Source organism: Dyadobacter sp. CY326 (assembly GCF_021390515.1).
Lineage (GTDB): Bacteria > Bacteroidota > Bacteroidia > Cytophagales > Spirosomataceae > Dyadobacter.
Map to the genome: position 1 here is coordinate 288,356 of NZ_JAJUXI010000004.1, position 57,671 is coordinate 346,026.

50 protein-coding genes (2 of these 50 running past the window's edge) are annotated in these 57,671 nt (G+C 44.1%); 21 read left to right on the forward strand and 29 right to left on the reverse strand.

Annotated features, from left to right (window positions below; translation table 11 throughout):
- The 8 genes from LZG73_RS09560 to LZG73_RS09600 form a co-directional block, all read right to left on the reverse strand.
- Positions 1-116, reverse strand: partial view of a transcriptional regulator gene (locus LZG73_RS09560; RefSeq protein ID WP_233848085.1) — the 5' portion only. 550 nt of this gene lie to the left of the window's left edge; the window shows 116 of its 666 coding nt (coding positions 1-116); the start codon lies at positions 114-116; its stop codon lies off the left edge, out of view.
- Between the two features lie 479 nt (positions 117-595).
- Entirely contained in the window at positions 596-985 is a 390-nt protein-coding gene (locus LZG73_RS09570; protein ID WP_233848094.1) for a hypothetical protein, read from the reverse strand.
- Positions 986-1,262: 277 nt separating this feature from the next.
- Positions 1,263-2,504: an MFS transporter gene (locus LZG73_RS09575; protein WP_233848095.1), complete on the reverse strand. Its 1,242-nt coding sequence runs from the start codon at positions 2,502-2,504 to the stop codon at positions 1,263-1,265.
- Positions 2,505-2,528: 24 nt separating this feature from the next.
- Entirely contained in the window at positions 2,529-3,299 is a 771-nt protein-coding gene (locus LZG73_RS09580; RefSeq protein WP_233848096.1) for a 3-ketoacyl-ACP reductase, read from the reverse strand.
- A 91-nt stretch (positions 3,300-3,390) separates the two neighbouring features.
- Complete coding sequence (locus LZG73_RS09585) at positions 3,391-4,536, reverse strand: Gfo/Idh/MocA family protein (protein ID WP_233848097.1); 1,146 nt, start codon at positions 4,534-4,536, stop codon at positions 3,391-3,393.
- A gap of 93 nt (positions 4,537-4,629) precedes the next feature.
- Complete coding sequence (locus tag LZG73_RS09590; RefSeq protein ID WP_233848098.1) at positions 4,630-5,454, reverse strand: sugar phosphate isomerase/epimerase; 825 nt, start codon at positions 5,452-5,454, stop codon at positions 4,630-4,632.
- On the reverse strand, positions 5,451-6,833 hold the full coding sequence (locus tag LZG73_RS09595; RefSeq protein ID WP_233848099.1) for a glycosyl hydrolase: 1,383 nt from the start codon (positions 6,831-6,833) through the stop codon (positions 5,451-5,453). The genes LZG73_RS09590 and LZG73_RS09595 overlap by 4 nt, the downstream gene beginning before the upstream one ends.
- A 92-nt stretch (positions 6,834-6,925) precedes the next feature.
- Positions 6,926-7,849 (reverse strand): AraC family transcriptional regulator, encoded by a 924-nt coding sequence (locus LZG73_RS09600; RefSeq protein ID WP_233848100.1) that lies wholly within the window; start codon positions 7,847-7,849, stop codon positions 6,926-6,928.
- Between the two features lie 181 nt (positions 7,850-8,030).
- Here LZG73_RS09600 and LZG73_RS09605 point away from each other — a divergent pair, with 181 nt between their 5' ends.
- Positions 8,031-9,797: an ABC transporter ATP-binding protein gene (locus tag LZG73_RS09605; RefSeq protein ID WP_233848102.1), complete on the forward strand. Its 1,767-nt coding sequence runs from the start codon at positions 8,031-8,033 to the stop codon at positions 9,795-9,797.
- A 104-nt stretch (positions 9,798-9,901) separates the two neighbouring features.
- Here LZG73_RS09605 and LZG73_RS09610 read toward each other — a convergent pair whose 3' ends face one another.
- The 3 genes from LZG73_RS09610 to LZG73_RS09620 all read right to left on the reverse strand — a co-directional run bounded on the left by LZG73_RS09610 (position 9,902) and on the right by LZG73_RS09620 (position 14,555).
- On the reverse strand, positions 9,902-12,460 hold the full coding sequence (locus tag LZG73_RS09610; RefSeq protein ID WP_233848107.1) for a penicillin-binding protein 1A: 2,559 nt from the start codon (positions 12,458-12,460) through the stop codon (positions 9,902-9,904).
- 82 nt (positions 12,461-12,542) lie between these two features.
- On the reverse strand, positions 12,543-12,935 hold the full coding sequence (gene msrB / locus LZG73_RS09615) for a peptide-methionine (R)-S-oxide reductase MsrB (protein ID WP_233848113.1): 393 nt from the start codon (positions 12,933-12,935) through the stop codon (positions 12,543-12,545).
- Positions 12,936-13,007: 72 nt separating this feature from the next.
- On the reverse strand, positions 13,008-14,555 hold the full coding sequence (locus tag LZG73_RS09620) for a DUF5723 family protein (protein WP_233848119.1): 1,548 nt from the start codon (positions 14,553-14,555) through the stop codon (positions 13,008-13,010).
- A gap of 351 nt (positions 14,556-14,906) precedes the next feature.
- Here LZG73_RS09620 and LZG73_RS09625 point away from each other — a divergent pair, with 351 nt between their 5' ends.
- On the forward strand, positions 14,907-16,337 hold the full coding sequence (locus LZG73_RS09625) for a circularly permuted type 2 ATP-grasp protein (RefSeq protein ID WP_233848121.1): 1,431 nt from the start codon (positions 14,907-14,909) through the stop codon (positions 16,335-16,337).
- A 114-nt stretch (positions 16,338-16,451) separates the two neighbouring features.
- Complete coding sequence (locus LZG73_RS09630) at positions 16,452-17,183, forward strand: esterase family protein (protein WP_233848126.1); 732 nt, start codon at positions 16,452-16,454, stop codon at positions 17,181-17,183.
- Between the two features lie 187 nt (positions 17,184-17,370).
- Here LZG73_RS09630 and pheS read toward each other — a convergent pair whose 3' ends face one another.
- Entirely contained in the window at positions 17,371-18,411 is a 1,041-nt protein-coding gene (gene pheS, locus LZG73_RS09635) for a phenylalanine--tRNA ligase subunit alpha (protein ID WP_233848128.1), read from the reverse strand.
- Between the two features lie 330 nt (positions 18,412-18,741).
- Between pheS and LZG73_RS09640 the strand changes: the two genes are divergently transcribed.
- Complete coding sequence (locus tag LZG73_RS09640; protein WP_233848129.1) at positions 18,742-19,137, forward strand: LytTR family DNA-binding domain-containing protein; 396 nt, start codon at positions 18,742-18,744, stop codon at positions 19,135-19,137.
- Between the two features lie 98 nt (positions 19,138-19,235).
- Here the strand turns inward: LZG73_RS09640 and LZG73_RS09645 are convergent, their stop codons facing one another.
- A complete protein-coding gene (locus tag LZG73_RS09645) occupies positions 19,236-19,955 on the reverse strand; it encodes a porin family protein (RefSeq protein WP_233848130.1) in 720 nt (239 codons plus the stop codon).
- A 167-nt stretch (positions 19,956-20,122) separates the two neighbouring features.
- On the opposite strand from LZG73_RS09645, the gene radA reads away from it, so the two are divergent.
- Positions 20,123-21,496, forward strand: coding sequence for a DNA repair protein RadA (radA, locus tag LZG73_RS09650; RefSeq protein WP_233848135.1), 1,374 nt, complete (start codon positions 20,123-20,125; stop codon positions 21,494-21,496).
- A gap of 12 nt (positions 21,497-21,508) precedes the next feature.
- Here radA and LZG73_RS09655 read toward each other — a convergent pair whose 3' ends face one another.
- Positions 21,509-22,423 (reverse strand): DUF58 domain-containing protein, encoded by a 915-nt coding sequence (locus LZG73_RS09655; protein ID WP_233848137.1) that lies wholly within the window; start codon positions 22,421-22,423, stop codon positions 21,509-21,511.
- Positions 22,424-22,438: 15 nt separating this feature from the next.
- Positions 22,439-22,891: a septal ring lytic transglycosylase RlpA family protein gene (locus tag LZG73_RS09660; RefSeq protein WP_233848140.1), complete on the reverse strand. Its 453-nt coding sequence runs from the start codon at positions 22,889-22,891 to the stop codon at positions 22,439-22,441.
- A gap of 237 nt (positions 22,892-23,128) precedes the next feature.
- Between LZG73_RS09660 and LZG73_RS09665 the strand changes: the two genes are divergently transcribed.
- Complete coding sequence (locus LZG73_RS09665; RefSeq protein ID WP_026630755.1) at positions 23,129-23,476, forward strand: DUF3276 family protein; 348 nt, start codon at positions 23,129-23,131, stop codon at positions 23,474-23,476.
- A 162-nt stretch (positions 23,477-23,638) separates the two neighbouring features.
- Entirely contained in the window at positions 23,639-24,739 is a 1,101-nt protein-coding gene (gene ychF, locus LZG73_RS09670; RefSeq protein ID WP_233848142.1) for a redox-regulated ATPase YchF, read from the forward strand.
- Between the two features lie 52 nt (positions 24,740-24,791).
- Here ychF and LZG73_RS09675 read toward each other — a convergent pair whose 3' ends face one another.
- The gene (locus LZG73_RS09675; RefSeq protein WP_233848144.1) at positions 24,792-26,078 is read right to left on the reverse strand and encodes a DUF5103 domain-containing protein; all 1,287 of its coding nucleotides are present in this window, start codon (positions 26,076-26,078) and stop codon (positions 24,792-24,794) included.
- Between the two features lie 65 nt (positions 26,079-26,143).
- Here LZG73_RS09675 and LZG73_RS09680 point away from each other — a divergent pair, with 65 nt between their 5' ends.
- The gene (locus LZG73_RS09680) at positions 26,144-26,761 is read left to right on the forward strand and encodes a Uma2 family endonuclease (protein WP_310588401.1); all 618 of its coding nucleotides are present in this window, start codon (positions 26,144-26,146) and stop codon (positions 26,759-26,761) included.
- Between the two features lie 63 nt (positions 26,762-26,824).
- Here LZG73_RS09680 and LZG73_RS09685 read toward each other — a convergent pair whose 3' ends face one another.
- A complete protein-coding gene (locus tag LZG73_RS09685) occupies positions 26,825-28,780 on the reverse strand; it encodes an ABC-F family ATP-binding cassette domain-containing protein (protein WP_233848146.1) in 1,956 nt (651 codons plus the stop codon).
- A gap of 108 nt (positions 28,781-28,888) precedes the next feature.
- Between LZG73_RS09685 and LZG73_RS09690 the strand changes: the two genes are divergently transcribed.
- From LZG73_RS09690 to LZG73_RS09710, 5 genes are all read left to right on the forward strand, one after another.
- The gene (locus LZG73_RS09690) at positions 28,889-29,479 is read left to right on the forward strand and encodes a bifunctional precorrin-2 dehydrogenase/sirohydrochlorin ferrochelatase (RefSeq protein ID WP_233848153.1); all 591 of its coding nucleotides are present in this window, start codon (positions 28,889-28,891) and stop codon (positions 29,477-29,479) included.
- Between the two features lie 292 nt (positions 29,480-29,771).
- Positions 29,772-33,128 (forward strand): SusC/RagA family TonB-linked outer membrane protein, encoded by a 3,357-nt coding sequence (locus LZG73_RS09695; protein ID WP_233848156.1) that lies wholly within the window; start codon positions 29,772-29,774, stop codon positions 33,126-33,128.
- Between the two features lie 37 nt (positions 33,129-33,165).
- The gene (locus tag LZG73_RS09700; protein WP_233848158.1) at positions 33,166-34,635 is read left to right on the forward strand and encodes a RagB/SusD family nutrient uptake outer membrane protein; all 1,470 of its coding nucleotides are present in this window, start codon (positions 33,166-33,168) and stop codon (positions 34,633-34,635) included.
- A gap of 51 nt (positions 34,636-34,686) precedes the next feature.
- Positions 34,687-35,580, forward strand: a complete 894-nt coding sequence (locus tag LZG73_RS09705) for a putative zinc-binding metallopeptidase (protein WP_233848159.1) — start codon at positions 34,687-34,689, stop codon at positions 35,578-35,580.
- A 22-nt stretch (positions 35,581-35,602) separates the two neighbouring features.
- On the forward strand, positions 35,603-36,910 hold the full coding sequence (locus LZG73_RS09710) for a DUF4302 domain-containing protein (RefSeq protein ID WP_233848164.1): 1,308 nt from the start codon (positions 35,603-35,605) through the stop codon (positions 36,908-36,910).
- A 90-nt stretch (positions 36,911-37,000) separates the two neighbouring features.
- Here the strand turns inward: LZG73_RS09710 and LZG73_RS09715 are convergent, their stop codons facing one another.
- The 4 genes from LZG73_RS09715 to LZG73_RS09730 form a co-directional block, all read right to left on the reverse strand.
- The gene (locus tag LZG73_RS09715) at positions 37,001-38,374 is read right to left on the reverse strand and encodes a RagB/SusD family nutrient uptake outer membrane protein (protein ID WP_233848167.1); all 1,374 of its coding nucleotides are present in this window, start codon (positions 38,372-38,374) and stop codon (positions 37,001-37,003) included.
- Between the two features lie 29 nt (positions 38,375-38,403).
- Positions 38,404-41,511 (reverse strand): TonB-dependent receptor, encoded by a 3,108-nt coding sequence (locus LZG73_RS09720; RefSeq protein ID WP_233848172.1) that lies wholly within the window; start codon positions 41,509-41,511, stop codon positions 38,404-38,406.
- A 214-nt stretch (positions 41,512-41,725) separates the two neighbouring features.
- Positions 41,726-42,502 (reverse strand): glycosyltransferase family 2 protein, encoded by a 777-nt coding sequence (locus LZG73_RS09725; protein WP_233848174.1) that lies wholly within the window; start codon positions 42,500-42,502, stop codon positions 41,726-41,728.
- Positions 42,495-43,748 carry a glycosyltransferase family 4 protein gene (locus tag LZG73_RS09730; protein ID WP_233848176.1) on the reverse strand — a complete coding sequence of 418 codons (1,254 nt, stop codon included), beginning with the start codon at positions 43,746-43,748 and terminating at the stop codon, positions 42,495-42,497. Before LZG73_RS09730 ends, LZG73_RS09725 begins: the two co-directional genes overlap by 8 nt.
- Positions 43,749-43,854: 106 nt before the next feature.
- Between LZG73_RS09730 and LZG73_RS09735 the strand changes: the two genes are divergently transcribed.
- Complete coding sequence (locus LZG73_RS09735) at positions 43,855-44,763, forward strand: class I SAM-dependent methyltransferase (RefSeq protein ID WP_233848178.1); 909 nt, start codon at positions 43,855-43,857, stop codon at positions 44,761-44,763.
- Positions 44,764-44,770: 7 nt separating this feature from the next.
- On the opposite strand, the gene LZG73_RS09740 is transcribed toward LZG73_RS09735, so the two are convergent.
- The 5 genes from LZG73_RS09740 to LZG73_RS09760 all read right to left on the reverse strand — a co-directional run bounded on the left by LZG73_RS09740 (position 44,771) and on the right by LZG73_RS09760 (position 49,351).
- Positions 44,771-45,271: an ORF6N domain-containing protein gene (locus LZG73_RS09740; protein WP_233848180.1), complete on the reverse strand. Its 501-nt coding sequence runs from the start codon at positions 45,269-45,271 to the stop codon at positions 44,771-44,773.
- Positions 45,272-45,422: 151 nt separating this feature from the next.
- A complete protein-coding gene (locus LZG73_RS09745) occupies positions 45,423-46,229 on the reverse strand; it encodes an FkbM family methyltransferase (protein ID WP_233848184.1) in 807 nt (268 codons plus the stop codon).
- A gap of 15 nt (positions 46,230-46,244) precedes the next feature.
- Positions 46,245-47,147, reverse strand: a complete 903-nt coding sequence (locus LZG73_RS09750; protein WP_233848185.1) for a glycosyltransferase — start codon at positions 47,145-47,147, stop codon at positions 46,245-46,247.
- A gap of 3 nt (positions 47,148-47,150) precedes the next feature.
- On the reverse strand, positions 47,151-47,765 hold the full coding sequence (locus LZG73_RS09755; protein ID WP_233848191.1) for a methyltransferase domain-containing protein: 615 nt from the start codon (positions 47,763-47,765) through the stop codon (positions 47,151-47,153).
- Between the two features lie 65 nt (positions 47,766-47,830).
- Complete coding sequence (locus LZG73_RS09760; protein ID WP_233848195.1) at positions 47,831-49,351, reverse strand: lipopolysaccharide biosynthesis protein; 1,521 nt, start codon at positions 49,349-49,351, stop codon at positions 47,831-47,833.
- Positions 49,352-49,474: 123 nt separating this feature from the next.
- Here LZG73_RS09760 and wecB point away from each other — a divergent pair, with 123 nt between their 5' ends.
- Together wecB and LZG73_RS09770 are read left to right on the forward strand one after the other, a co-directional pair.
- On the forward strand, positions 49,475-50,596 hold the full coding sequence (gene wecB, locus LZG73_RS09765; RefSeq protein WP_233848199.1) for a non-hydrolyzing UDP-N-acetylglucosamine 2-epimerase: 1,122 nt from the start codon (positions 49,475-49,477) through the stop codon (positions 50,594-50,596).
- A complete protein-coding gene (locus tag LZG73_RS09770; RefSeq protein WP_233848201.1) occupies positions 50,596-51,240 on the forward strand; it encodes an FkbM family methyltransferase in 645 nt (214 codons plus the stop codon). Before wecB ends, LZG73_RS09770 begins: the two co-directional genes overlap by 1 nt.
- Position 51,241: 1 nt before the next feature.
- Here LZG73_RS09770 and LZG73_RS25580 read toward each other — a convergent pair whose 3' ends face one another.
- Complete coding sequence (locus LZG73_RS25580; protein ID WP_233848202.1) at positions 51,242-52,156, reverse strand: GNAT family N-acetyltransferase; 915 nt, start codon at positions 52,154-52,156, stop codon at positions 51,242-51,244.
- 281 nt (positions 52,157-52,437) lie between these two features.
- On the opposite strand from LZG73_RS25580, the gene LZG73_RS09780 reads away from it, so the two are divergent.
- The 3 genes from LZG73_RS09780 to LZG73_RS09790 all read left to right on the forward strand — a co-directional run bounded on the left by LZG73_RS09780 (position 52,438) and on the right by LZG73_RS09790 (position 54,263).
- Positions 52,438-53,058, forward strand: coding sequence for a response regulator transcription factor (locus tag LZG73_RS09780; protein ID WP_233848204.1), 621 nt, complete (start codon positions 52,438-52,440; stop codon positions 53,056-53,058).
- Between the two features lie 116 nt (positions 53,059-53,174).
- Complete coding sequence (locus tag LZG73_RS09785; protein ID WP_233848206.1) at positions 53,175-53,705, forward strand: RNA methyltransferase; 531 nt, start codon at positions 53,175-53,177, stop codon at positions 53,703-53,705.
- 138 nt (positions 53,706-53,843) lie between these two features.
- Positions 53,844-54,263, forward strand: coding sequence for a histone H1/H5 family protein, HCT subfamily (locus LZG73_RS09790; protein WP_233848207.1), 420 nt, complete (start codon positions 53,844-53,846; stop codon positions 54,261-54,263).
- Positions 54,264-54,321: 58 nt separating this feature from the next.
- On the opposite strand, the gene pgeF is transcribed toward LZG73_RS09790, so the two are convergent.
- Positions 54,322-55,095, reverse strand: coding sequence for a peptidoglycan editing factor PgeF (gene pgeF, locus LZG73_RS09795; protein WP_233848212.1), 774 nt, complete (start codon positions 55,093-55,095; stop codon positions 54,322-54,324).
- Between the two features lie 205 nt (positions 55,096-55,300).
- Here pgeF and LZG73_RS09800 point away from each other — a divergent pair, with 205 nt between their 5' ends.
- A complete protein-coding gene (locus LZG73_RS09800) occupies positions 55,301-56,287 on the forward strand; it encodes a glycosyltransferase family 2 protein (protein WP_233848221.1) in 987 nt (328 codons plus the stop codon).
- A gap of 31 nt (positions 56,288-56,318) precedes the next feature.
- On the opposite strand, the gene LZG73_RS09805 is transcribed toward LZG73_RS09800, so the two are convergent.
- Complete coding sequence (locus tag LZG73_RS09805) at positions 56,319-56,834, reverse strand: DinB family protein (RefSeq protein ID WP_233848222.1); 516 nt, start codon at positions 56,832-56,834, stop codon at positions 56,319-56,321.
- A gap of 211 nt (positions 56,835-57,045) precedes the next feature.
- On the opposite strand from LZG73_RS09805, the gene LZG73_RS09810 reads away from it, so the two are divergent.
- Positions 57,046-57,671, forward strand: partial view of a metallophosphoesterase gene (locus LZG73_RS09810; protein WP_233848223.1) — the 5' portion only. It continues 604 nt past the right edge of the window; the window shows 626 of its 1,230 coding nt (coding positions 1-626); the start codon lies at positions 57,046-57,048; its stop codon lies off the right edge, out of view.

Genomic DNA, 57,671 nt, shown 5'->3' on the forward strand with positions numbered 1-57,671 from the left:
GACCGTTCTACCCACACTGCCCTTTCACGTTCAAGCTCAGAATCTATTTTCCCTTTGCGAATGATGTCTCTTGCATCCCATGAGATCATTTCGTCAGATCGTTGATTCGTATCCATTTTTCGATGCTTTTTTTGTTGTTTTTAAATGTCCTTACATATTCATCATGGTTACCAGCCCAAACTATCTTTACCTCATTTCTCTCCACCTTTATGACAAGCAGCACTCTGTGAATATGAATGTTGACGAAATAGAAGCCGTCGTTATGTACTTTCTCAAAATCAGATCTTAAAGTTTTAAGATTGTTTGTGGAATCAACCTTTAAGCTTTCAAGATCGACGATCAGCTGATCTATGGCTTGCAATAATTTCGAATTCCCTCTGTTCTTGTTTTTAAGTTTTGATAAAATGTCTCTCCCTATTAGCTCCATTACTCGGTTAAATTTAAGTAAAAAGTTCCACAAAAAGTAGAACTTCTAATTTTGGTTTCAACCGTGTGACGTTGGATTGGGGGAATGGTAACGGTTTGGTAAGGAGTTTGAAACAAAAAAAGGGCCTCCGGATTTCCGGAGGCCCTGTAACTTGTGGTTTACGCTTAATTACTTGACTGACAAAGTGCGTTCAGTTTTTTGTTCAGATAGTTCGAATGATTTTGTCTGAATTTCTCTGCCGCTAATGACGTCCAATTCGTATTTTCCAGCGTCCATTTGATCCATATTCAATGTGCGACCAAACTTTTGGTTGTCTCTGTTGACAGTTTCGCGATATACGATGATTCCAGCTTCATTTTTAAGTAAAATCACTGTGTTCTCGTCGTTGTTTGCTTTGTCAACCAGAACATTGATTTTACCAGTTTTAGTCGGGTAAATTCCTGTTCCGAACGTGGAAGCTTTTTTTGTTTTTTTGGTTTCTTTGTCTTCTGCGTTGGCAGCGAAAGTCGTGGCAACAAGTGCTAATGCTAATGCGAAATTTTTGATTGTAGTTTTCATGGCTATTTTATTTTTATGGCTGTTGTTTTTTTGTCTCTTAGGACATTACAAAGGTGCTGCAAACGTCGGTACTATGTAATACAAAGTACAGGAATGGAAATTTTAAGTGAATGAATGGTTGATATCTTTCATGAGCAATTAAGCGGTTAATGTTATAATGCTCTAATGATGCGTGCTCAAAACCGTAAGTTGCTCTTTTACATGTTAATAAGTGTTAAAAACAAAGGGCCCCTGCATTGCAGAAGCCCTTTGTTCAAATCTGGGGTGAGATCCGGAACTATTCTTTTTCCACAAAATCCATATCTTTTGTAAAAGTCTCTTCAAGAAAATACAACGCTAACAACGCGACGAGGGAAGTTGCGACGCCGATTAACAGACCGCTTTGAATCACACCAATATCGGGCTTGAAACGCACAAACAATGCTGCTAACGGAATCGTCGCACCTCTTACGAAGTTAGGAACGGTGGTGGCCACGGTTGCCCGCAAGTTTGTCCCGAAGAGCTCGGCAGCGATTGTGATGAACAAGGTCCAATAACCATTGCAGAAACCGAGCAATGCGCACATTAAATAGAATGTGAACAGATCCAAAGTCGGGATCGTGAGATAGCCGATTATCATTGTAAGTGAAAGGATGATGAACAAACCGATCACGCGCTTTCTGCTTTTGAGATATTGGCTTAACAATCCGCTGAAAATATCGCCAAAAACCTGTCCTGAAAATGCCAGCATGACTGCCTTTCCTGCATTAATTCCCTCAATGCCTTTTGCGGCGCCAAACTCAGGCGAAAATGTGATTAGAATTCCGACAACAAACCAAATCGGTAAACCCACAAGGATCGCCATCAAATATTTTCCAAAGCGCTTCCCGTTTGTCAGGATCATTAAGACGTTTCCACGGTCGACTGTTTTTTCTTTGACCTGCTTGAACATGCCAGATTCGAAAACGTTAAATCTTAGAATTAAAAGCAACAACCCCATTCCGCCGCCCACAAAATAAGAGATTCTCCAAGCAAACAAATCTGCTACAAAATAGGCTAGGATCGCGCCCAACACGCCCAATGTCGCCACCAATGTGGTTCCGTAACCGCGTATTTCTTTGGGCAAAACCTCGGTAACCAATGTAATTCCAGCGCCCAATTCACCCGCTAATCCAACGCCTGCTACAAATCGAAGCAATGCATATTGATCAAGTGATGTGACAAATCCGTTCCCAATGTTGGCAAGTGAATACATGATGATGGATCCGAAAAGCACGGAAAGGCGGCCTTTTTTGTCAGCAATTATGCCCCACAAAACGCCTCCAATGAGCATTCCGGCCATCTGGTAATTCAGCAGCCTGATGCCTTCGCCCAGCAGCTGAGCCGTGGGCACATTCAATGCTTTTAAACTCGGGACGCGCACTACGCTGAACAAAAATAAGTCATACATATCGACCAGATAGCCCAGTGCAGCCACAATTACAGGCACTTGCAGCAGTTGTGAAAGCAAGGTTGGGCGAGGGTAAGAATGTTCGGACATAAAGTGGTTTGTTTACTTAAAAAGCTATAACCTATCAATCAACATTCCGCCGTCCACGCCGATAACCTGACCAGTGGAATAGGGGAAATCACCTCTTGTGAGCGATGCAACTGCTCTTCCGACGTCGTCCGGCGTTCCCCAGCGCGGCTGCAATGCAATGCCGCTTTGGAATAAATTGTCGTATTTTTCCTGCACTTTGGACGTCATATCGGTTGAAATAATGCCCGGACGGATCTCAAAAACGGGAATGTTGAACTCCGCCATCTTTACAGCAAAAAGCAGATTGGTCATTGCGAGTCCTGCTTTTGAAATACAATATTCACCCCGGTTAATAGACGCAACCGTTGCAGAAATGGACGTTACAAAAATGATTGTCGCCTCAAATGCATGGTTATTTTGCTTCGTATGCGCCATTCGTTTCGCAACGTTCTGCGTCAGGAAAAAAGGACCTTCCAGGTTGGTCTGCATCACTTCCCGGTAATTTTCAGGAGTCGTTTCCAAAATGTCCAGCCTTACGCGAGGAGCAATTCCCGCGTTATTGACAAGAATATTTATTTGACCAAAAACAGAATATGCCTTTTCAACAATGGCCTCACGGTCAGCAGCATTGGCAATATTTCCCTGGCAATAAACCACTTCCGCCCCCAGTTCTCGAAGCTCATTAAGGGCTTCGGCAGCGCCTTCTTCGTCGCGCACGCCGTTGATAGCAAGGTTAAAGCCTTCCTTTGCAAGCGCTTTGGCTATCCCAAAACCAATTCCGCGACTTCCGCCAGTTATTAAAGCTGTTTTTTTCATGATTTCGGTGGGTGGATTTTCCAAGATTAGACTTGCTAAGTCTGGACGACCCCGTCTTAAGACTTGCTAAGTCTTAAGACTTAGCAAGTCTCTATAACTCTTCAATGTTGACCCAGGCACGTTTTTCCCAGCTTTCAATGCCTTTTTCAGCCAGTTGCACGCCGCGCGCACCCGCTTTCAAGTCCCAAGGAAATGGCGTGTCCTTTACAATGTGTTTCAAAAACAGCTCCCATTGCGCTTTGAATGCATTGTCAAAAACCTCTTGCTCTGGCACTTTTGACCAGCCTTCAAAAAATGGGATGGGTTGCGGAATGTCCGGGTTCCAAACCGGTTTCGGCGTGTTTCCGTAATGTTGAATGTAGCAATCGCGCAAGCCGGCAACGGCCGAGCCGTGTGTTCCGTCGACCTGCAATGTGAGCAAATCATCGCGACGAACGCGGACGGTCCATGAAGAGTTGAATTGCGCGATCACATCGCCTTCCAGCTCAAATGTGGCATAACAGGCATCGTCGGCGGTTGCTTTGTAAGGCTTGCCATTTTCGTCTATTCGCTCGGGAATGTGCGTTGCGCCAAGGCAGGAAACGGCTTTAACATTGCCAAAAAGGTTATCCAAGACATATCGCCAGTGACAAAGCATATCTACAATAATGCCGCCATCATCCTCTTTTCTATAATTCCACGAAGGACGCTGCGCCGGAATGCTATGACCTTCAAAAACCCAATAACCAAATTCGCCACGCACCGAAAGGATTTTTCCAAAGAAACCACTCTCCATTAACCGCTTCAATTTCAACATTCCAGGCAGCCAAAGCTTATCCTGAACAACGCCGTTTTTCAAACCAGCAGCCGTTGCAAGCTCATATAATTCAAGTGCTTCTTCCGTTGTCGTTCCTGTTGGTTTTTCACAATAAATGTGTTTTCCAGCAAGAATCGCCTTTTTAACAGCAGCCGCACGGCGCCCTGTAACCTGCGCATCAAAATAAATCTGATACTGCGGATCAGACATTACGGAATCCAGATCCGTCGTATATTTTGCAATTCCCGACTGTTTGCAAAGCGATTGCAGCTTGCTTTCATTCCGGCCCACTAAAATCGGATCAGGCATAATGAGTTCGTCCGAAGAAATTTTCACGCCGCCCTGCTCGATTATGGCTTTTATAGATCTCAACAAATGCTGATTCGTCCCCATCCGGCCCGTCACGCCGTTCATGATAATGCCAATGTTATGTGTAGTCATGTTTTTTATTTTATATCAATGAAACAAATCAAATCGACGCAGCTAGCGCGAAGCACCGCTTCGTGACAACTATTCCAAGGCCTCCGGCCGATGTCAGACATTGCGCAAAAACGCCTCCGTAACTTCCCGCAAAAATAAATGCTGATCCTTAGCCCAATGAATGTTAGAGAAAATCTCAACCTCACAAAAGCCTTGAAAACCAGTTGCTTCAACCCACCCGCGAATCTTTTTCAAATCAATACAACCCTCACCCATCAAACCGCGATCATTAAGCAAGTCAATCGTGTTCACTTTCCAGTCACAAACATGGTAAGCAAGCAAATTCCCATTGGCCCCGCAGCGCGCAATTTCTTTTTCCAAATTGCCATCCCACCACAAATGATAGACATCCACCGCAACGCCCACGAATGGAGAATTGAAATATTCAGCCAGATCATTTGCCTGCGCCAATGTGTTAATCGCTGATCGATCCGCCGCATACATTGGATGCAGCGGTTCAATGGCCAGTTTCACTTTCAGTTTTTCAGCCAATGGTAAAATTGCGGCAATGCCTTCCTTAATCTGGTCCCGAGACTTTTCCATCGACTGATCCGGCGAGGCTCCACAAACCAGCACGATCATGGGAGCGCCCAGAGCGGCGGCTTCTTCGAGTAATTTGCGGTTATGATCAATGGCCTGCGCCCGTCCTGCGCTGCTCGTGTGCGGGAAAAATCCGCCGCGCACATAAGAGACGATTTCAAGCCCGGCAGATCGGATCAGCTCTCCGGCACGGTGAGGGCCGATCCGTTCGATTGCATTCTGCCAGACACTTATTCCTTTTACACCCGCCGCCGCATAGTTTTCCACAGCCTCCGAAAGCTCCCAGGGCTTCGTAGTAATGGTGTGAATGCAGCAGCGATCAAATGTTATGTTGCTCATTTTACAGCGCCGAGATAATTGTAATAAGGCAAACCTTTGTTGATGCGATCCACGTAAAGCGCCACTTCACGCGCATGATAATCGCCCCACATGCTGGATTCTCCGCAAGGGATTTTCTGCCCTGCTGGAATGTTGTCCCAGCCATTTGGACGGTGATAAATGGAATGCAGGATCAATCCCTGATGCGTCGGGTCGGTGGATAGATATGGCTCAGCAAAAAGCGAATCCAATGCGGTTAAGCCCGCTTGCCAGTATTTATTGCCTTGCTCGGTTTGTCCTTTATCATTCAAATATTTTCCCAAACGCAGTAAACCTTGCGCGCCGATGGCGGCTGCGGAGCTGTCTACGGGTTCAAATTCGTTGTAAGGATCGGAAATTCTGGACGTGTAATCGCCTAATTTATGGAGTTGTGGCGCGCCGGTGTCCCAATATGGAATGCCATCGGACGCGGTGTTATCAATGTAAAAATCGCAAGTTGCTTTGGCACCTTTCAAATAAATATTTTCAATTTCTGCTCTGCCGCCTAAGGGTGCCAGTTCTTCATCTGAAAAGTAGGAAAGCGATTCGAGCTGTTCTGCAAAACCGGCCATGGCCCATGCCAATCCGCGCGTCCAGGTGGTGAATCCAGAGAAACCTTGCTGCGAATTTGGACAGCGATAGTTGCCGTCATTGGTGTTAAAAACGCTTTCATGCGCCGTGCGGCCCCAAATGTCGTAACTGTCTCGGCCTTCGCCGTAGTAAACAGCATATTTCGCTGTTGCGATGGAATGCAATGTGCCGCGTTCGAGCAAGCTCGTTTTGACATCATTTTCGCCCATCAAACTATGCCCCAGCAAATGCGAAACCATCAGTGCCCGCACCGAACGAATCGTGTCGACAAACAAAGAATGCGGACCATTGAATGAATGTATAAAACCCTGACCGTCATTTGTTTTCGTCCATCTCTTGGCCTGAACTGCACCGGATATTTTCAGCGCGATTTCGTAAAAGTTGCGTTCCCACTCGTTTTCAGAAATGCGGCCTTCATTCATTAATCGCAACAAATTGCCGTAAGTGCTCACATTGTTAAACCCATGGTCGTGCACACCAAAATGCCCTACATGCGAGGCCATGCTGCTAACCGTGTTCTTTCTTGCACTTTCTAAAAACGAAGTGTCACCCGTTGCGTCAAACTGCAAAACCTCGGCACCGTACTGAAAGCCTTGCGTCCATTCCGTCCAGCCGCGCAGTGTATATTTGCCATTGACGGTGAAAACGGGCGTTCCTTTTGAATTGTCGTATTCTCTCGAAATGAGGTTGATTTTTTCTGCGGAAAGCTGCCAGAGCTTGTCAATTTTCGGTTGAAGCGAAGCGGCTGTTAGATCGTTGCGAATCTGCATAATAGATATCGATAGTATTATTTAGCCATTTTATTTTTGGATAATACAAAGATATCCGCCCGTGTAGGTGGGGGCAAGGTACATTTTTGCTATTAAATGGTACTTTTCCGAACATGATCGCGATACTCGTTTGGCGTCAGTCCAGTTTTCTTTTTGAAGATGCGGCTGAAATAGGAGGGGTCGTCCATGTGAATGTGATAACCGATCTCTTTGCTGCTCAAATTTGTAAAAACCAAAAGCCGTTTTGCTTCCAGTAAGAGCTTGTCCAGAATATATTCCTGCGAAGGCGTGCCCAGATATTTTTTAATAATCTTGCTCAAATAATCCGGTGACACCGACAATTCTTGCGCATACTGCTGAACCTCATGCATTTGCCTGAAATTCTTCTCGACCAACTCCTGAAATCGGCCGACCAATTCCGGCACAGTCTGCACAGCTGATTCTGCGGGCTGAATATTCTTTGGAGCCAGAGAAGCGCATTTTTGCAACATTAACCCCAAGTATTTCCCGATCATCGTTTGGTCCGTTTCAGAAGCCAAATGATCCGAAACCATGTTTTCCATAATGTTATGAAAATAGCGTTTCTCTGTTTCTGATAGCGTGATAATGGGTTGCCTTCGCGCGGGCTGGAAGAATGGAAGTTGCGAAAGTGCGGGATTCACAGGATTATAAAAAGTGTAAAAATCCTCCGAAAAAGCGACAATGTAACCTTGAAATGAAGTTGAGAATGTGAGCAAATGGACTTGTCCGGGCGTTAAAAAGTGCAAACCAGCTCCCTGAATGTTGTAGGAATGAAAATCGATCTCATGAAAACCCGTGCCTTCTTCAATAAAAAGGATCTCATAATACGTGTGGCGATGCGGCGCGTCGGTAGGCAATGGTGTGATGGGCAGTGAAACAGGCGATTCGCGCTGCACGCCGTTGCTGTTTTTGAAACGAAAAATATTTAATGCTGGAACCTTGCTAGGCGTTTTCGGCAGGGAATGAACGGGAATTGCATCAGAGACAACAGCCATGAATCAGGATTTTTTCAAACGCATTAACCTTTTCAAAAGCCGCTGAATCAGCAGAACTACCAGCATAGCGATCAAGAATGTGGCATGCCACAGTTTTTTTATAATCCCGGGTGACATTTTTTACTTTTGCATTGTTGGTCAGTAACACAGTCGGCAACATACATTAACCCAATTTTTACAGGTGAATCAGGAAACCAAAAGCGGCCAAATATTCGATCTTCCTACTTTAAGACGTTTATATGCGTTCGTTCGGCCTTACGAAAAGCAGTTTTATTTGCTGATCGCTATTATTCTGCTGAACGCATTACTCGCTCCGCTTACGCCACTTTTGATCAAATACACCATTGACACGCCCATTGCCAATGGCGACTATTCACAATTGACCATCATGATCATTATTATGATAATTGTGACTGTCGTTCAAGGTGTTGCGCAGTTTTGGAATACATACATGTCGGGCTGGCTGGGCCAATATATCATCCAGGACATTCGGGTTCAGCTTTATGAAAAGATCATTGGACTTCGGCTCAAATTTTTTGACAACACACCCATTGGCAGACTGGTAACCCGGACAATTTCAGACGTGGAAACGCTTTCCAATGTTTTCAGCGATGGAATGGCTGCCATTGCGGGTGATATTTTGCAACTGGTGCTGATCATTGCAGTCATGTTTTATACAGATTGGAAACTGTCCATTATCAGCTTGTCCACGATTCCGGTGATGCTTTTTTGCACTTATGTGTTTAAGGAAAAAATTAAAGATTCGTTTAATGAAGTCCGGGCGGCGGTTTCCAATCTCAATTCATTCGTTCAGGAGCATTTGACGGGGATGGGCATTGTGCAGATTTTCGGCAGCGAAGACATTGAGTATAAAAAGTTTAGGGAAATCAATAAGGTCCATCGCGACGCAAACATCCGGTCCATTCTTTATTATTCAATTTATTTTCCTGTTGCTGACGTTATCGCGGCGGCCGGGACGGGGCTGGTGGTTTGGTATGGTTCAAAGCAGATTCTGAGTGCAGAAGTGACATTCGGAACTGTGACCGCTTTCGTCATGTTTATCAACCTCTTTTTTAGACCAATAAGGCAATTGGCAGACCGTTTCAACACATTGCAAATGGGCATTGTAAGCACGGACAGGATTTTGAAAGTGCTTGACAGCGATGAGTACACGTCTAATGAAGGCACATTTGCGCCCGAATCGATCAAAGGCAATGTAACTTTTAAGGACGTTTGGTTTGCTTATAATGAGGAAGAATATGTGTTGAAAAACATCAATTTCACGGTTGAAAGCGGGCAGACGATTGCATTTGTGGGCGCAACGGGCGCTGGAAAATCTTCGATTATCAACCTGCTCACGCGTTTTTACGACATTAACAAAGGCAATATTTACGTCGATGATGTGGAGGTGCATGAATATAACCTGAATGCGCTTCGCAAGCACATTGGCGTTGTTTTGCAAGATGTTTTTCTGTTTTCCGACACCATTGAAAACAACATCCGGTTGGGCGATAGCAGCATTACGCACGAAAAAATCGTGGAAGCGGCGAAGCTTGTCGGCGTGCATGATTTCATAGAGAGATTGCCGGGCGGTTACAGTTACAATGTGATGGAACGCGGCGCGACGCTTTCTGTTGGCCAGCGCCAGCTCATATCATTTGTGCGCGCAATGGTGCACGAGCCGGAGATCATTGTTTTGGATGAAGCCACTTCTTCTGTGGATAGCGAAACCGAGGAATTGATTCAAAAAGCCATTGAAAAATTGATGAAAGGGCGAACTGCGATTGTTATTGCGCACAGACTTTCGACCATTCAGGAAGCGGATAAGATCATTGTTGTGGACAAAGGGCAGATCGTGGAGGAAGGGAATCACGAACAATTGTTGGAAAAAGAAGGCTTTTATGCCAACCTTTATCGCATGCAATATAAAGAAGTTTTGAAGATCTAGTTACAGATAGATTTCCCAGACCCTGCGGACCTCATTTCAAAACTCTACAAGTTTAGCTCAACATAAAAAGGACTTTCCAAATCAATGGAAAGTCCTTTTTTGTTTTAATTTCTGCTTCCAGTATCCAGTGGAATCGGCGGCGGGCCAATCAGGAAGTCATCTTCGTCGTTCCGTTTGGCTGGCGTGCTGTCGCCATCTATTCCCAGCGAATCGCTTGCTGCCGGAGCCCATTGTGTCGGACAATTGTAGTTTTTAGAAACTTTAAATGAAGGCTTGGGAAATGGCCCGGGTTCCAGTGCGAGCGATTTGTCCCGATAGATTTTTTCGAGGAAGCTTCCCACAATTGGCAATGCCGTTTTTGCGCCCTCACCCAGGTCTGTTGACCGGAAATGTATGCTCCGGTCATCTCCGCCCACCCAAGCGCCTACAACCAGGTCGCGCGTAATGCACATAAACCAGCCATCAGAGTTGTTGGAAGTTGTTCCTGTTTTTCCTCCCAATTCATTGCCATTACGGGTCACATCAAACTTCCAGCGCAGACTTCCCGATGTTCCTCCGGGCTCTTCTACGCCGCCTTTCAGCATTTGAACCATTAAAAATGCTGATTCTTCACTAATGGCCTGACGGTGTTCCGGCTGAAATTCTTCGATGACCTTGCCATTGCTATCCTCAATTTTTGTAACCAAAATAGGCTGCGTGTAAGTGCCATTATTGACAAACACGCCATAAGCCGCCACCATATCATAAAGCGAAACGTCGAATGGCCCGAGGCCGATGGATGGAAGTCCTTTCAATGGCGTCGTTATACCCATTTTTTTCGCATAACGCGCCACATTATCAGGGCCAACACGGTCCGTCAATTCAGCAGTTACGGAGTTAATCGATTGTGCCAATGCGCGTCGTAAAGTCATGTTAGCATAAGAGAATGTCCCGGTTGCATTTCTCGGCTTCCATTCTTTTTGCTCGCCATTTTCCATGTATATTTTTTCAAATGGCTTATCCACAATTTGATCGCAGGGTGACATGTTGAATGTCGAATCGTCGATGGCAGTCGTGTAAACGAATGGTTTGAACGTTGATCCAGGCTGCCTTTTCCCTTGCTTCACGGCGTCGTATTTGAAATAATTATAATCCAAACCGCCCACCCAAGCCTTGATTTGCCCGGTTTGCGGGTTCATCGCCATCATCCCCGCACGTAAAACGCGTTTGTAATAATCCAGCGAATCCATTGAGCTCCAATATTTTTTCATCTCCCCGCTGGTTTTCCAGTCATACACGGTCATGGTGTCCTTCCGGTTGAGATAATATTTGATGCTATCGGGCTGGTTTGGATATTTGGCTGCGAGTGATTTGTATTTGCTCGTGCGCTTCACCACATTATCAAGGAAGTCGGTGATTTCTTGTCCCTGCTCATCGCGCCACGGATTTTGATTGCGCCAGTGATCTTCAAAAACACGCTGCAATTGCTTCATTTTCTGCGTCATAGCATCTTCTGCTGCCTGTTGCATGCGCGAATCAATGGTTGTGTATATTTTCAAACCATCCGTATAAAGGTCATAACCATTTTCGTCACCCCATTTTCTTACAAAATCGACAACCGCGTTCTTGAAGTAATTTGCATTGCCATCATAAGGCGTTTCGAATTTTGTTTTCAGTTCAATGGGCAATGCGCTGATGGAATCGGCCTGTTTGGCTGTGATATAGCCATATTTTTCCATTTGATTAATCACCACATTGCGCCTTTCAAGCGACCGTTTCATGTTACGGACGGGGTTATAGGTCGTGGTTGCTTTTTGCAAACCCACCAAAACCGCCGATTCCTGAATGTTCAGACTGTCGGGCGATTTGCTGAAATATGATTGAGCGGCCGTGTTAATTCCGTAGGTGTTGTTACCATAATCCACCGTGTTGAAATACATGGTGAGGATTTCCTCTTTGGTAAAATTCCTTTCGAGTTTAATGGCGGTGAGCCATTCTTTGGTTTTATAAATCAATGTTCCAAAGCCCGGAACATAGCCAAGCACGCCTCGCGCCCCGGTTTTCCTGGTTTTGAAAAGTTTCTTCGCGAGCTGTTGGGTGATTGTGCTGCCGCCTCCGCGATCTGTTGCGCCTGTAATAATTCCAAGCGCCACACTGGCCATGGCTCTGTAATCTATACCCGAATGTGTGTAAAAACGAACGTCCTCTGTCGCGATTAACGCTTTTACAAGGTTTGGAGAAATCATTTTTGCCGTAACAGGCGTCCGGTTCTCGGTGTAAAACTTGCCGATCATGACGCCGTCCGATGTGTAAATTTCCGAAGACTGCGCCACTTTCGGGTTTTGCAAGTCTTCCACGCTTGGCATGCTTCCCATGAGCCACAGGAAATTGGTTTCTACACTAAAAATATAGATGGCGAATGCTAAGAAACCGTAAACGAACGTCTTCCAAACCGTAACGATGGGCTTATAATATGGTGCATTGACATCCACTTTATCATGCCACCAATCATGAATTGATTTTTTCCGATTCCGATAGGATTCGAAATATGCATCGGCCCGTTTTTTACCTGTAACTAATGAAGTTAGCGTGTATGCAATGCGGTTGATGAATGTTGAAAGCTGTGTTCCAATGAATTGAAACATTGCGCGGATTTTATTAAAGAACGATCTGATAACTTCCATCAAACGTTTAGGTTCGTAAGAATTCAAAGATAAGAAAAGCCGGACATTTATGACTTAGTCCGGCTTTTTATGAATTAATTGATCAGGCTTTGTCGAATTTCAACGCAGCGCCATTCATACAATATCTAAGCCCTGTGGGTTTCGGGCCATCATTAAAAACGTGTCCTAAATGTCCGCCGCAAGTTCTGCAAACAACTTCCGTGCGGATCATTCCATGGCCGCGGTCAACGATTTCTTCAACATTGCCGGACGAAATCGGCTGAAAGAAGCTCGGCCATCCTGAGCCTGAATCATATTTCGTTTCCGAGCTGAACAATGGTGTGCCGCAGGCGGCGCAAACATAAGTCCCTTCTTCTTTATTGTCGTTATATGGGTGCGAAAAAGGCCTTTCCGTCCCTTTTTCGAAGAGCACGAAGCATTGTTGTCCCGTAAGCTCCTTTTGCCATTCTTCTTTAGTTTTTTCTACTTCTCTCATTTCAATTTGGTTTTAGATCATGGCAGCATTCAGTCGCTTACTCCATATCATTCATAAACGCGCACATCGCATTTATCGTTTAGTAAAAATACGCCTTAGCCAGGAATCTTCCGGTGGCCAGCATTGATTCTGCGATTCAGGTGGTCGCCGGAACAGGCCGGCTGAAATGCCAAAATACAAGTTAAATGACTTTGGATTACCAATGTTAAGAAGCCCGGATAAATGATCAGTTCCAATCCATAGCGGTCCCGCGCGCCCAGCCAGCCCGATTGCGGGAGAGCGATAACGGTTCATTAATGTAAGCGGAACCGATATTTCATACCATTTGTGCTCATAACGCGGCGTAACCGAAATGACTGACTCGGCCTTCATGCCAAATGCGCTTTGCGGCACCAGATTCTGCACCCATAAACCGCTTATATACACTTTGGGCTGCACATTGTAGTCAACGCTCGCCTGAAAAGCCATTGGTAACACCGATTTGAAATTGGGTGCTAGCGGAGCGCCGCCGTCCAGGGAACTGTTTATCGCATTAAAAATTCCTTCCGATCCTTCCAGTTTTTGAAACGAATCATAACGTAATTCCTTATTTGTCGTGTGAATTTCTTGCTGCAAAACATAAGCCGGGTTTTTAAAATGAACCCTGCCAATGTCCGTCAGCGACACAGCAACGCGATATAAATATTTGTTTTTGGAAGCATCCCTTTTACGAACGCCTTTCTCGGTGTAAGTGTATTTGTTGACATCGGGCCTGTATTCATAAACGGCGCCGAGGTCAAAACCCCAGCCACTTCCCGGAGGTGCGCCACCAATGAGCCACGCTGGCGACGGTTTAATGTTCTGAAAACCTTCGTCTCGGGTTATGCCATATTGCAGGTTAATCTCTTCTACACGAATGTATTGTCGCTTGTTCTCCCAGGTTTCGTCTGGCCTGATGTCATAGGAAGATGCGTCAATGATGGCGTGCGCATTATAAAGTCCGATGAGCCTTTTTACGGTCACACCCACTTTCAAAAAGTCGGTTTCGTTATCAAAAACAGTCCCGCCGACAGTAAAGGCAACTTCCCCAAATCCATTCAAATGCAGCTTACCCGATTGGTTTTCAAAGAGCGGTCCCTGCAACTCTTCCAACTGCGTTGTTTTGCTGATTAATCTTGCCAAAGGTTCGGAAACGCCCGATGTATTTAGCATGTAACGCGCCCGGGTTGCAATGCCCACGCCAATTTTGCCTTTGAACAAATTGAACATCACCGATGGCAGTCTAATGTCGCCACCAGCATTCAGATATTTTTCATTGCCATTCAATTTCTCTCCCAGATAGGAGCGGGGGAATTGCAAAACGCCTCTTTCGTTGCGATATTTATCAGAAACAGAATTGGTAACGAGGCTTAAAAAGGAATATGGCGCTTCATATCGTACGTGATTGTTGGCCGTATAAAACTGAGTCCCAACGACATTGACATAAAAGCTATAACGGCTGTCTGCGACAAATGCAGGATTATGATAAAGTGCATTCGTGCCCGCGTAATTACCCATTGCGACTCCTGGTAAATGCTGGGACATTGCCGTTCGGGAAAGCCCCAAAATAACTGCAATTACAAGTAGTCTATTTTTAAACATGGCTTAGTGAAGACGTTGATGCGGGGTGTGCGAATAAGTCTGCAAAGAAAAGCGTAAGTGTACGGACTTGCAACGAATGTTTAATGATTGCGCAAATAATGTTTGTAATAAACGGAAGGCATGATTTTATTATTTAGCGATGCAAAGTATTTATCAGCAAACTTATTTAATCCAAGCGTTCAGGAAGTTATGGGGAGGTTTATGCGATTACAGAATATTGTAAACAGTTTTTCTACAGAAAATCAATAATCAATCGATTTGGCGTCTTTGCGAATCGTTTTGTAAATTGAAACATTGACCATATATTGTTCTGTAAATAACTGATATATACTTATTCAAATTTTGTATTGTATGAATTTTTCATTTTCTAATTATCAAAGCGACAATTTCTTCGATGAAATGTTTACCGAAGATGGAGAAATAAGACCTGGCTACGAGCATTTAAAAAATAAATTTGAAAACCTCACACACGACGACCTTACAAACCGCCAGTTAGCAACAGAACGTGCATTGCTTTCCATGGGAATCACATTCAATGTGTATTCGGAAGGAGAGGGAACTGAGCGGATCATGCCCATCGATATTATCCCGCGCGTGCTTTCCAATGCTGAGTGGGAGTGGTTGGAAATGGGCTTAAAACAACGCATCAAAGCATTGAACATGTTTATTGATGACGTTTACAATGAACAAAATATCCTCAACGACGGCGTTGTCCCGCGCGAACTGATTGAATCCAGCAAATGCTTTTTGAAACCTTGCATTGGTCTGAAACCGCCGAAAGGAATCTGGTGCCACATTACCGGAACAGATTTGATCAAAGGCGATGACGGGACTTTTATGGTGCTGGAAGATAATCTGCGTTGCCCATCGGGCGTGTCCTACATGCTGGAAAACAGAGAGCTTTCCAAACAAATTTTCCCAGATGTGCTGGCGAGAACAGGCGTGAGGCCGGTTTCGGATTATCCGACGCGCTTGCTGCAAATGCTGCAGCATTTGGCAGACAGGCCTAATCCAACCGTGGCCGTTTTGACGCCCGGAATCTACAATTCGGCTTATTTCGAGCATTCCTATCTCGCACAGCAAATGGGCGTCGAGCTAGTTGATGCAAGGGATTTGGTTGTTTCCGATGGCTATGTCAAAATGCGTACGACAAGTGGCTTGCAAATTGTGGACGTAATTTACCGCCGCATTGACGACACATTCATGGATCCGGACGCATTTAATCCTGATTCACTGATCGGAATTCCTGGAATTTTCGAGGTGTATAAGAAGGGACGTGTGGCTTTGGCTAATGCTCCTGGAACTGGTGTGGCCGATGATAAGGTTGTATACGCATATGTGCCGCGGATTATCAAATATTACTTGGGCGAAGAGGCGATTATTCCCAATGTGAAAACTTACATCTGCGGAGAAGAAGATGACTTCAATTATGTAATTGAAAACATTGCGGAACTGGTTGTAAAGGAAGCAAATGAAGCAGGCGGATATGGCATGCTCATCGGCCCGAAAGCAACGGAAGAAGAACACGAGTTGTTCAGAGACAAGATTCGGAATAACCCGCGGAATTACATTGCACAACCGACAATTTCGCTGTCGCGCGTGCCTTGTATGGTGGATGGACATGCCGAGGGGCGTCACGTGGATCTGCGTCCTTACATATTATATGGTGATGACATCAATGTTATCCCAGGCGGATTGACGCGTGTTGCTTTACGCAAGGGTTCTTTGGTTGTCAATTCGTCGCAGGGCGGAGGAGGCAAGGATACTTGGGTTTTGTATTAATGTATCATTAGCAGTTGCTGGCAGGCTGTTGATGATAATGGTTTAAAAGTTGTTTTTTAAATCAATTGTTGACTGCCTGAGTTAAAATATTAGCGCAACTAAAATGATAAAGCAATGCAACGTGAAGTAACCGGTTGGTATAGTCCGGCACTGAATAAGAATATGGAAATTGCAGTTTACGGGCATTATGGAATAGCCTTATTAATGATTCCCACAGCTGCATCAGATTATCTTGAATATGAACAAAATGGATTGATTGACAGCATTGCTCCTTTTATTGATTCTGGGAAAGTAAAGGTTTATTGCATTAATAGCATCAATTCTGAAAGTTGGTTAAACCCTTATATGCACGGCTACGACAAGGGCGTGCGTCATCAGCTGTTCAACGATTATGTTATCAAGGAAGTAATTCCGTTCATTAAGGACACGTCGAGCCAGACCAATGAAATAATTGCCGTAGGCGCTTCATTTGGGGCGATGCATGCTGCAAACTTGTTTTTCAAGCATCCCGATTATATTCACGGGATCATTGCCATGAGCGGCTGTTACGACCTGAGCCAATACACTGATGGATATTATGATGATAATGTTTATTTCAATTCGCCGGTGCATTATTTGCCGCAATTGAAGGCCGAATGGCATTTGCAAATGTATCGCGACAGTCGGCATATACATTTTGTTTCCGGCTCGGGCGCATATGAAGTTCCGGATTATTCAAGAGGAATTTCATCCATTCTCACAGCCAAGAATGTTCCGCATGAGCTTGATATCTGGGGCCCCGACATTCCGCATGAATGGTGGGTCTGGAAAAAAATGCTTCCGTATTATTTGGAAACAAGGTTTTAGGGAGCGTTTAGCAGTTAAAAGTCAAGAGTAAAAAGTTAAGAGTTGAAAGTTTAGGAGTTTAAAGTTTTAGGAAGAGTTTAGAAGTTAAAAGTTTAAAAGTCAAGAGTCCAAAAATCAAAAAGCTCAGGTTTTGAGATATAAAATCTCTAAACTCTGAGCTTTTTACTTATAAACTCTAAACTCTAACTCAGCCTCCTTCAAATTGCCTTAAAAATCTTACGTCGTTTTCTGTGAACAGGCGCAAGTCGTTGATGCCGTAACGAAGCATTGTTATCCGCTCGATGCCCATTCCGAATGCGAATCCTGTATATGCTTCACTATCAATGCCACAATTTGTCAAAACATTGGGATCAACCATTCCCGAGCCTGCAATTTCTACCCAACCTGAATATTTGCAAATGTTGCAGCCTTTTCCTTTGCATATGAAGCAGGTCACATCGATTTCTGCACTTGGCTCGGTAAAAGGAAAGTAGGAGGGACGCAGGCGTATTTTAGACTCCTTGCCAAACATCTCTTTTGCAAAGTGATACAATGTGTCTTTCAAATCCTTGAAACTGACATTGCGATCCACATAAAGGCCTTCAACCTGGTGAAAAACGCAATGCGCTCGCGCAGAAATGGCCTCGTTTCTAAACACACGACCAGGCATAATTGACCTGATCGGCGGTTTTTGGCGCTCCATTAAGCGGACCTGAACATTGGAAGTGTGCGTGCGAAGCAACACATCGTCCTTAACCTCACCTTCACTTTTTGAGATAAAAAACGTGTCCTGCATTTCACGGGCAGGGTGGTTGTCGGCAAAGTTTAGCGCGCTGAAATTATACCAATCTTTTTCTATTTCCGGCCCATACGAAACATTGAAGCCCATTCTTTCGAAAATCTCGATAATGCGGCGTCTCACAATGGTTAGCGGGTGCAAACTTCCCTGCTGATTTGGAACAACAGGCAATGTAAGGTCAAAAACCATTTCGGGATTTGCATCGGCAGCGCTTTCGAGTGTGCTGCTAAATTCCTGAAAGCGATTTTGAGCCAGATTTTTTAGTGTGTTCAACTCCTGGCCCACAGCCCTCCGATCTTCTTGCGGGATGTTTTTCAGGCCTTCGAACAATTCTGTAACGACGCCTTTTTTACTAATGTATTTGAGGCGGAAAGCTTCCAGTTGGTCCTTGCTGTCAACTGTCACTTGTTCAATTTCCGAGATTAATTCTTTGACTTTTTCGGTAATCATAAACTATGCTTTTATCAATGTCCGGAGGCTCGCGGGTGCCGGGATTCACACCAAAATTGTTGCGAAGATAATTAAAGTTAGGGCGACTGAAATGTATTGATCACCGTTAACGGCAAACATCCACATTTTTTCAAAAAAACGGCTGATTTGAGGAGCACGTAAATTTACGCGTTTTACCAAGTTCAGTTACGTCATTTGTATTCTTATCAAATTTTAATTAATTGATTTTCAGGTGTTTGTAAGTTTGTACGTACTTTTACGTATTTTCAAAACCTACGCGATCTGCTAATTTTGATTCAGGAAAACAAAACAATATTAGTCGCTATTACCATGAAAAACTTTTCAAGCTTTACTCGCGCCAACTCTACTGAAACTATTAACGGCAGCCGCGCTTCTATTTCCGTGCAATCAATGGGCCGGACCATATATTTAGCACCTGAGGTTATTACATTCCTTGAAGGTGAAGGAAACTACACTTTTATATATACGAACACTGGCAAAAAGTATCTGGTTTCCAAAACCTTGAAGTCTTTGGCCGGTCAATTGAATCCAAACTTCATGCGTGTCCACAAATCCTATCTTGTAAACTCGGATTACGTTGTCGCACGCCTTGAAGACGACCGCATGTTGAAATTGTCTTGCGGAAAAGAAGTTGTCGTATCTCGCAGAAAAATAAAGGAAATCACAGGAAGGCTAGACCACACCGCGCTACGCATTTCTGCATAAAATCTTTTGGTGAATTAAATTAGTGGGTTATTCATAAAAACAGCAGCCATCGCTCGATCGAAGGCTGCTCGTTTTGTTTTTAGACCAATGTGTTTTTCTTAGAATATTTTCAGGCCAAGCGTAACTTGCCACGAACTGATTTTTTGCTTCACGGTTTCATTGCCATTGCCAACAGACTGGCCTGCAACCTGGAAAGAGGCCAAGTTCGTAAAGGATCCTTCTCTTCTCACATCCAGACTGAAACTTCCAATATCCAATCCAGCACCAAGCTGATAACCAAATGTTGCCTCAGACATTGACGTGTTAAAATCCGTTGTGTAATATTTGAAAGCATCGCTCAACCGCTGATTATCTCCAATTCTGAATGATGTAACCGGACCTGCAAGAATCCGAAGCGGTCCGCCTTTAAATCCAATGAGTAATGGAACATCAATGTTGCTGTATTTTACATTAATTTTTTCGGTAACCGGTTTTTCCAAATTTGTCTTCACAATTTCAAATGAACCTCCTTTGGTTGACACCAAAACTTCGGGCTGGATGAACAATGTGCGGCCGAATCTTGCATAAATTCCACCCACTGCGCCTGTTCTGGTATCAAAGCTTTGCTTCAAATTGTCTTTTACTTCTTTTCCATCATATCCCAAATAAGGATTTCCGCTATCATCATAACGTGTCGTAAACACATTTCCCATTGTCAGGCGCGACAAGTTCACGCCACCTTTAATACCGAACGCAAAACCTTTTTTCTGGGCTTGGGCTGACGTTAATGCGAAAACGCACAACAAACAGATACAAGCCACTTTTGTTAGGATGTTCATGGATAATATAATTTTTTAGGTAAAACCGGTTAATAACGCCAAAAAATAAAAAACTATACCCAACGTACATTTTTTTTGATTTTGTGGTGGAAACGTACAAATATTTGGATAATTATTGGCTAAATCGTGTTAGTTACTAAGCATATATAAATATTACTTTTCTACTTATGGCCAAAGCCAAGACAGCTTATTTTTGTCAGGAATGTGGGTATAATTCACCCAAATGGGTGGGCCGCTGTCCTTCGTGCGGTGAATGGAATACTTTCGTTCAGGAAGTTATAGAGAAAGAAGATAAAAAAACTGCAGTCTCGTGGAAAGCTGTAAATCTGGCCAGTCGGCCGCGGTCCATTGCCGAAATAGAATATCAGAACGAACCTAGAATAACGACTTTCGACGGTGAGCTAAACCGCGTTCTGGGTGGCGGAATTGTTCAAGGTTCGCTTGTTTTGATCGGTGGTGAGCCTGGCATCGGCAAGTCGACGCTCATGTTGCAAATTGCATTAACCCTTTCCAATAAAAAGGTTTTGTACGTTTCCGGTGAGGAATCCGACCAGCAGATCAAGATGCGGGCTGAGCGCATGGATTCCAAGAGCGACAATTGTTTTATCCTCACGGAGACGCATACGCAAAGCATTTTCAAGCAAATTGAAGATTTTCAACCGGAGATTCTCATCATTGATTCCATTCAAACCATGCAGTCCGCTTACATTGAATCAGGGGCTGGAAGTGTTTCTCAGGTTCGGGAATGCACAGCGGAATTTATGAAATACGCCAAGGAAATGGGCGTGCCTGTTTTCCTGATTGGTCACATTACAAAGGACGGTTCATTGGCAGGCCCGAAAGTGCTTGAACACATGGTGGACACGGTTTTGCAATTTGAAGGAGATCGGCATAACACTTACCGGATTCTGCGAACCGTAAAAAATCGGTTTGGGAGCACCTCAGAACTCGGCATTTATGAAATGCATGGATCTGGCTTGCGGCAGGTCAGCAATCCTTCTGAGATTTTGATTTCGCAGCGCGATGAGCCGGTGAGCGGCATTGCAATTGGTTCGATGATGGAAGGAAATCGGCCGTTACTTATTGAAATACAATCACTTGTAAGTGTTGCCAATTATGGGACACCACAGCGCAGCAGCACCGGATTTGACGGGAAAAGATTGCAAATGTTGCTCGCTGTGCTAGAAAAACGCGGCGGTTTCCGATTAGGCGTACAAGATGTTTTTTTAAATGTGGCAGGCGGACTTAAAGTTGAAGATCCCGCGATAGACCTTGCCGTTGTTGCTTCCATCGTGTCTTCCTATGAGGATAAATTTATTCCACCATCATTCAGTTTTGCAGCGGAAGTTGGCCTTGGGGGAGAAGTTAGGGCGGTAAATAGGATTGAAAACAGAATTTTTGAAGCAGAGAAACTGGGTTTCAAAAAAATCTACATTTCAAAATACAACAGTAAAGGGTTGGATTTGAAGAAATTCAAAATAGAAGTGATTCCTGTGGCGCATTTGGATGAGCTTTTCATGTCGCTTTTCCTAAACACCTGATTTCAGAGCGACTTATCGCATTTTTGAATGTTTCACCAAATAGGCCATCAAAATTGGATCGAAGCCTTGGGCAATGTCGGCTTCAATGAAATCAATCTTATATTGACCGCATTTGAGCTTTAATTTTTGATAAAAATCACCAACGAATTCCTTGTATGAATCGCGCACCTGATCAGGCTGGACCTTGATTCGGTCGCCGGATTCAAGATCGATGAATTCGTAAGGGCGGTTTTCAAATGCAAATAACTCCTCCGTTTTGCGGTCTGTGACATGAAAGAGCAGCACTTCGTGCAAATTATGTCGCAAATGTTGAAGGGCTGAGAAGATTTTTTCAGCTTCTTCGAGATTGTCGAACATATCACTGAAAATTACGACCAGTGACCTTTTGTGAATTTTCTCAGCGATCTCATGCAGCACATTTGCAACAGAAGTTTTCAGCAACGGCCGTTTGCTTTGCAATGTGTTATCCAGTTCCAGCATGATCTTATGCACATGCGATGGGGTGGACTTCACTGCTGTTTGAATTTCAATGTTCTCGGAAAATGTGCAAAGGCTTACAGCGTCTTTTTGTTTTTGCAACAAATAAGTAAGACTTGCCGCAGCCATGACGCTGAAAGTCATTTTGCCAAAATTCTCTTCCGGATAATACATGGAAGAAGACGTATCCAGCAGCAAATGACAACGGAGATTGGTTTCTTCCTCGTAACGCTTCACATAAAGCCGATCGGTTTTGGCATAAACCTTCCAATCGATGTTGCGGGTCGATTCTCCTGTATTATAAAGTTGATGTTCGGCAAATTCGACTGAAAAGCCGTGAAACGGGGACTTGTGAAGTCCCGTAATAAAACCTTCGACCAATTGCTTCGCCAGAAATTCCAGATTGCCGAACTCCCTTACTTTTGCTAGATCAAGTTGTCGGCTGCTCATTCTGAAATTTAACGTTTATCTGTCGCCGCGCATGGCCACCACTTTGCCTGATTTGGGATCAATTATTTCATTTGCACCTAGAAGCACCATTCCTTCCATGCCCACAACGCGAATAGAAACATTCGCGACACCTCTTGCAATTATTCCTAGTAATCTGGCTGCCTCGTTGCTTAGATCCACAACTCTGTTTTTGGCAAACGGCCCTCTATCATTAACCCTTACTATTACTTTTTCATCGTTATCGAGATTCGTCACTTCGAGCATCGTGTTAAGCGGAAAACTTCTGTGAGCTGCTGACAATTCTGAACTTTTGTGCACTTCTCCGAAAGAAGTTTTTTTGCCGTTGAACCTTGTCGCGTAGTAAGATGCATTACCGGTTTCAGTTTTGCCAAGCTTTACCTGTGAGAAGGCGTATGGCGTGGAAGCGAAAGCTAACAGGATGAGAATCAGAATACGAGGATAAGTCATATCGCTGGATTTAGGTGAAACATAATAAGGTAAAAGTCCTTATTTCATAGCGTTTATTTGGCGATTTCGAGAATATTTGAAACCCACGAATTTCAAAGCTAGTGAAAACTTTTTAGAAAAGAACACTTTTGTAGGTAAAAGTCATATGCTGCATGAAAAATGTGCTAGTCAATACTAACAAATTGCTAATAAGTGTCCGTTTTTTTGTTAGCAGCAATAAACTTTATATTTTAGCGTTTGAAAACCTATTTAAAACTTAACATAGTGGAAGACAGAGAGCAAATCTACTCCAAAAGGGTCAGGGCAGGAAAACGGACTTACTTCTTCGATGTTCGGTCGACGCGATCCAACGATTATTATCTTACCATCACAGAAAGTCGCCGTCATCCACAAGGTGATGGATTCACGTACGAAAAACACAAAATGTTTTTATACAAAGAAGATTTCGATAAGTTCGTTGATGCTTTGAAGGATGCCGTTGATCATGTGAAAACAGAGCTGATGCCAGAAGTTGACTTTTCCCAGTTTGAAACCAAGGCCGATGAGGTGGACGTAGTAGGAGAGTCTGACCTTAAGTGGGATTAAAAAAATTAGATCATTGAAAAAAGCCTTCGCAATCAATTTCGAAGGCTTTTGGTTTTTGTGCTCGCATAGTGGTAATTTTGCAAAAATTATCATCTGGCAGACAGGAGTTCTTTGTAGCAATGCATTGAAAACTACCTGCTTTTAACTGCATATCTTTATAACATGAGTCTTCAATGTGGGATCGTGGGATTGCCAAACGTAGGGAAATCCACTCTTTTTAATGCCATTTCAACCGGTAAAGCCGAAGCTGCCAATTATCCTTTTTGCACAATAGAACCAAATGTAGGCGTGGTAACAGTGCCTGACGAGCGTTTGGACATTCTAACCGGATTGGTAAGTCCGCAGAAAGTCATACCGACAATTATTGAATTTGTAGACATAGCGGGACTTGTGAAAGGCGCGAGCCAGGGAGCGGGTCTGGGAAATAAATTTTTAGCCAACATTCGGGAAGTTGACGCCATTGTTCACGTCGTAAGATGTTTTCAGGACGAGAACGTTGTGCATGTTGAAGGTCGTGTCGATCCTGTTTTTGATAAAGAGATCATTGACATTGAACTTCAAATGAAAGATCTTGAATCTGTTGATAAAAAGATTCAAAAAACAGAAAAAGGCGCGCGCGCCGGTGATGCAAAAGCCAAAGCTGAACTGGAATGGCTGAAAAAATATAAATCGACGCTGGAAGAAGGCAAGAATGCCCGCAGCGTGGTGATTGATGAAGAAACAAAGGAAGCGGTAATCGGCGATTTGCAATTGCTTACGGCAAAACCTGTTCTTTACGTTGCCAACGTGGATGAGGATTCAATGCTTACCGGAAATGAATATTCTGAAAAGCTTCGCGAAGCTGTGAAACACGAAGGCGCCGATGTAATCGTGTTGTGCGCTGCGATTGAGTCACAGATTTCTGAAATTGAAGATCCCGAAGAGCATGAAATGTTTTTGGGAGAATATGGCTTGAAAGAATCTGGTTTAAGCAAATTGATCAAGGCCTCTTATTCGCTTCTCAATTTGATCACATATTTCACCGCCGGTGTGAAAGAAGTGAGAGCCTGGACGATTGTAAAGGGCTGGAAAGCGCCGCAAGCCGCTGGTGTAATTCACAGTGATTTTGAAAAAGGCTTTATCCGCGCTGAGGTGATTAAAATTGCTGATTATGAGCAATATAAAACGGAAGCTGGTGTAAAAGAAGTTGGCAAAATGGCAGTCGAAGGAAAAGAATATGTCGTTGCGGATGGTGACATTATGCACTTCCGTTTCAATGTCTAAATAATATTTTGATAGAATGCGGGAGCGGCCAATGGTCGCTCCTTTTTCTTTTCTAGCGTCTCCTGTTCCATTCTACGGTCCTGTAACCGATGAGCAGATCAGCCCTTCCTGCTTGCGGACGATGATAGACCAATATATCGTAATCGTTTTCGGTCGCGCCATAATTCCCCTCAATAAATGCTTCATCCGACTGTTTTGCTCCGTTTTTGATCATTGCATAATTGTAATTGATGACGCCTTGCTTAATCATAATTTCCACTTCATAGGCATTGGTCGCAATGTTGTAAGTCATTTTGTTGCGTTCATTGAGTTGCCATAAATTGAAGGCGCCATTTACATAAAAAGTCGCATCCGGATCCTGCGTCGTGCGCAAAGTAAAAATCACGGGCGTGTAATCTGCTTCAATGCTTCCGTTACCAGACTCGCGCTGATCCACAATGTATTGACCATTGAAATCATCAACTTGAATGTATGCATTGTCCGCTCGTGATTTGTCCGGAAAAAGCATGAGCCGCGTGAAATCATCGGAACGCTCAATTTCATTAACGCCATAACCTCGGCCAGTCAAGCTGCGGCTGTCGAAATAACGAAATTCATTTCCGCCAGGGAAAGTGTTTTCAAGATCGAAGAATGTGTATTCCAGAATTTGGTCAAAAGGCCGGACATTGGTTGGTTTGAAATTAGATCTCGTTTCGTCAAAACGGAAGTTTTTCCTAAGCACAACTTTCAAATCCGTCTGGGGCGCATTGAGCGGATAACCTTTGTAATTGACCGAAAAATCAATCTGCTGGTCGGAATATTGCTGCTGAATTCCTTGTGAAAAGCGCGCTTTGGCATCAACGCTCACGCGCGTCTCATACAGCATAAATCTCCTGCTCAAAACCGGCTTCCTATCGCGATCAGCATACACATAAATCACGTAATTACCTGATAATTTCAGCTTTGGCAGTTCCAGTCTGTAATGGAAATAGGGCACTTTCGTGCTGAATGATTGCTGATAATCATTAATCGGATATTCGTTGAATTCAAACGTGAACTCAATGTCATTTAGATTTGATTTCGTCCAATCAGCATTGCAATGAATGATTTTGGCACGATAACCTGCAAATTGTCCTGATAAGTCATCAAATTCCAGCACGAGCGGGGCCGTGCCGTTCAATGGCTTCACGGCCGGCGTCAAAAGGCGAGTCGGATTGTTGGGATCTTCCAATGCCGGCGCAAGCAGAACAGTTTTTATTTTTTCATTATATATGAAATCTTCTAGCCGGATATTCTGCGATTGCGCATGAGCCTGCTCTAAAATCAATGTCAGGAGCAGGCAAAGGGTTATTAACCTCATGAAAATATTTTTAAAGAATAATGTGACTTAGCAATGTAATGTATGTCTAGTTCATCTAACGTGTTTTGCGCGTTGACAACTATTTTTTAACTTACATTAATCAGATGACAGCACAAACTATCATGGTGTATTCAGAAAAGGAATATCTCGAACTGGAAAGGGAAGCCGAGTACAAAAGTGAATATTACCAAGGGGAAATATTCGCTATGGCCGGGGCCGGTCACAATCATAATCGGATTGTTGAAAATTTATCGGGCGAGTTGTACATTGCTTTTAAAGGGAAATCCTGTCAGAGTTTTTCAAGCGACATGCGCTTGCATATCCCCGAAAACGGCCTTTATACATATCCTGACATACTTATCGTTTGCGGGATGCCGGAATTCTCTGAAAATGATAAAGACACATTAATTAATCCTTCTGTAATCATCGAAGTGTTGTCTAAATCAACAAGCGCTTACGATCGAGGCAATAAGTTTCGTCTTTACCGATCAATCCCAACATTAGCCGAATATATTCTTGTTGATTCCTTATCAATTTCGGTCGAGGCTTTTCGGAAAAATGAAGACGGCAGATGGTTGTTGGATTCAGAAATTAACAAAATTGAGGAGCGGATCTCATTGACAAGTATTCATGTTCAATTACAGCTAAAAGATATTTATGACCAAACTATTGGATTGGTTTAGACATTAAATTCAAAAAGGGGGAAATCGTTTGATTTCCCCTTTTTGAATTTATAACATGGAGTTCTACTTCCCAGCTAGCGTATCGACTTCCAGCATCAAATTTTCCCAAGTCTCCGTGCTGTCGTCCAGTTTCTGCTTAATGTCTGCATAAAACCGATTCAAATCAGCAAGCGCTTTTGAATCATTGTAAATCTTTGAATCTGCTAGCTTGACTTCTGTCTCGGTTTTCTTGATTTCCAAATTGTTAATGGTCGCTTCCAGCTCCTCAATCTGCTTTTGTGCTTTCTTTATTTTTTGCGAATCTTCATTGGAAACAGACTTTCCGTTACTTTTCTGAGCATTGCCATTGGACGCAGGCTGAGGGGCATTTTTCTGTGGCGGTGCGCTGCTGACAGTCGCTTTATCGCTTACAGCAGATTGCAATCCACGCTCTTCAACCCACACTTCGTATTCCTGATAAGTGCCAGGATATTGCTTAATCTCGTGATCTTCAATATACCAGATCTTATTTGCAATGTTTTCAACAAAATATCTATCGTGGGAAACAACAATGTAACTGCCTTCATATTGCTGCAAAGCCTGAATCAGAATGTTCACCGATTGCATGTCCAAGTGATTGGTAGGCTCATCGAGCAGCAGGAAGTTGGCTTGTGAAAGCAAAACTTTTGCCAGCGCCACACGCGATTTCTCACCTCCGGAAAGGACTTTGATCTTCTTGAAAACATCATCGCCGGTAAAAAGAAAACATCCCAAAACAGTTCTTAACTCAGTCTCGGTTTTGTTGGAGTTCGCGTATTTAAGCTCTTCAATTAAGCTGTGGTTTACATTCAGTGATTCCAGCTGATGCTGTGCGTAAAAAGTAAAAGAAACATTGTGTCCCAATCTTCTTTTTCCCTCAATCGGCTCAGTTCCAGCCACAACGCGTAACACGGTTGACTTTCCGCGACCATTTGCTCCGATTAATGCGATCTTATCACCGCGCTCCATGCTAATGTTGGTGCTGTCGAGTATGACTTTTTCGCCATAAGCTTTGGAAGCATCTTCAAGCTGAAAAACGTGTCTGCCCGGCTGTGTGGTAAACTGAAAACGGAAATGCACTTTTGCATTTTCATCAATAACTTGGTCCACAACATCCATTTTATCCAATGCTTTCACGCGGCTTTGAACCTGGCGTGATTTCGTTGCTTTGGCTTTAAAACGCTCTATAAATCGTTCTGTCTGACGAATCTTGGCTTGCTGGTTTTCGTAAGCACCGCGTTGAATTTCATTGCGTTCTTCCTTTTCCTCCATATAATAGGAGTAATTTCCAGCGTAATAATTAAGCTTTCCATTCGCAACTTCGACCGTTGTGTCAATGGTGTTATCCAAGAATTGCCTGTCGTGAGAAACTACAATCACAGCGCCCTCGTAAGTCTGAACATATTTTTCAACCCACTGAATAGAAGGTAAGTCCAAGTGGTTGGTCGGCTCATCGAGCATAAGCAATGATGGTTTTTGCAACAAAAGCTTGGCCAACATTACCCGCATTCTCCAACCTCCCGAAAACAATCGCAACGGTCTGTGCAGGTCGTCTGTCACAAATCCCAAACCTTCCAGAATCGCTTCAGCCTTGGACTGAATAGTATAACCATCCAATGCTTCAAATTCATCCTGAACTCTGGCTAGTTTGTCAACAAGCGCATCTGTATAATTATGTTCCATATCGTGCAGGATCTTGTCCATTTGAACCTGCAAAATGTTTTGCCGCTCAAATGCCTGCATGGCAACCGACAAAATGGAATCATCACTTTGATAAGAAAGCAAATCCTGGTTCAGGAAACCGATGGTGCAGTCTCCCGATTTGGAGATATTTCCGCCATCTGGCTGAAATTCTCCGTTTATCATTCTAAGAAGCGTCGACTTTCCTGTGCCGTTCAGACCGATAAGGCCGATTTTTTGTTTCGGCTTAATATGCAGCGAAGCACCGTCATAAAGTGCCCGGTCGCCAAGAAAGTAACTGAGGTTTGTAATCGCGATCATACCGCAAAGGTACGGCGAAAGAAGGAGATAGAAAAAGTGTAATTGTTGGAATAGTTATAAATGATCAGCCGTAACAGCGTAATTGTCAGATTTAATGTAAATTTGATTATGAACAATCTGTTTCCAATTTTCCTGAAACTTGAAAACCTGCATACGCTTATTGTGGGTGGAGGATATGTGGGTCTTGAAAAGATCACGGCCGTGCTCGACAATTCCCCGCTTGCAAAGGTGACGCTTGTTTCGCCCGACATCCGGCAGGAAATAAGGGACATTGCGAGTCAGAATTCTCGGATAAGTTTAATTGAGCGCAAATTTGAAGACACTGATCTGCTTGCAAAGGACATTGTGATCGTGGCCACGAATGATAAGGAAGAGAACATCCGCATTGCAAGCATTGCCAGAGCCAAAAATATCCTGACGAATGTGGCTGACACGCCAGCGATCTGTGATTTTTACTTGTCTTCCGTAGTCCGGAAAGGAAATCTTAAAGTTGCGATCTCGACCAATGGCATGTCGCCAACATTGGCCAAACGCCTCAAAGAGGTTTTGGGAGAAGCGCTGCCGGATAATCTGGAAACGGCCATGGAACAACTCAAAGCGGTCAGGGATATGCTTAAAGGCGATTTTGCCTACAAAGTGGACGAGTTGAACCGTATTACTTCCGTTCTCACGCAGAAAAAAGATGAAGCTGAAAATTAGTCCAAAAACACACATTAAGAATCACAATAAAATAAGTGCGGAATTGTTTTAATAACAGATCCGAAAATTCCACGTCGCGCCTCCACATCGTTCGTTATTACTGCGTATTATAGTCATTCTTTGACTGCTATATTATTTTTCCGGTGAAATGAATTTTCGAAAGACTTGTCACCGCTTAGCGATAAATCTTTTCGTTTTTTACTGTTATAATGTGTATTATTGAAATCAATAACAACTAAATCCGCGCTGGCGGAAACCCATTAATTCTGCGTTAGACTTATACTTTTAACATATGGATGTTCTCTATCGGATCAGTGGCCTGGGTCGGCTTTCAGTCTTGCTTGTTGCTATATTTTTTTTCTCCATTCAAATTTCCGCTTTTTCAAAACCGACGTCCATCGCGGATATCGAGGTGAAAGGTGTTGTGAAAAGCGCAACTGGTGAAGTGCTCATCGGGTCCACCATTCGGGTAAAAGGCACTCAAAAAGGGACGGTTACCAATGAAAAAGGTGAATTCGCTCTGCAAGGCGTCAACGAGGGAGCCACATTGGTCGTGAGCATGATCGGATTTTTACCAAAAGAAATAAAGGCTGCAAAAAGCGTTTCGATAGAGCTTGCGGAAGATGCAGTTGGATTACAGGATGTGGTTGTGACTGGTTTTCAGCAGATTGATAAAAATAAATTCACAGGCTCCGCAGTAACATTAAAAACAGATGACGTCAAAATAGATGGTTTGCCGGACGTAAGCCGCATGCTGGAAGGTCGTGCAGCCGGTGTTTCTGTTCAAAATGTGTCCGGGACTTTTGGTGCTGCGCCCAAGGTGCGGATCCGCGGCGCAACTTCTTTAAATGGTGATAATAAGCCACTTTGGGTTATTGACGGAGTTGTGCAGGAAGACATTGTCAACATTTCCAATGATCAGCTTTCGAGCGGTGATCCCACAACATTGCTCGGATCTGCCGTGGCTGGGCTAAACCCGAATGATATTGAGACATTTGACATTCTGAAAGACGCGGCCGCCGCTGCGCTTTATGGCGCTCGCGCCATGAATGGTGTGATTGTCATTACAACGAAAAAAGGAAAAAGCGGAAAGCCTGTAATCACTTATTCGGGCAATTTCAGCACGCAGCTGACGCCTAGTTACAGGAATTTCAATATCATGAACTCGGCCGAGCAAATGTCCGTCCTGGGCGAGCTTGAACGCAAGGGCTATCTTACTTCAAGTGTGCTTTCAAAGCCTGATTATGGCGTTTATGGCAAATATTACAACGCACTTACCGGTGACGATCAGGGCAATTTTCCTTTGGAAAACACAACTGAGACAAAGCGCAACTTCCTACTCGGATATGCAAGGGCCAACACGGACTGGTTCGACGTCCTTTTCAAGCAAAACTTCATCCAGGAACATTCCGTAAGCGTTTCTTTCGGAACGGACAAGTCACAATCATATGTGTCAACAAGTTATTTGGACGACAATGGCTGGACGATTGCGGATAAGGTGAAGCGTTACACATTAAACTTTAAAAACAATTATCAGCTTTCCGACAAAATCAGCATTGGTTTGCTCACGCTTGCTTCCGTAAGAAGGCAGGACGCGCCTGGATCTCTTAGCAGAAGAAGCAACCCGGTTGAAGGCAAGTTTGACAGGGATTTCGATATCAATCCATTCAGTTATGCGCTCAATACAAGCCGCACTTTGACTGCTTATGATGAGAACGGAAATCTCGAATTTTTCAGGAGAAATTTCGCGCCATTCAACATTGTGTCTGAGCTTGCGAACAACCGCATTAAGCTGAATTTGGCCGATATCAAATTGCAGGGAAACTTGTCATATAAGATCACAGACCACATTACATATGATTTTCTTGGTGCATTGCGATACATTCAAACCGGCCGCGAGCACATTATCACAGAGAACTCGAACATGGCCAATGCGTATCGCGCCGCCGATAATTCGACGATCGCGCTTGCGAACAAATATCTTTACACAGATCCGGACGTGCCGAATGCATATCCGGTCGTTGTGCTTCCGAGCGGAGGTTTTTACAACACCAATGAGGACCAATTACTATTCTACAACGTCCGTAACAATTTCAGGTTTAACCAAAAGTTCAATGAACGGCATGCGGTGGATCTGCTTGTAGGACAGGAGATTAAATACACCAACAGGCAGAATTCCAACAACACGGGATATGGCTATCAATATGAACAGGGCGGGACACCGTTTGTAGATTACCGTATTTTGAAACAAACCATTGAAGCCAATTTTCCGTATTACGGAATGCGCATGGACTATGAGCGTTTTGCTGCGTTTTATGGAAGCGCAGGCTACACATTGGATGATAAATACAACTTTACAGGATACATCCGTTACGATGGGTCCAATGGTTTTGGTAAATCCGCCATCGCACGCTGGCTTCCGACGTATACAATTGCCGGGTCCTGGAATTTTGATCGCGAGGAATTCGTGAAACGATTTAAATGGTTGAGCATGGGTCGTTTACGTGCAAGTTACGGATTGTCTGCCGACACGGGCCCGGCGACCAATTCGGCTGCATTGTTTCAAAGCATTATTACCAAAAGGCCGTTTGGCGATGAAAAAGAATCGGCCATTCAGCTGACTTCACTCGAAAATACGGAGCTAACCTGGGAGAAACTTTACAGCGGAAATGTGGGACTTGACCTCGGATTTTTTGCAAACCGCATTAACCTGAGCGTGGATGGTTACATTAGAAACAGCTTCGATTTGATTGACGAAATCAAAACGTCGGGCATCGGCGGGCAGATTTATAAAGTTGCCAATTATGCTGATATGGAATCTTACGGCGTCGATTTCTCTGTGGATGGTGTTTTGTTTAAAAATAAAGACTGGGACCTGCGCTCGCGTGTGACCGTCGGTTATGCGCAGACACGCATTACAAGTGTCGACAACAGTCCGGGGATTTTCGATTTGGTAAAAGCAGAAGGTGCCAATGTGCAAGGCAGGCCCGTGCGAAGCTTATTTTCAATCAAATACAACTCAATCAATCCTGAAACCGGGGTGCCTGTTTTCTTGAATGAGACCGGTGAACAAAGCTCAGACGTTTATTTGCAGGATCAGAATGTGGCTTATCTCCAATATGAAGGGCCGGTCGATCCGCCTATAACCGGAGGTTTCAATAATACATTGACCTATAAAAACCTGTCGCTGAACGTCTTTTTGACTTATCAAGCTGGCAACAAAATCCGTTTGAATCCTTTGTATAAAAGCGGATTTAGTGATCTGGATGCCATGCCGCGCGAATTTCTGGATCGCTGGGTGATGTCGGGTGATGAAGATTTGACAAGAGTTCCTACAATCAGTGACCAGCTTCAACTGCAATATCTGGCGGGAACATATCCATATAATGTCTACAATTATTCAACGGAACGCGTGGCCAAAGGCGATTTTGTCCGGCTCAAATCCGTTTCGCTTGCTTACAAAGTGCCTTTGGTAATTGCCTCAAAATATGGTTTTAAGGGTGCAAGCATTCAATTGTCTTCCATCAATCCATGGCTGATTTATGCGGATAAGAAATTAAAAGGGCAGGACCCGGAATTTTTTAACTCAGGCGGAGTAGCGCAGCCCATTCAGAAGCAATTTACCGTGGCTTTAAAGTTGACATTATAATCGTGAAGTTGGGATTGGATGATTTTAAAATTTTGATATGAATAAGACGAAATTGTATAAGCAGATTTTACTCGTCCTGCCGATTTTAGTGCTCACGGGCTGCGAAGAGTTTCTTTCGACAGAGCCGGACAGCACGCGGGCAACGATTAACACGCCGAAGCAGGTTTCGCAGTTGCTTACAACTGCTTATCCACAAGGAGGTTATGTTGTTTTTGCAGAATCAATGAGCGATAATGCAGATGACAAAGGGCGCGGTCAGGATGACAAAACCAATCGCGGATCATATCTCTTTGAGGAAGTGGAAGCGACTGTCGACGAGCAGGATTCTCCGGATCAATATTGGGCGGAATGTTACCGCGCAGTCTCCGTTGCGAACCAGGCGTTGGACATTATCAGTAAATCCTCAGATCCTTCGAAATACACGGCGCAACGCGGTGAGGCGCTGGTTGCACGTGCATATGCGCATTTTATGCTCGTGAGCTTTTTTAGCAAATTCTACGATCCGCAGCAGCCAAACACCGATCCGGGCATTCCTTATGTTACAGAACCTGAGACGGTTGTCCTGAAAAAATACGACCGCGAAACGGTTGCAAGCGTCTATCAAAAGATTGAGCAGGATTTACTCGAAGGCTTGCCATTGATTAGCGACGGATCTTACACCGTGCCCAAATATCACTTCAACCGCGCCGCGGCAAATGCTTTCGCCAGTCGTTTTTATCTGGTTAAAAGGGATTATGCCAAAGTCCTGCAATATGCAAATGCCGTTTTTCAAGGCAATTTTGCGGATAATTTGCGGCCATGGAACACAACTTATTCAAGCCTTTCGCCACAGGAGTTAAATAATGTTTATTCACGGGCGAATCAGAATGCGAACCTGATGCTTGTGGAAACCGCTTCCTGGGTTGGAAGATATGTTGCAACATATCGCTATGGGATGAATTATTCCAAATGGCGGGAAATTTCGGCGGCCGAATCAATTATCAATGGCGGGGCGAGCTGGGCTTATCCTTTGTACACGCAGGGTGATAATAACTATCTCATTCCCAAGCTGAATGAATATTTTGTTAGAGAGTCTGTCAATGCTGAAATCGGGGTTGGTTATGTTATGCTGCCTATTTTTACGGCAGAGGAAGTGCTGTTTAACAGGGCAGAGGCGAATGCTTATCTGGGAAATACAGCCGCGGCATTGGCTGACATCAATGTTTTTGTGAGTAAACGTGTTGACAATTACAAAGCATCGACGCACACCGTAAATGCTGCGAGCATCAGAAGATATTTTGGCACGAGCAACCTGAGAGATGGTATTATCAACACGCTTCTAGCTTTCAGGAGAATCGAATTTGTGCAGGAAGGCATGCGTTGGTTTGATATGCAGCGCTATGCCATTCCCGTTACGCACGAGACGGTTTCCGGAAGCGCGATCACTGTTCCGGCGACAGATCCCAAACGCGTTTTACAAATTCCGCAGTCCGCAACATTGGCAGGAATAGCGCAAAATCCACGTTGATATTTTAATGTAAAATATATGATAACCAAACAATTACACAAACTTTTCTTCATGGCACTCATAATGAGTGTGAGCCTGGGCGCATGCAAGGAAGAGGAAATAGGAGAGGTGGAAAACATCCCCGGCCTGGGCGGTGATGACTGGGAACAGGGGCCGATTGATAAATGGATCAAGGATAGTCTTGTTACGCCCTACAACATTTCGGCAAAATACAAATGGGACCAATTCGAGTTTGGAAATATTACCAAAACGCTTGTTCCACCCGATGAAGCGCAGGTGATTCCGCTGCTGAGCACCATCAAAACGGCCTGGACGGTTCCTTACATTCAGGAAGCTGGCAAGGTGTTTTTTAACAAATATTCGCCCAAATTCTTTGTTTTGTCCGGCAGTAACGAATACAATGCGGAGGGCTCCATTGTATTAGGAACTGCGGAAGGTGGCCGCAAAGTGGTTTTACTGGGGGTGAATCAGTTCAAAATAAAGGGCATGGCTGGTTACAATGCTGCTCGCGACACAGCATTCGTAAAAGATCGTTTCTTGCACACAATTCACCACGAATTTGGGCACATTTTACACCAAACCGTACTTTATCCGGTTGAATACAAGAACATTACCAAGTCGCTTTATCAAGGCGGAAACTGGATCAACTGGTCCGATGAGGACGCGCGTCGGGATGGTTTTATCACTGCTTACAGCTCGCTCAACTTTGACGAGGATTTTGTAGAAATGATCGCAATGATGCTGACAGAAGGCAAGGCAGGTTTTGACAAAATCGTCAACTCCATTCCGGAAGGAACCAGCCCGAGAGGAACGACCAAAGCGGAGGCACAGTCATTTTTAAGACAGAAGGAGGCCATCGTGGTCGCATATTACAAAAACACCTGGAACATTGAATTTTACAGCCTGCAGAAAAGAGTTAGGGGATCAATGAACAAGCTATTTTAACTGATTTACAAATAATTTAGGGATGAAAAAATCCATTATATATCTGCTGTTTTCAACGGTTTTTCTTTTGTCGTGCGAAAGCAATGATGACACTGTTTTTGAGGAATCTGCGGACGCAAGGTTGAATGCAGCGATCGCATCTTACGAAAAACAGCTCGTTGAAGCGCCTTATGGCTGGAATGCGGTGATTTATCCGGGAGGCGGTGGTTCATACGGTTTTTATTTCAAATTCGATGATAAAAACCGCGTCACCATGTATTCCGATTTTTCCGAAGAATCGGCGGCGAAGTCGAAGGAAAGCAGTTACAGGTTGAAGGCCATGCAAACGCCTGCTTTGATTTTTGACACGTATTCTTATTTGCACATTTTGTCCGATCCTGACAATGAAGTCAATGGCGGTAATCTTGGTGAAGGTCTGTCATCGGATTTTGAGTTCAGCATTTTTCCCGATTCGGTCAAAACGGAATCAATGACCCTTGTTGGTAGAAAAAATCAAAGCCGTCTGGTGCTGACCAAGGCGACTCAGGCGCAGGCAGCGTCTTACACGGCAGGAAATTTGTCAAAGGGCGTTCTGTTTAACAATGTTACCAAGTATCAGGCTTATTTCAAGCGCGTTACGTTTGGCAATGTGACTTACGAAATCACTCTGAGCCCTAAAACACGGACCATTAAATTGACCTGGCTCGACGGGAGCACACCCAAAACTTTCACGACGAATTATTACTTTACAGAGACTGGCGTGTCATTCACCTCACCGCTGGTCAACGGCTCACAGACAATTACTGGATTTACCAATGTTATCTGGAATGCATCCACGGCACAAGTTGGCATCACCGCAAATGGTGTTAAGAGCACAGTTGTGAGCGCAATCAAGCCTTTGTCAGTGGATCTGGCAGCTTCGAGAAGATGGTGGCAAACACCAATTGAATCCGGCACTTATTGGAGTTCCGCGGATGGCTTTCACGTTAACGGCGTTGACGACGCATTTGGCGTGGCGGATTTGAAATTTGGAACTGAAGTGTTTTACTCCTACATCTATCAGCCAGGACTGAATAGTGAATACGATCTTTTTGGGCCGTTATTTTATGAAAATAATGCGGTTGACTTTAAATATGGCCACGCCCCGGGGCCGCCTAGATTTACCAGTGATGGCAGAGCTATTTTTGAATATGTTGGCACATTCGGGGCTGTTCCAACCACAGGGCCTGTTGTTCAAACTGCGAATTTGCTTTTTGAACCAACTGGATATTATCTCATCCAGACTTCGGAAACGACATATGATATGGTGAGCGCGAAGGATGCCAAATCGTGGATCAGCTGGAAATTATAGCAAGCAATAATTAAGATTTTCAAGATATTTTTAAGCAAGAAAGACACTTTTCAGAGAGTGTCTTTCTTGCTTAATAGGAAACCATGATCCTTAATTGTAACCCTCATTCTGAACAAGTTGCTTGTTTACATCAATCTCGCGTTGCGGGATTGGCAGAATGAGCCTTGGTGAATTGTAAGGCAACGTGCCCACATTCAGCTTGTTGCGTCTCAGGTCGTGGAGCGTATGGCCTTCAAAAGCGAGTTCAAGATGACGCTCTTTCAGGATCGACGCGAGCGTCAATGTTGTTGCCGCCTTCAAGCCTGCGCGAACGCGAATCTTGTTGATATCGGCCAATGGCGTGGCACCCACAACTGTTCCCAAACGGAAATTTGTTTCTGCACGTGTGAGATACATTTCAGCCGATCTGAAAATCAGCACATTGCCATAATTATCAAGATGTTTTTGCGTAAATGTGTTATTCGTGCTGACAAAATAATCGCCCCGCACATCGCCGGCTTCATAGAGACTTCTGTGCTTCGCTGTTACACGGATATCACCGCGTCCTGCCGTTCCCGGAATGTCGTCAATTGTAGTTCCAAAGAATGTATTCATATCATTAACCCCATCCTGCTGCGTCACGATCATGGAGAAAATATATTCCTCAGGATTGGCGCCGCCATTGTTCAGGAATGTGAAAAACAAAGATTCAAAATCCTCAACCAGGGGAAATTCACCTGATTCAATCACTTCATTGGCCTCGTCCCTTGCAGCCGCAAAGTTCGATTGCATGAGGTAAACCCGCGATAATTGTGCTGCGGCGGCATATTTGTTCGCATAATTTGTATTTGATTCCGGCAAAAGCGCTTTTGCCGATTTCAGATCATCCAAAACCTGCGCATAAACTTCGGCAACCGAATTCCTGGCTTTTTTATCAGCATCTGTCACGACACGGGTGGGCGTTAAAACAAGCGGAACGCCTGGATTTTGTGCATTATCGCCGTCTCCCCAAGTTTTGGCATACAACTTAACAAGTTCAAAAAACAACGAACCGCGAATGAATTTTGCTTCACCTTCAATGCGTTCGCGCTTATCTTCATCAACAATATCAAGGGCCGAAAGCACATTGTTGCACCGATTGATCGTCACATAAGAGTCGCGCCAGGTGGCCAGTGCGGTCGCATTGGCGGTTGTGATTTGCTTGTTATACATTTCCAAAAGATTCTGAAAGGTCCCGCCGAAACCAAGCTCATCGCTGTTTCCAAGTAATTCGGACGAATATTGGAATGCGCCGCCATAAACATCAATGTCCTGCAAGCCGTCATATGCACCAATGAGCGTCACTTCCACATCGCGCGAAGTGGTTAATGCGGCTTCTTCATCGATACTTTGCGTGGGCGAAACATCCAGTTTGCTTGCGCAACCATTTATTAACATGAGCCCTGCGGACAGCGCAAGGGAATATATATAGGTTTTCCTTTTCATAATGATCATAATTAATAGCAAAAGAGCTTCTAGAATCCAACATTAATACCAACTAACACGGTGCGTGGCTGAGGAGCAGTGTAAAAGTCGTTTCCAACCGCAAACTTGTTGTCTCTTTCGCTCAAATCATCCGTATTAACTTCCGGATCCCATCCTTTGTAATTGGTAAATGTTGCCAGGTTCAAACCCGAAACATACACGCGCACACGTTCCATTTTCAGTTTGCTTGTAATCGCAGCAGGCAGGTTGTAACCCAATGTCATCGACCGCAAACGCAAGTAAGAACCATCCAAAATGTATCTCGTTGAAGCCTGATTGCCATTTCCTTGATAAAAACGCGCCTCGGGAACGTCTGTGTTCGTGTTTTCTGGCGTCCATGCATTCAGCTGATCGGCAGTCTGATTATCCTCGTAAATTCCGTTTGCAGATGAATATTGACCTACACCGTAAAAATTGATCTTGTTGCCTGCCACACCATTGAAAAATACATTCAGATCAAAACCTGCGAATGAAAATGTGTTCGTAATCCCGCCCACAAACTTTGGGTTTGGATTGCCGGCAACTACGCGCTGGGCGCTGTTGTAGCCACTGTTGGTAACCGTTGTGCGATCAAGAGATCCATCGGTTCCGGGTGTGTTTTTGTAAAAAAGCGCATCGCCATTCGCAGGGTCCACACCCGCATATTCGACCGTATAAAACACGCCCACGGGCTGGCCTTCCATTACACGGCTCATGCTGCGGATTCCGCCCTCAATAACCTGGCCCTGAATGTCGGTAACCTTGTTTTTGTTGTTGGCAATGTTAAACGAAGTGCTCCATTTAAATTTACCAACCAGGTTTTGCGTGTTAAGCACAAATTCAAAGCCTTTGTTTTCCAGTTTACCAACATTCGCAACCTGGATCGAGAAACCGGTGCTTGAAGGAACGTTCACTTCGAGTAAAAGTCCGTTCGTTTTCTTTTCATAATAATCAATTTCACCATTGATACGGTTATTAAACAAGCCAAAATCAATGCCGAAGTCAGATTGTCTGGTCGTTTCCCATTTCAAATTCGGGTTACTAAGCTGCGATGGACGCTGTCCGGCCGCACCTGCGTAACCTGCATCTCCCGCGAACAAGCCCAGCTGTGGAAAATCGCCGATTTCCGAATTTCCCGTAGAACCGTAACTTCCACGTAGTTTCAGGAAGCTTAGCACGTCATTGTCTTTGAGGAAATTTTCTTCGCTAAGCACCCAGCCAGCAGAAACCGACGGGAAAAATCCATAACGCGAATTAGCTCCAAATCGCGATGAACCATCGATCCGCGCGCTCGCTGCCAAAAGATATTTTTCAGACAATTTGTAGTTCAGACGCAAAAAGTAAGAAAGGAAACGGAAGTTGGTTTCCGTTGAACCGCCGTCTGATTTCGTTGCCGCACTTTCTATTTTCTTGTAAGCATTGGATGGAAATTGCGTTCCTTCCACAAAGCTCACCTTCGTCTGCGATTGCTGGTAAGACATCCCCAAAGTCGCATCGAATGTGTGCGGGCCCACAACTTTATCAAATGAGATGAAATTATTCGTGTTATAATTGGTCACGAATGTTCCATAATTTTCGCCCAAGCCGCTGCTCGCATTGCTCACGTTCCGAATATTCTGGCTTTGGTAATAACTTTCTTCATTTTGATTAAGTAAATCAATGCCCAGTTCACTGCGAAACCGTAAGCCCGGCACAATGTTGATCTGCGCATAGGCATTCGTCAGGTTTCGGAACGAAGTCGCAACGAAGCTCGCATACTTGATCGAGATCATTGGATTGAAATAAAGCGGAATGCCCACTTCGCCGGGAGGTGTTCCCGTTGGCAAGCCAGTAGCGGGATCTGTAAATGGCGTTAAAGGCGTTAATGCAGCCATTTGCAATGGGTTAGAAAACGCATTATCGCCCGGTAAACGCTTGTTAACCGTTCTTGAAAGTCCCATTGACAAACCCACTTGAAGCCAGTTATAAGCCTGGTGATCCAGGTTCATGCGCGTGGAAAGCCGGTCCAGTTTGTTGCCGATAATGGTCCCTTTTTGATCCAGATATTGACCCGACAAAAAGAATTTCGTTTTCTCACTTCCACCATTCAATTGGAAATCAAGCTGCTGCATCGGCCCTTTTTGAAAAGCCTGATCTTGCCAGAGATATTCTTTCTGGTTGGGCGTGTTGTAAGTTCCAAGGCTGTAATAATCCAGAAATCCGCCTTCGCCAAGAATATATTGCGTGTAAGAATCCGGATCGCTGGTTTCTACGCCGTCAATGCGGTCGCGGTTGTTTGCCGCCATGGTGTAAAACTTCACATATTGCTCAGCATTAAGGAAATCAACGCGTCTCGTTGCCTCCGAAGATCCCAATTGATAGTTGACGCTCACATTCGTTTTTCCGGCTTTCCCGCGTTTTGTGGTGATCAAAACAACACCATTCGCAGCGCGTGAGCCGTAAATGGCGCCCGCAGAAGCATCTTTTAAGATTTCGATGGATTCAATGTCATTGGAATTGATGTCAGAAAGTGGGTTGGTGCCACCGCCGTCGCTATTGCTCTGGTTCGATGTTGTAATGGGCATTCCGTCAACAACATACAAAGGCTGACTGCTGGCACTGATAGAAGAGTTGCCTCGAATGCGGACATTAATCGCCTGGCCCAATTTACCGGTTCCGCTATTTACGTAAACGCCCGCAGCGCGTCCTTGCAAAGCCGCATCGACACTGGCAACCGGCATATTCTGGATTTCTGTGCCCTTAACCTGAGCAATGTTGCCGGTTACGTCGCGCTTAATTTGCGAGCCAAAACCTGTTACAACCACTTCGCTCAGGCTCCGCGTGTCGCTGGCCAGTGTCACATTGATCACACTTTGGCTTCCCACTGTGACCTCCTGCGAAAGCATTCCGACAAAGCTAAATATCAGCACAGCATTGGAAGAAGGCACGCCGATCTCATAATTTCCATTCGCATCCGTTTGCGTTCCTGTCGTTGATCCTTTGACCTGAACCGACGCGCCCGGCAAGGCTGAATTTTCTCCGTCAGTTGTAACTTTTCCGGTTATCCTCACACTCTGCCCATTTACGGACATCCACGTGCTAAGCAAACAAAACATTGCTAATAGCAGAACTTTTTTCATAATAGCTAGATTTGGTTATTTGAAATTACCTAGAACAAATATATGGTTTCCGCCAGAAAATCAAAATTTTGTGTGTGGCGATTGGCCAAACAAAGGTTATTTGTTTTTGTAAATATTGTAAGAAAAGAGCGCTGATTTGCTCGGAAAAGTTCACGTCTCAATGCAAATTGAGGCCAGAAGATCTTAATCTGGAATGGAGTAAAATTGCATTAATCTACCAATAGCGTCCTTTTGTTCGGGCGAAGATGAAGCCGCGCAGCAAGATGCGGAAATGGTTGGCAACGGTGGGGAAAAAGCCAAAATGTTTGTTCAAAACCTTGAACCGGTCGAGGAGGGAGCGGCGGTGATTTTGAACGGACAACCCGCCGACCAAATAGCGGCAAAGCACAAAAGGCAAATATTTCGTTTGGGCCGAGTGCTTCAAACATTCGATTTCCCAGTCAATGTCTGCGCTGAGATTTTCAATGTCATAAAGCGGTGCAATTGATTTTTTAGCGATAAATGCCTGGTGACAAACCTTCATGCCCAATGCAAAATCCTGCCATTTCAAATCTTCCGGCAAGGTGTGAGGCGTGACGCGGCTTCGAAGTCCAACCTCGCTTCCGTCTTGGCGAACAAGCATTGCATCGCTATAAACGACTTCCGCATTGCGATAAAGCTCAGGAAATAGTCTTGCTAGGACATTAGAATCAAAGATTTCATCGCCTGCATTCAAAAACCAAACATATTTTCCCTGCGCAAGTGCGAGCCCTTTGTTCATGGCATCATACAGTCCGCGGTCTGGTTCGGAAACAATGTTGGAAATGAATGTGAAACGATTGGCAATTTCCAATGTCTTGTCTCTCGATTTTGCATCGATAATCAGATATTCCAAACGTTCGGGCTCGCCAACATTTTGGAGCGCTGCATCCACACTTCGCAATGTGCGTTCCAGAAACTTTTCCGCATTGAAAGTAATCGTAACGATCGTGAGCAGCGGGGCATCATTCATGTGGCAGCAGCGATTGGTAAAGTTGTTGATACTGAGCGGCTACAACACTTTCAGAATACAATTGAATCACTTTCTCACGCGCACTTTGCGACAAGGCTGTGTGATTTTCATCATTCAAAACCCAGATGATTCCATCTGCAAGCGACTCCGCTGAACCTTGCAAAGCAATGTAACCATTGACCTGATGCTCAATCATTTCGGGAATGCCGCCGGTTGCAAATCCGACAGCAGGCGTGCCGCAAGCCATTGCCTCCATAATCGTGTTGGGAAGGTTATCTTCCAAAGACGGAACGACAATCAAATTAGCCGCATTATAGACATTAACCATTTCCGCAGGATCAGATATTTTGCCCAAATAATGCAGCGGAAGGGGAAAAGAAGCCATCATTTCAGCATTGGCCTTTCCCAGCACAAGCACTTCCGTATCATTCGAAAGTGCCCCGATTTTGTCCAATGCTTGTTTGAAAAACTTAAAACCCTTTCTCGGATCGGCCGTATTTGCACCAGCGAAAAGGATCAGTTTTTTCGATTCCGGAAGGTTAAGTTTTCTCCTGATTTCTATTTTATCAAGTGGTTTAAATAATGTTGTGTCAATGCAATTCGGAATGCTAAGCGATTGCAGATTTTCGGTTAATGCAGCACTTTTGACCAGCTTATCCAGCCATTGACTCGGCGAAACGAGGGCTATTTTTGTTTTTGAATAAATGTCTTGTTTGCGCTCAAATTGCTGAAAAGCAATGTCATATTCGTCTGGTTTTGCGAGATAAGGGCAATATTGGCAATGGTTTAAAAAGCGCTCGCAGCCTCTGCTGTAATGGCAGCCGCCGGTAAAAGTCCACATATCATGCAACGTCCAAACGACCGGCTTTCCCAATGCAAAGAGCTTATCAAGCGAATGCATGGACAAAAAACCAAAATTGATCCAGTGCAAATGGATGATGTCAGCCGCCTGCACAAGCGGGTGCCGACTAATATCCGTCCCCACTTCTGCGGGCGAGAACGCAAAACGGATTGAAGCATCTTTTTCTTGCGGATAAAAGTAAAGCCTTTCACCGACAAAACGCGCCCAGGACATTCTGGACTGTGTTTTCGTGTTCGAAAGCCCGGCTGTTTTAGCCTCCTGACGCTGCGCATTGGGGACAAGCAAATTAGAATCTACGCCCGATTTCAGCAGCGCGCGGTGCAATCGCGCGGCAGCAACTCCTGCTCCTCCTTCCAGGTGAAAAGTACTGAGGTGAAGCACCATTTAATGTGAATGTTGATTTTAGGAAAATCTAAAATTAAATAGTTATGCGGTTAAATAAGTTTTATCCTTAAAAGTATCTTTATCAAAAAATAGGAAATACAGTAAGATGTCTACGGAAAAGCAAAGCCATGAGGCGCATTCAGGTTGGTACGAGGTGCAATATGCGACTCAGGAAGCGAAGGACAGGGCCATTGAATTATGGGAATACGATGAGCAGCACAAGACCATCAACCATTGGATCCACCGCCGACAGCTCGAACTGACCGCACCGTTTACGATTGAAAAGAAATCCTGGCTGACGGTTGGCGACGGTTATGGCTTTGACGCCAACTATTTCCATAGGCAAGGGCTTGAAACGACTGCCACAGATATTTCCGGCACGTTTTTGCCCTTATCGCAGGCACGTGGCTTTTTTGATTATTATTCTGTTGAAAATGTCGAAAAGCTGAGTTTTGGCGATAACACGTACGATTATATTTTTTGCAAAGAAGCTTATCATCATTTTCCGAGGCCTTATCTGGGCGTTTATGAAATGCTGCGCGTTGCGCGCGAAGCCGTCATATTGGTCGAGCCACACGACCCGATCTCTAAAATGCCTTTACTGCTTGCATTAAGGAATATTTTCGACCGTTTTGACACGACATTGCTTCAAAAATATTGGAAAAACCGTTATTCGTTCGAAGAAGTTGGAAACTATGTTTTCAAGCTTTCGGAAAGGGAAATGGATAAGTTAGCCAACGGAATGGGGTTGCCGGCAGTTGCATTCAAAGGCATTAACAACAATTATTATCACCCATCTTACAGCAAAGACAAAGCAGACGATTCCTCGTCCGCATTCCGCAAAATCAAGAAAAAGCTGGCATTCCATAACTTCCTTACAAAGTTCTCCCTAATGCCATCACAAGTCCTATGCGCCGTCATCTTCAAGAAGTTACCATCTCAAAACGTGATGGAAGCAATGAAAAAAGACGGTTTCCAAATCCACATTTTTCCAAAAAATCCTTATGCTAGGTAAGGGATTATTATTCTGATTCTTCCCTGTTGAACCCAATTAAGGATCGACGCCTGCCTTCGGGACTTATCAAGAAATTCAATGCATCATTCACGTCGCTAAATTTTACGTTCATTTCGTTTTCTAGCTTGATGAGGCGATCACTGATGTCTTTATAATCAGTGTGATATTGTCTCATCATGACGAATGCGCGCATGATCATAATATTCATTTGAACGGCTTTCTCACTTTTTAAGACGCTCGACAACATTGCAACTCCTTGTTCAGTAAAAGCAAAGGGCGCATATCTTGTGCCTCCCAAACTTGAGGTCACAATTTGTGACCTCAAGTTTTCGAGTTCTTCATTGGTCAATTCGAACATAAAGTCATCCGGAAATCTTGATATGTTTCGACGAACTGCTTGTTTTAGTGCTTTATTTTCAACTTGATATAATGCTGCTAAGTCGAAGTCCAATAGCACGCGTTGTCCGCGCAGCAAAATGACTTTGCTTTGAATAACTGATAATTCCATAACGTGAAGAAAAAATGATTTGATTAGTCCTCTGACTAATACGAGACATTTTTACCTCGGTCACGCCTTTTCTGAAATTTTTTTGGTAGAGTATTCAATCTTTAATTTGCAGCATGCAATGAACCAGCGTTGTACGCAGAAATGTAACAATTCACTCCCGCCAGCCGAAAATATTGAGTTGTAGATCCATTACGTCGTTTCCGCGATAGCGATGGTTTGTAAATGGCTTTAAGCGATGCTGGTTGGTGTCGATGTAGTAGCGGAAGCCGTTTTCTTCGAAAATCTGGATGATGTTGGCCAGGCCTTGCGGGTTGCCAATGTATGAATGAAATTCTACAAACAAATTCTTGACATGACCTAATGCGTGGCGGCAATCGTGAAGCACTTCTATTTCTGCGCCCTCGATGTCAATTTTAAGAAAATCAATGTGGCTTTCTGCCAACAAAAAGTCTTTTAATCGAATGGAGGGCACTTTTTTCTTCTCGGATAGGGAATGAATGGAAGACGAATCGGCTGATTCGCTGCCAAACCAGATGCCTTGATCGTCCGTCCAGACGGCCTTATCGATGATTTTGACATCTGCAATCTGGTTGTTTTTCAGATTGTTTTGAAGCAACGCTGCAATCTGCGGTTCAGCCTCGAAAGCAGTGATTTGGGCTTTTGGAAACAGCTTTTTAAAATACAAAACACTCATCCCAACATTGGCTCCGCAATCAAAAATCACCGGATACTGATCCACTGATTCGAAATAGTAAAATTCATCCGCAAAAATCTCTTTATGCTGCCATAGAAACGACATGGTGTCCGGCACGGTCAGCTTGAAATTGCCGAATTCAACCTGCGTCAATGTATGCCTGCGGCCGTTGCCATATTTGAGCAGCAACCCCATAAACTCACGGTTTGTGGACGTCCGCAAAGCTGTAAAGGGTTCTTTAAGAAGATAGCGCAGCCAGTACATAATGTTTGATTTGGATCAGATCCTGTATTTGATCCGGTTTTTAATCTTTAATGTTAGCGGGAGTTTGTAATAATCGTGGAAGGACGCAATCACTTCATTATCAGGCTGAATGTTTGGGTCAATGTCAATTTTGCCAGCAAGCATTTCGGAGCCATAATAGCCGGTTTTGAAAGTGAAATTTGTGCCGCTGCCGTCGGTGCCGATGTTCCGGATTTTCGAATGCACGGGATAAACGCCAAATGCATTGTTCAAAAATTGACTGTAAGTCCAGCGAATTGCCCACGAGTCGATCACTTTGCGCTGCTGCTTGACGAGCATGGGCCAAAGATCCTCGCCGCCACTTGTAAATTTATCGCGTTCTATTTTGTTTTTGGTTAATTCTGAAAATGCATTGACCTCCCAATCAGCCTTTTCCCATCTGTTAAGCCATGTTCCCCAGCCCCACGAGCTCGCCCGCGGCGCCAGATATAAATCCTTTTTGTAATTGACTGGCAATGAAATCGGTGGGCCATAAGCGGAGACTGAAAAAATGTCGTTTCGGGACTCGTAAGCTTCCAGCGCTTCATTCATGAATGTCAGAAAATCAGGCGCGCTCAGCATGTCATCTTCCAGCACAATTGCTTTTTTGAATTCCTTCAAAACCTCCGTCACACCATTGATAACCGACGCTGCCAAGCCATTATTTCTTTCTGACTTAATTACTTTTATTGTCTTAAACCCTTGAATATTTTTCAAATAACTTCTTAGTTCTTCAATCAACGCTTCGTCAGACTGCTTTTTCGGCCCGTCCGAATAAATGATGAGGTCGCTTTCAGCTGCCAGCTCATTTTGCTGCAAAGCCTCGATCGTCTGCGCCAAATGTGCAGGACGATTGAAACAAAACAAAACGATGGGCGCTAAATTGGCGGGCAAACTCATTTATCAGCTTTTATAAGCATCAATGATCAAAGAAGTGTAACCCAGCTTGCCGCCAGCATTGCGGCTGTCATGGTCTGCCGAACGCCTGACCATGCCGTCTTCCGGGCTCCATGGCGCTTTATGAAATTGCCCGTTTTCATCAAAATATTCAAGCAATTTCACCGTAAAGCCAACGCTTTCCAGCGAGCGCGACATGATTTGATAATTATACAAAAGTTTATGGTCGTCGGCTCCATTGCCTGTGCCGCCGGGCTTTACATAATCAATATATTCCTCGCTTGGATTGAACCCATCAGGCACTGCGACGCGCAAAAATCCGCCCGGTTTCAGATAAGTGTGACAATGCTTGAATGCAAGCCTGCCTTCTTCTTCAGTCAAATGTTCCCAAACGTGCTCGGCCAGGATTTTATCAATGGAGTTTTCGTTGAAATATTTTTGCCAATCGCTCTCTATCAAAAGGTTAAGCGTCTCAATGTCAGAGTGAATCCAGCCTTTGTAAAGTGAATACATTGATCCAACCACCATATTAACCGGCTTTGCAGGATCGTAAGTGGTCAGTTGATATAAACTGAAAGGCTGTTTCAGCACGCCGGCAATAATTTTTTCCTTTAACGACATCAGAAATTGATAAAATGTAAAAACGGACGTGAACGAACGCTTTAATCTTCAAAGATAACGGTCTCTTATTTGATCCTCAGAATACTTGTCTTAATTAATTTCCAGCCGCTGCTGAATCCTGCGGAGATATCTTCCGACACATTCCAAAGTAAAATTCCACCCCCAAAAATGACCGTAATGATCACTGATCGCGCCAAAATGACCATAATGGTGCTTATAAGATCGTTAGCTTCCGGAAATGGCATGTAACGGGCAACCAGAAAAGCCGCCGTTCCCAAAATGATCACTTTAAGCGTTCCGACTGTAAATGGTTGTATGCCAAGCTTTTGTTTGATAAAAAACAGTTTTACAAAGTTATAAACGACCGTTGAAAAGAGAGCGGCTGCCGCTGCGCCATTGAAGCCATAAAGCGGGATCAGAAACTGGCTGCTAAACAGGATCAGGATCGTGAAAAAAAGCATGAACACAATATCGTAGCGATAAAAGCGCGAGTTCGTGAGTATTTCGGAGTTTAAGCCGGTCATCATGTCCGCAATCCTTGAAATGCCAACCATAAGCACAACCCATTTTCCCTGCGCGTAAATGTCTGATTTTGGAATAATGCCGAAGATGGCGTCAATATTGGTCCAGATCCCTAGAAACAGGAATGAGCCGATAATGAAGAGGTTAAGGGATGATTTTTTGTAAATCGTGTCAATGTGTGCGATGTCGTTTCGGGCATATGCCTGCGAAATAATGGGTGCGCTGATCATGACAATGCTGTTTCTTGGAATGGAGATTACCAATGCAATGCGCGATGCAATGTCGAAAATTGCGGTGCTGCCCAATCCGCCTTTGAAGGCTGGAAGCAGTACTTTTTCAATGTGCGGAAGCAATGCAGCGCTTGCGCCGCCGAGCAAAACCCAGAGTCCGTAGCGATACATTTCTTTGAATGCAGGATGTTTTACAAAACCAAAATCAAGAGAGGTGTACAGGCGTTTTTGGAGATGCAAATAAATGAGCATTGCTGCAATGGCCAGCCCGTAGCTAAGAACGGTGAGGTTGACCATGGTGTCGAATGTGATGATTTTGTAACCAAACAGGACGACAACCAGGCTGTTGAACAAACGCAATCCGACTTCACGAATAAGCGACGGGACAGCAATGCGCAAATTGATCCGCGAGTAAGATTCAAGCGCGAGCAAATAAACCATGCCGACCGTGAGCGGAATAAAAACGTAATAATACTTAACCAGCATGGGTGAATGGTCAAGGTAAAATTTGAGATAAAGCGGCTTAAAAAGCAAATAAAGCGCCGCAAAAGCAGCCAGCCCAACGAGCGGCGTTATAATGATAAATGTAAAAAGCTGCCTGCGCGACTCGTGATCCTCGAATCTGCTGTGAAAACGAACGGCAACGGAAGGCACGCCCAGCAATGCAAATGACATGTAAATCACGGGAAAAGTCAGCAGCGTGGAGGCATATAAACCCAATTGCTCTTGCGTCAAAAACTGGTTGTAGAGTATCAGAATGTTGAAAATCCCGATGACAACGCCAACGTAAGAAACGATTGAACTCTTAAAACCCTGACGTACAATAATCCCCATGAAGGCGCGATTGATTAACAAGCGAAATAAGACAAAAACAGCAAGATAGCCTAACCCGCGCATTCTATTAGTTTGTCAGCGCGATTCTGATAACTTTGCGATTCTTACTTAACACACTATATCTTGAAAGTTTTAAATATTGTTGGGGCACGTCCCAATTTTATGAAAATAGCGCCTATCCATCGCGCTTTTTCGCGTTATGCCGACATCCAATCCAAGATCGTTCACACCGGTCAACACCACGATTACGAAATGTCAGGCGTCTTTTTCGAGCAGCTCGATCTCCCCAAACCGGATTATTTTCTTGGCGTAAGCAATGGATCACATGCGCAGCAGACGGCGTGCATGATGCTGGAATTTGAGAAAATTTTAATGCTTGAAAGTCCTGATCTTGTGCTCGTTGTGGGCGATGTAAACTCCACATTGGCCTGTGCATTGGTTGCCGCAAAAGAGCATATTCCCATCGCTCATGTGGAGGCGGGATTGAGAAGCGGTGATAAGCAAATGCCCGAGGAAATCAATAGAACTCTTACTGATGCCATTGCTGATCAGCTTTTTGTAACGGAGCAGGCAGCGATTTTTAATCTGATGAAAGAGAACATTGGTTTGCACAAAATGCATTTTGTCGGCAATGTAATGATCGATTCGCTGGTTTATTGCTGTTCAAAAATGCGGGATAAGTGCATTGCAAAAGATCCCTACATTTTACTCACACTTCACCGGCCTGCCAATGTGGACAATCCTGCCGTGCTGAGAGAAATTGTGAAAATGATTGAAAACCTGTCGGAGCTTGGGCCGGTAATCTTTCCCATTCATCCAAGAACATTGAAAAATTTTGCTCAGAATGGACTCACCCCGCAATTGGAGCACATTGCAAATCTAGAATTACTGAAACCGCAGGGCTATCTAGAATTTTTGGAATTGACGAAAAATGCATTGCTTGTGGTTACAGATTCTGGTGGAATCCAGGAGGAAACGACATTTCTGCAAGTGCCGTGCATTACATTAAGACAAAATACAGAACGGCCCGTTACAGTTGAAGTCGGCACCAACCATTTGTTGCCTGATTGGAATGCGACATCCGTATTAATGCTGGCCAAACACCTTATGGAAGGAAACAGCAAGAAAGGCCGAATCCCTGATTTCTGGGACGGGAATGCTGCCGAACGGATCGTGACAATTTTGAGAGAAAAGTACATTAATTCGTACGTTTGTGCCGGTAAGCGTCAACTGTTTGATTTGTAATGATTAAAAAAATAAAAAATAACACCTGGGACTTTTTGAATGGAGTTGGCCTGGGCGGCAGTGTGCAGCTTTTTTTGGATGGCGCTTTGAAGCAATATGGCTGGTTCAGAAGTTTTCACACCAAGCAATCCGTTGACGCAAACGGCGACCCGCTTCCCTGGTATACTTATCCATTTATTTTGTTCCTTAAACCGCGGTTGAAGCCTGATTTCACCGTTTTTGAATATGGTTCTGGAAACTCCACACGCTGGTACGCCGCACGTATAAAGCACATTACGGCTGTGGAGCACGACGGTGGTTGGATCAAACAAATAAAACTTAAGCTTCCTGCAAACGCGAAAGTCGTTGAAAAACCGTTGGGAGACACCTATATTGAGTCCGTTAAGGAATCTGGCGAGCTTTATAACATCATCATTGTCGATGGCCGTAACCGTGTGAAGTGCGCCAACTTCGCTGTCGATTATTTGACTTCCGACGGCGTGCTGATTCTGGACAATTCGGAAAGGGAATGGTATCAAAAGGCCAAAGAATATTTAAAAGAACGCGGTTTCAGAAGGCTGGATTTTATCGGAATGGCGCCCATCGTGGGCATTGAAACTTGCACGAGCGTTTTTTACCGGGACGGAAATTGTCTAGAAATTTGATTCAAAAATCGATTTCATAAGTGATTTTCAGGCAATCCTGACCGCCAACATTTCGCTTGAATCGGTGCAATGATGGTTTGAAATTTCCTTGATCATCAACCGAAATGCCGAGATCCAGGATTTCGATTTTTTCCTGCCGGCAATAATTGTAAACTGTTTCAAGAAGGATCACAGTCGGACTGTGTGCGCGATATTCCGGCAAATAGGAGCAGAGGAAATTATACAGGACGCGCTTGTTGACCCGAACGGTCAATGTCAATGCAATGATTTTAAGCGCATCGCGGACGACAAAAACAGAGAAGTTTTCAGGAAATTGTGATCTTAATGTCTCAACCTGATTCAAGGTAAGCGAAATGCAATATCCTTGCTGCGCACGACATTCAGTAAGAAAGCGGTAAATAAGTGCCGAAGGAAGCTTATTTGCCAAACCAGCTGTCAGGCCGCATCGCCTCGCTTTTCTCAGCCTTCGTTGCTCGGCTGGTACAATGCGGTCTCTAAAATCGGCAAACGACACTGGAATAAAAGTATTTGTACAGGCCCGAATGGCAAGAAAGTTAGTATTAACATAACATTGTGTTAACAAATCGGCTAACTTAGGTTCGTAACAAGTTGGCGCAGATTTAATAATCAGTTTGTTAGCCCCTTGCTTGAAAATTGTGCTTTTGATGAAATGCAGAAAAAACGCGAGTTCATCTGCGGAGCAATCATCCGCGCATTGAATTCCGCCGAATGGTGCATTGGGCGGCGAAATCCAGACATCGTTTGCTTGCTTGCTGCAATGAAAAACGGCAACAGGTTTTGTCCGATTCTCTCGAAAAAGATAAAATGAATGCAGGCGTTCATTTGTCTGCGTTAGTGCGTGGGCCGGCTCAAAATAGAGATGCGGCTCGAAATCAAAAGTCTTAATTTCGGGCACTTGGCCAGAGCAAATTTGGACAACAAGCCCTGCCTGTTTCTGTTTAAGATTTGGAAAGTGTGCGATAATGTGCGCTAAATAGTTAATTTTGAGCCACTAATAGGCAGTGTGTGTCCAGAGACCCAGGTTTTAGACACTTAATTCTTTTACTTCTTTAATTATCCTATACTAATTTTATAATTTTTATGTTTAATACAATGCCGATTGCTATTTTTGTAAAATAACGCCTATTTGCAACGGCACCTGCATTTTTCGTATCTAAATTGGACTTAAACCCATACATGAAACACATACTGATTGCCGAAGACCACGCCGTGGTAAGAATTGGCACCAAACACCTCCTCAAATCACTCATTCCGGAATCTACTATTTCCGATGTTGACGATTTTGACAAGATACTTCAGGAATTAGAAGTCAAAAAATATGACCTGCTGATTCTGGATATAAATATACCAGGTGGAAACACGACGAAGATGGTTGAGACCATTCGTCATAAATCTCCTGGAATCAGGATATTGATGTTCTCTAGTTATGATGAGCAGCAATACGGCTTAATGTATCTTCAGGCGGGTGCGGACGGTTACTTGTCCAAAGATGCGCCGGAAGAAGAGTTCAAAACGGCCGTAATGAGCGTTTTGAATAACAAAAAATATATGAGCGAAGATATGCAGCAAATGAATATCAACAGGCTCATTAATCCAAGAGAGTTTCTCCCGGACCCGGTTGTAAGCCTTTCCCCAAGAGAAACGGATGTGATGAATCTTTTGAAAGAAGGATTAGGAACTGCCAAAATCGCAGAAAAACTTAACCTGCAACTCTCGACCGTTAGTACTTACAAAGCACGGATATTTGAGAAACTGGGAGTTAAAAATATCGTAGAACTGATCACGAAGATTAAATAAAATTGATACGCCATTGTAAACCCTGCACCGTCAAGTGCAGGGTTTTTTTGTGAGGTTTTGTGCAGTAATGGTCATCTTTGGCGTAGGTTTGTGGATCAAATAATAGTTGATAACTCATGCGGAAACTGCATATTGAGGAAATGAACCGGCTGTCGGTTGAGGAATTTAAGGAATCGGATAAATTTCCTTTTGTCATTGTGTTGGACAACATTCGCAGTCTGGCCAATGTAGGATCGTTTTTCAGAACAGCAGATGCATTCCGGGCGGAGAAGATTATTTTATGCGGCTACACCCAAAGCCCGCCCCATCGTGAAATTACACGCAGTGCCATTGGAGCCGAGTTGTCAGTTGATTGGGAGAAATATCCAGAAACGTTGGAAGCTGTGAAGCAGTTGAAGGCGGATGGTTACAAGGTGCTGTGCGTGGAGCAGGCGGAGGGCAGCGTCTTACTGCAAAATTTCACTCCCGAACCGGAAAAGCCATATGCGTTTGTCTTTGGAAATGAAGTGGAAGGCGTTGCAGATGATGTAATTGCGGCGTCAGACGGCTGTCTCGAAATCCCGCAGTTTGGCACCAAACATTCATTTAATGTGTCTGTGTCCGCTGGGATCGTATTCTGGGAATTTGTAAGGAAAAAAATAACATAAATATAACATGGAATATTTGGTGATTATAAATTTATAAAACTTAATTGCAGGTTATTAACAGGTGTGCGTTTCTCCTCTTCGCAGCCTGTTTGCAGCCGGATCCGGGTGCATGTGTTTATTGTATCTTAAAACTAGATTATGAAATCTGCCACTAAAAAATTATCAACCGAGATTGCAGAAACGCTTTCTGACAAAATCGCCGCTGTTTCTGCGGGTTCCAAAAAGATAAAAAAATCCATTGAGAGAGCTGCTGCTAAACTGGCCAAAAAAGTAGCGAAGTTTGAAAAGGAAACAATCAAAAAGAAAGAGAAGGAAGCTAAGAATGAGGCGAAAAAATTAAAGGGCAATGATAAAGGCAAGAAGGAAAGCAAAAAAGAAAAAGCTGCAAAAATAGCTGCACTAGTTGCTGACGCGTCTTCAAAAACTACGGTTGCGGCTCCTACGAAGCCCGTTGTGGCTAAAACCGTTGCTGCCGGCAAATCAGCTGCGCCTCGTGCCAATGCCCGTCCGGAAACTACGCCAGCTCCGGCTGCGCCTGAGACTCAGTCTGCGGAATAACGAGATAGCAATCCAAAAAAATCAGCATCCTTCGGGTGCTGATTTTTTTTTAAGCGCATTAATCTACCAAGCCAATTGTCGCCAGCAGCCTGCCTGTGATCCCCTTCTCAAAACGATAAGAAAAATAATCGTCGTTATTCAATACGGTGGAGTAGGGGGAAATTTCAATGTTGCTTTCCAAAAATCCCGATTCGATCAACTGGTCGCGGTTAGATCGTTTTAAATCGACTAAAAACTTTCCTTTTTCAGGATCAAATCGCTTGTAATTGCCTTCAAAATGATCTGAAACGTCCTCGCCTACTTCAAAAGAACATTCATCAATACAAGTTCCGACGTAAGCCAGACATTCCTGGGGATTGGCCCCGAATGTTGATTGGAGCATAAAGACAGTCTTTGAAACAATGCGTTTTACCGTGCCGCGCCAGCCCGCATGAATGGCGGCAACGCTTCTTGTTACAGGATCGTAAATGAGGATCGGTGTGCAGTCCGCAATGGTTACGGCGAGTTGAATGTTAGGCAAATTGGTCACTAACGCATCATAACCTTCATATCTTCCCGCTTCCACAACATTCAAAATTTTATCGTCATGCATCTGATGCGACTTCGCCACTGTTTCAAACGGAACATGCAATGCGTTAAAGAAGCGTTTGTTGTTTTCAAGGACATTTTCAGGTGCATCCTGCGTTGAGCCTCCCAAGTTTAGCGATTTATATGGACCTTCACTGACACCCCCATGCCGCGTGCTTTCCGCTGCGATAAGTCCTGCAAATCGTGTAAATATGGCTGGTGATCTGAAAAGAGGCTTTTTAATGTCGGTTGTGATTGAAGGCATTGCTCTTGTTATTGTTTTGTGAATTTCGTAAAGTAACTATATCAAATTAATGATCTTTGCAGGGATTTATTTCAACGTGATGAGAGTTAATTCCCTCAAACACGCGTTTTCGCGCTGTATGGAGGGGTAAGCGCCTCAATTCGGGTAAATGGGAATAAAACATTTAAATTTGCTGCGCAAAGCGCTTTAATATTGACTAGTAAATATGATAAAAGTGAGTGTGTGTGTTGTCACTTACAACCACGAAAAGTTTGTAGCACAAATGCTGGACTCGATTTTAATGCAGCAGACTACATTTCCTTTTGAAATAGTTGTGGGCGATGACTGCTCGAAAGATAACACGGCAGCCATTTTGAAAGATTACCAGCAGCGATTTCCTGACAAGATCAGGCTTTTGCTGCATTCAAAAAATATGGGGCTGAACGGCAAATTCAATGCACTGTCCACATTTGCAGCAGCAAAGGGCGAATATATTGCGCAATTTGATGGCGATGATTATTTGATTTCACCGCATAAGCTGCAAAAACAGGTTGAAATGCTAGACGCAAATCCGCATTATTCCGCGTCCTATCACAATGCAAAAGTCATTTTTGATGACAATGCGGCGCCGCCTTATCTGGTCAATACACTTTCGAAGCCGGAAGTAACCGTTGAGGATCTTGTTGGAGAAGATGAGCTTTGTTTTATTGCCACTTCCAGTTTGATGTTTCGTCGTGAGGATTTTGCTAAAAATCCTGATCCTGAATGGACTAACTTGTCAACAAGCGGCGATATTCCACGCAACATCATGTTTGCCACACGCGGACCAATTGGTTACATTGACGAAGTGATGTCTGTTTACAGGAAAAACAGGGGAGGAGCAAGCTTTGCGGACAACCATTATGGGGCTGATTTTCTTTTCAACCGAATCCAGCTTTATTCCAACATCAATAAAGAGCTTAATTACAAATACGATGATAAGTTGAAGAAAAACATCGCGACTTATTATTACAAACTGCTTTTTTCGAGGGAATATGGCAACACTTATTGGCCTAGACTTAAATATGCATTGAAATATCTCTCAATGGCAGATCCTTCGCCAGAGAGGAAAAAGGAAGTGATCCGCGACTTTGTGATCCCGCCAGCGGCGCTAAAATTATACAGTTTTGTTGCGCTCAACTTGTACAACATCCGATCAAAGGCAAAAGCTTAAAAAAAGGGACCTCATGGTCCCTTTTTTGTGGTTAAAACAATTTTTCGTTGGGAGGCGTCGCGCCTTTTAAACGAATGTAGACGGTGGATTGTCCACGGTGGTGCGTCTGGTGTTCGAATGCTTTTTCAAGCGCTGATCCTGCCTTCATATCCATCCCGAAAACTTTTACATCTTTCGCCAAATCTGCTTCTGACATGGATTTTATGGTTGCAATCGCAAAATCATAACTGTCCATAACCACTTTGGAAACAGCCGCTTTGGATTGATCAGTCATTTTCTCAGCCGATCCTTCGAAAGGACTTTTCTTGCCTGATGCGCCGGCAATGAATGCGAAGTTTACATCTGCTATATGATCCATTTGGCCTGCAAACGAACGGATTTCGGGTGTTGGTTTAAGCGCATAACCTTCCTCAGGCATGGCGTCCAGATATTCCTTCGTATAGGCTTTGGCTCTTTCCCAATCGGCAACTTGCTTGGCAATCATCGTTTGCGCAAATGCAGCGCTTACCGCGAAAAATAACATGCAGGTCAGTGTAATTTTTTTCATAGGATTTTGTGTTTACGGTGGTTAATTTATTTGTTCCAAGTTAGTTCGAACCCGATCGATTGTCAATATTCCTGGGCAATATTCAGCCTCATTCTTCATAAACGGTAATTCACACACGCGGCTGGCGAGGATTTTTACACCAAAACCATTGGCGTTACTCAACTAATCATTTTATTTACCGGTAAACTCCGTTTCATCCGCAGACCCTAATATGCCCGAATCACCAGAAGACAGAACCAAAAAATATCTCGACCTTGGCCACACAGAAGCAGAAAACCACGCTAAAACCCAGCTGGAACTTTATGAAAAACACGTAAAAGCAACTTCAAGTGTTACCAATGTAATTTCCGGTTTTTTCAAGACAAATCTGCTCGGCTTTGCCTGGCATTATCTCAAAAGTCGCTTTGGTCCGCGGCATCCTTACCAGGCTTATCCAAGAAATGGGGATAGCGGCGTCTACAAGCTTACTTCATCCATTCCATCGCGCGATGAAATCAGCATTGCCTTGCTTTCTGACTGGGCGAGCGACACGACGGAATCAGACACAGTTGCGCATTTGGTTGCGCGTTACGCACCAGATTACAGTATTCATATGGGCGACATTTACTTCGTGGGAGCTCCCAAAGAAGTGGAAGTGAATTTCACGGCCCCGCACGCTTCCTGGTATTTTGGTGCTTCGGGAAGCCTGGCGCTTTCTGGAAATCATGAAATGTATTCCAATGGAAATGCTTTTTTCCAACATTTGCTGCCTGCCATGTACATTCAGGAAGGCGGCGTCAAAAAGTCACAGCAAGCTGGTTTTTTCTGTTTGGAAAACGAACATTGGCGCATCATCGG

What these genes read in the sequence shown, in the direction of transcription:
- LZG73_RS09570 (WP_233848094.1), bottom strand. Translation starts at nt 985, where the DNA reads ATGAAAACTACAATCAAAAATTTCGCATTAGCATTAGCACTTGTTGCC.
- LZG73_RS09575 (WP_233848095.1), bottom strand. Translation starts at nt 2,504, where the DNA reads ATGTCCGAACATTCTTACCCTCGCCCAACCTTGCTTTCACAACTGCTG.
- LZG73_RS09580 (WP_233848096.1), bottom strand. Translation starts at nt 3,299, where the DNA reads ATGAAAAAAACAGCTTTAATAACTGGCGGAAGTCGCGGAATTGGTTTT.
- LZG73_RS09585 (WP_233848097.1), bottom strand. Translation starts at nt 4,536, where the DNA reads ATGACTACACATAACATTGGCATTATCATGAACGGCGTGACGGGCCGG.
- LZG73_RS09590 (WP_233848098.1), bottom strand. Translation starts at nt 5,454, where the DNA reads ATGAGCAACATAACATTTGATCGCTGCTGCATTCACACCATTACTACG.
- LZG73_RS09595 (WP_233848099.1), bottom strand. Translation starts at nt 6,833, where the DNA reads ATGCAGATTCGCAACGATCTAACAGCCGCTTCGCTTCAACCGAAAATT.
- LZG73_RS09600 (WP_233848100.1), bottom strand. Translation starts at nt 7,849, where the DNA reads ATGGCTGTTGTCTCTGATGCAATTCCCGTTCATTCCCTGCCGAAAACG.
- LZG73_RS09610 (WP_233848107.1), bottom strand. Translation starts at nt 12,460, where the DNA reads ATGGAAGTTATCAGATCGTTCTTTAATAAAATCCGCGCAATGTTTCAA.
- msrB (WP_233848113.1), bottom strand. Translation starts at nt 12,935, where the DNA reads ATGAGAGAAGTAGAAAAAACTAAAGAAGAATGGCAAAAGGAGCTTACG.
- LZG73_RS09620 (WP_233848119.1), bottom strand. Translation starts at nt 14,555, where the DNA reads ATGTTTAAAAATAGACTACTTGTAATTGCAGTTATTTTGGGGCTTTCC.
- LZG73_RS09625 (WP_233848121.1), top strand. Translation starts at nt 14,907, where the DNA reads ATGAATTTTTCATTTTCTAATTATCAAAGCGACAATTTCTTCGATGAA.
- LZG73_RS09630 (WP_233848126.1), top strand. Translation starts at nt 16,452, where the DNA reads ATGCAACGTGAAGTAACCGGTTGGTATAGTCCGGCACTGAATAAGAAT.
- pheS (WP_233848128.1), bottom strand. Translation starts at nt 18,411, where the DNA reads ATGATTACCGAAAAAGTCAAAGAATTAATCTCGGAAATTGAACAAGTG.
- LZG73_RS09640 (WP_233848129.1), top strand. Translation starts at nt 18,742, where the DNA reads ATGAAAAACTTTTCAAGCTTTACTCGCGCCAACTCTACTGAAACTATT.
- LZG73_RS09645 (WP_233848130.1), bottom strand. Translation starts at nt 19,955, where the DNA reads ATGAACATCCTAACAAAAGTGGCTTGTATCTGTTTGTTGTGCGTTTTC.
- radA (WP_233848135.1), top strand. Translation starts at nt 20,123, where the DNA reads ATGGCCAAAGCCAAGACAGCTTATTTTTGTCAGGAATGTGGGTATAAT.
- LZG73_RS09655 (WP_233848137.1), bottom strand. Translation starts at nt 22,423, where the DNA reads ATGAGCAGCCGACAACTTGATCTAGCAAAAGTAAGGGAGTTCGGCAAT.
- LZG73_RS09660 (WP_233848140.1), bottom strand. Translation starts at nt 22,891, where the DNA reads ATGACTTATCCTCGTATTCTGATTCTCATCCTGTTAGCTTTCGCTTCC.
- ychF (WP_233848142.1), top strand. Translation starts at nt 23,639, where the DNA reads ATGAGTCTTCAATGTGGGATCGTGGGATTGCCAAACGTAGGGAAATCC.
- LZG73_RS09675 (WP_233848144.1), bottom strand. Translation starts at nt 26,078, where the DNA reads ATGAGGTTAATAACCCTTTGCCTGCTCCTGACATTGATTTTAGAGCAG.
- LZG73_RS09685 (WP_233848146.1), bottom strand. Translation starts at nt 28,780, where the DNA reads ATGATCGCGATTACAAACCTCAGTTACTTTCTTGGCGACCGGGCACTT.
- LZG73_RS09690 (WP_233848153.1), top strand. Translation starts at nt 28,889, where the DNA reads ATGAACAATCTGTTTCCAATTTTCCTGAAACTTGAAAACCTGCATACG.
- LZG73_RS09695 (WP_233848156.1), top strand. Translation starts at nt 29,772, where the DNA reads ATGGATGTTCTCTATCGGATCAGTGGCCTGGGTCGGCTTTCAGTCTTG.
- LZG73_RS09700 (WP_233848158.1), top strand. Translation starts at nt 33,166, where the DNA reads ATGAATAAGACGAAATTGTATAAGCAGATTTTACTCGTCCTGCCGATT.
- LZG73_RS09705 (WP_233848159.1), top strand. Translation starts at nt 34,687, where the DNA reads ATGGCACTCATAATGAGTGTGAGCCTGGGCGCATGCAAGGAAGAGGAA.
- LZG73_RS09710 (WP_233848164.1), top strand. Translation starts at nt 35,603, where the DNA reads ATGAAAAAATCCATTATATATCTGCTGTTTTCAACGGTTTTTCTTTTG.
- LZG73_RS09715 (WP_233848167.1), bottom strand. Translation starts at nt 38,374, where the DNA reads ATGAAAAGGAAAACCTATATATATTCCCTTGCGCTGTCCGCAGGGCTC.
- LZG73_RS09720 (WP_233848172.1), bottom strand. Translation starts at nt 41,511, where the DNA reads ATGAAAAAAGTTCTGCTATTAGCAATGTTTTGTTTGCTTAGCACGTGG.
- LZG73_RS09725 (WP_233848174.1), bottom strand. Translation starts at nt 42,502, where the DNA reads ATGAATGATGCCCCGCTGCTCACGATCGTTACGATTACTTTCAATGCG.
- LZG73_RS09730 (WP_233848176.1), bottom strand. Translation starts at nt 43,748, where the DNA reads ATGGTGCTTCACCTCAGTACTTTTCACCTGGAAGGAGGAGCAGGAGTT.
- LZG73_RS09735 (WP_233848178.1), top strand. Translation starts at nt 43,855, where the DNA reads ATGTCTACGGAAAAGCAAAGCCATGAGGCGCATTCAGGTTGGTACGAG.
- LZG73_RS09740 (WP_233848180.1), bottom strand. Translation starts at nt 45,271, where the DNA reads ATGGAATTATCAGTTATTCAAAGCAAAGTCATTTTGCTGCGCGGACAA.
- LZG73_RS09745 (WP_233848184.1), bottom strand. Translation starts at nt 46,229, where the DNA reads ATGTACTGGCTGCGCTATCTTCTTAAAGAACCCTTTACAGCTTTGCGG.
- LZG73_RS09750 (WP_233848185.1), bottom strand. Translation starts at nt 47,147, where the DNA reads ATGAGTTTGCCCGCCAATTTAGCGCCCATCGTTTTGTTTTGTTTCAAT.
- LZG73_RS09755 (WP_233848191.1), bottom strand. Translation starts at nt 47,765, where the DNA reads ATGTCGTTAAAGGAAAAAATTATTGCCGGCGTGCTGAAACAGCCTTTC.
- LZG73_RS09760 (WP_233848195.1), bottom strand. Translation starts at nt 49,351, where the DNA reads ATGGGGATTATTGTACGTCAGGGTTTTAAGAGTTCAATCGTTTCTTAC.
- LZG73_RS09770 (WP_233848201.1), top strand. Translation starts at nt 50,596, where the DNA reads ATGATTAAAAAAATAAAAAATAACACCTGGGACTTTTTGAATGGAGTT.
- LZG73_RS09780 (WP_233848204.1), top strand. Translation starts at nt 52,438, where the DNA reads ATGAAACACATACTGATTGCCGAAGACCACGCCGTGGTAAGAATTGGC.
- LZG73_RS09785 (WP_233848206.1), top strand. Translation starts at nt 53,175, where the DNA reads ATGCGGAAACTGCATATTGAGGAAATGAACCGGCTGTCGGTTGAGGAA.
- LZG73_RS09790 (WP_233848207.1), top strand. Translation starts at nt 53,844, where the DNA reads ATGAAATCTGCCACTAAAAAATTATCAACCGAGATTGCAGAAACGCTT.
- pgeF (WP_233848212.1), bottom strand. Translation starts at nt 55,095, where the DNA reads ATGCCTTCAATCACAACCGACATTAAAAAGCCTCTTTTCAGATCACCA.
- LZG73_RS09800 (WP_233848221.1), top strand. Translation starts at nt 55,301, where the DNA reads ATGATAAAAGTGAGTGTGTGTGTTGTCACTTACAACCACGAAAAGTTT.
- LZG73_RS09805 (WP_233848222.1), bottom strand. Translation starts at nt 56,834, where the DNA reads ATGAAAAAAATTACACTGACCTGCATGTTATTTTTCGCGGTAAGCGCT.